Origin of the sequence: Streptomyces sp. NRRL F-5755 (assembly GCF_001279365.1) — a bacterium.
GTDB lineage: Bacteria > Actinomycetota > Actinomycetes > Streptomycetales > Streptomycetaceae > Streptomyces > Streptomyces rimosus.
The window spans coordinates 1-57,671 of record NZ_LGCW01000259.1 but is presented as its reverse complement, the minus strand read 5'-3'; the positions used below and the strand labels follow the sequence as shown (position 1 = coordinate 57,671).

The window sequence follows — 57,671 nt, the reverse complement described above, 5'->3', positions numbered from 1 at the left end:
GTCCGTCCGCCGGAGGGCGGCGTTCTGGAAGTCCTCCTCGCGTCCCGGTGTCTCGTCGCGCACCCGGTTCTCCTCCGCCGCGGACAGCGGGGGCACCGGGAAGTTCAGCATGCGGGAGCCGTACGCCTGGTTGACCGCGACGTGGGTCAGCTCGTGGACCAGCACCGCGAGCTGGTCGGCGCGGGCCGTGTCCGGTGTATAGGCGTAGGAGACGGCGTACTGGCCCTGGCCGAGGTCCCGCGTGTTGCCGCCGCCCGCGCCCGCCGTCCGCTCGAAGCCCGCCCGGTTGACGTGGCCGAGCAGCTCCGCCAAGAGCCGCTGGACGTATGGATCGCGGGTCTCGCGGGAGTAGTCGTGCAGCAGTTGCCGGTCCTGCGCCGTCGAGTCGTTCGCCACGGTGCCCTCCGCTCGGTGCGGCCTGCGGTGCGGTGACGCGTGCTCCGGCGCCAGTCTGCGTACTGCGGTCCGCCGCGCGGTATACGTAAACCCGCCGCACCGCGCCGCTGCCGGACTGCCGGACCCCCGGGCCGGGCTCAGACGCCCGTACTGCCGTCGATGCGCTCCCGTATGAGGTCGGCCTGGCCGCAGTGGCGGGCGTATTCGGCGGTCATGTGGGTGTAGATCCAGCGCAGGGTGACCGGCCCGTCCCGGTACACGCCGGTGTCCTCCAGCGCGCGGGAAGCGCAGTTCTTCCGGGCGTGCTCGATCTCGGCCTGCCATATGCGCCGGGCGTCCTCGTAAGTGGCCGACTCGTCGAGGTCGAAACCGCTGTTGGCGGAGCTGGCGTCCGGGTCGGAGCTGAAGAGCGTCGGTGCGTCCTCCTGGGCCAGCACCCTGCGGAACCAGAACCGCTCGACCGCCGCCAGGTGCCGGACCAGACCGAGCAGGGTCAGCGCCGAAGGCGGCGCGGACGCCTCGCGGAGCTGCTGCTCGGTCAGGCCGTCGCACTTCAGGGCGAGGGTGGTGCGGTAGAAGTCGAGCCAACTCTCCAGCGTGGCCCGCTCGTCGGCGTCCATCGGGGGCAAGGTACGTCCAGGTGTGCTCATGTCCCTCATCGTGACACGAGGGTCCGACAACGCGACCGGGCGACGGTCCCGTCCACCGCCCACCACGTGCAGGCCCCGCTCCCCCACTTCCCCGCCTACTCGTCCATCCCCTCGTCGGAGCCGCCCCGCACCCGCGCCGCCGCTCCTGCCCCGGCCCCCTCCGCGATCGCCCTCAGCGCCGTCAGATGCCGCTCGTACACGACCCGTCCCTCGGCCGTCAGCGAGAGCCAGGTCCGGGCGCGACGGCCCACCCGGCCCTTGGCGACGGCCACCCAGCCCGCCGCCTCCAGCGCCGCCACCTGCTTGGACAGTACGGAGTCGCTCACCTCGACCAGTTCTCGTACGACGGCGAACTCGGCCTTCTCCACCGGCGCGAGGGCCGCCACCACGGACAGTCGTACGGGCGAGTTGAGCAGCGGGGCGAGGGCGTGCCGGGGATGGCTGCCCGGGGAGCCGGCCGCGGTCCGCTGCGCCGTCACGACGACCGCCGCCTTTCGAGCCACGCTCCTACGGCGAGCGGCAGCGCGCACACCGCAGCCGCCACGGCCGCGAACACCACCCGGCTGTCCACGAACGCCGAGTTCCCGAGGAGGACCGCGGCGGTGTAGAGCACGGCCCAGGCGCCGATCAGCACCCCGTGTCGCGTCCCGAACCCGCGTCGCACGATGCGCTGCCGTGCCGCGTACACCGAGAGCCCGGTGACCAGCCCTGCGTTGACCAGGGTGAAGAGCAGCGCGGCGACCGGGCCGTGCCCCAGCAGGGCGGTCGGCACGAGCACCAGCTGACCGGCGGCGTACACCCACAGGTACCGGGCGTACCAGCCGCTGCGTAACCGCGCCGCCTTCTCCACCGCGGCGGCCCGCCCCAACGCGTCCACCGGGTCGGTGATTTCCCGCACAGCTCCTCCTCGGTCGGCGGCACAACCGTCAGCACCACCTCGTCATTGCCAAGATGCCAATCACCTTCCAACTTGGCAAGTAAAAGAGCGGCAGAAGGGCGGCAGTTGGCCACCGACCTGAGAACAAGCCCCCTCACCCGCCCTCCCCGCCCGCCACCAACGGCAGCTCCGTCCACACCGTCTTGCCCTCCCGGGTGTGGCGGGCGCCCCAGCGGTCCGTCAGTTGGGCGACCAGGAGGAGGCCGCGTCCGCCCTCGTCGGTGCTGAGGGCGCGTCTGAGGTGGGGGGCGGTGCTGCTGGGGTCGGAGACCTCGCAGATCAGGGTGCGGTCGCGGATGAGGCGCAGCGTGATCGGTGTGCCGCCGTACCGGTAGGCGTTGGTGACCAGTTCGCTCACCACCAGTTCGGCGGTGAAGGCCAGTTCCTCCTGGCCCCATTCGGTCAGCGTCGCGGACGTCAGCTCGCGCGCCTCGGCGGCGGCGGTCGGTTCCGCGGGCAGTTCCCAGGTGGCGACCGATTCCGGCGGCAGCGCGCGCGTACGGGCCAGGAGCAGCGCGACATCGTCCTGCGGGTGCACCGGCAGCAGCGCCTCCACCGCCGCCTTGCAGCGGTCCTCCAGGCGGCAGGCGGGCTGCTCCAGCGCTCCGCGCAGCAGCGCCAGGCCCTCGTCGAGGTCCCGCCTGTGTACTTCCAGCAGCCCGTCCGTGTAGAGCGCGAGCAGGCTGCCCTCGGCGAGTTCGAGTTCGGCGGACTCGAACGGCAGGCCGCCCAGCCCGAGCGGCGGCCCGGCCGGCAGGTCGGGGAGGGTCATCCGGCCGTCGGGGCCGACCACGGCGGGCGGTACGTGGCCCGCGCGGGCCATGGTGCAGCGGCGGGAGACCGGGTCGTAGACCGCGTACAGGCAGGTGGCGCCGATGACCTGAGGGCTCTCCGGGCCGCCGCCGGCCGACTCCTGCTCCTCGGCCAGGCGGTTGACGAGGTCGTCCAGGTGGGAGAGCACTTCGTCGGGGGCGAGGTCGAGGTTGGCCAGGGTGTGCACCGCCGTACGCAGCCGCCCCATGGTGGCCGCGGCGTGCAGTCCATGGCCGACGACGTCGCCGACGACGAGGGCGACGCGGGCGCTGGAGACGGGGATGACGTCGAACCAGTCGCCGCCGACGCCCGCGGCGGGGTCGGCGGGCAGATAGCGGTGGGCGACCTCGACGGCGAGCTGTTCGGGCAGTTCGCGCGGCAGCAGGCTGCGCTGGAGGGTCAGCGCGCCGTAGTGCTCCTGGGTGTAGCGGCGGGCGTTGTCGATGCAGATGGCGGCGCGGGAGACGAACTCCTGGGCCAGGACGAGGTCGTCCTGCTCGAACGGCTCGGAGCGTTCCGCGCGCCACAGGCTCACCAGGCCGAGCACCAGGCCGCGGGCGGCCAGCGGCACGACGATCAGCGAATGGGCGCCCAGGCGCAGGGCCTGTTCGGAGCGCTCCGGGTCCTGGATGTACCAGCCGGTGCTGTGCGCGAGGTCCGGTTCGAGGAGCGGCTGCTGCTCGGCGAGGCACTGCGCCTGCGGCGTACCCGGGGCGAAGCGGAACACCTCGCCGACGGGGTACATGACGTCCAGGCCCTCCGCCACGACGGACCGTACGGCCGTCCGGTGCACGGGCACGTAGGTCCCCCGGGTGGGGTCCTGGCCGCGGGTGACCGGCTCCAGCAGGTCGACGGAGACCGCGTCGGCGAGGTCGGGCACCGCGACCTCGGCCAGTTCCCGTGCGGTCTGTGCGACGTCCAGTGTGGTGCCGATGCGGGCGCTCGCCCGGTTGAGGACGGCGAGCCGGTGCTGGGCCCGGTGCCGGTCGGTGACGTCTTCCACCATTTGGGTGACGCCGAGCACCTCCCCGGAGGAGGGGGCGCGCATCCGGAACGCGGACACGGACACGACGCGTTCCCGGCCGGGGTCGATACGCAGCCGGCACGACTGCTCGGTGAAGATCAGCGGCCGGCCGGTCTCCAGCACCCTGCGCAGCCGCCCCTCGATGGTGGCCACGTCCGGGCCGACGAGGAAGTCCTCCATGCGCAGGCCCCGGTGTGCCGGGACGGGGCGCCGGCTGATGCTCGCGATGGCCCGGTTGATACGGAGGATGCTCAGGTCGGGGGCGTGTACGGACAGCCCGATGGGAGAGTTGCGGAACAGGCCCTCCAGTACGGAGCGGTCGATCTCCCATTGAGCCACCTCGGCCGCGGGCGCGGCGACGACGAACCACTCGTACGCGTCGTCGCCCCGGACGACGGACCGGACCCGGAAGCCCAGCTCGACGCGTTGTCCGTCGCGGTGCAGCAGCGGCAGGACGCCGGACCAGCCCCCGTCGCGGCGGGCCGCGGCGGCCGCCTCGGCGGCCGCGGCCCGGTCGTCGTCGTGCAGCAGGAAGGTGTCCGCGCGCCGCCCCAGCACGTCCTGCGGCCGGTAGCCGAGCAGGTCCTCGGCGCATCCGCTCCAGCCCGCGACCGTGCCCCGCTCGTCGAGCACCGCCGAAGCCGCCCGGCTCAGCGCGAACGGGTCCTCCGGGCACTCGGCGGGCTCCGGCACCGGTGCGTCCATCGCTTCGCCCCTTCGACTCGCCGACGTGCCCCGGCCGCCGTCCTACGGCGACTCCCGAGGAGGACGACCCGAGCTCCTGACTCGCGCAGCTCTGCCCCAGTATCGTTTCGCCTCGCCTGCCCCGCGCCTCGGGCCGGGGCGGGAGGCCGGGCACTCGGCCGATTGGGGGCCCTCCTGGCCGCGCATGAATCCGGTCCCCCCTCGGACGTGCCGAGCCGGCCCGCGAAGCTCTCGTCGCCGCGGTGCGGGAGGAGACCTGCCTGAGTGCGTCCGGAACGGTGGTGCTGTGAGCGCACGCGTGAGTACGTCGTGCGCGGCTACGTAGGTGCGCCGTAAGTCCCTGACCTGGATGCGCACCGGGCGTGGCGGTCCGCCCTCGACCGGCCGGCCGCCCTGCCCCCGGACCCCGGCGTCCACCAGTCGCACATCCGCTCGATAAGTTGTGCGTAAGGTCCCATGCCCGGCATGAGCGTCATGTCGGAGACTCGGTCATCACCCTTCTCGGAGAAACCATGCGACGTGCCCTCATTCCGCTCGGTGCCGTGGCCCTGCTGTGCGCCGGCTGCTCCGGAGGGACCGCGGACAAGGCCGGGCCGTCCCCGAAGGCGTCCGCCTCCGCGCCGGCACTGGACGCCGACCACGGGGCGGCGGTGAAGGCCGCCGTCGCCGCCACCGTCAAGGGCAGCGCCCGGGTCGACGAGACGATCGAGATGGGCGACGGGACCAAGACGTACACCCTCACCGTCAAGGGCGACTTCGACTGGGCGGGTGCCAAGGGGCGGCTCAAGACGGGTCTCCACATGGGCCGTGCCTCGGACGCCGCCGCGGGCGGGCCGGAGATGGAGCAGATATTCTCCGGCGGCACCGTCTACATCGGCGGGTTCCGCGACCAGCACGGTGCCTGGGGGTCGGTGCGCCGGGACAAGGCGGAGGTCCAGCGGATTCTCCGGGCGCCGCTGAACGACCCCGAGCACGTCCTGAAGCAGGTGTCCCTGATGCGCGGGGCGAAGAAGGCGGGCGAGGAGAAGATCGGCGGCGCACCGGCCGTGCACTACCGCGGGCGGCTCGACAACGAGACGATCATGCTGCGGATGTCGGAGCGCGGCCGGTCGAAGGTCGCCCAGGTGCGGCAGGCGATCGGTGAGCTGGTCGTGTACGCGGACGCCTGGGTCGGCCGCGACGGCCGGATCGTCCGTACGCGGCTCTCCTGGCCGCTGGGCGCCGGCGGCGGCACCGCGACGATGAACCTCACCGACTTCGGCAAGGCGGTGAAGGTCACCGTCCCCGCGTCCGGCAAGGTCACCCCCATGCCGTCGGCCGACGGTCCGATGCTCAGCTGAGGACGGGCGGCGGCCCGGCCCGTCATGAGGCCGGGCCCGCCACCGGCTCACCGGGCGTCAGCCGCCGTGCAGCCGCAGCACGGTGAGCGAGTACGCCGGGAACGTATACGTGAACCGCCTACCGAGCCCGTTCAGCGGTACCGACCGGGGCACGACCGCCGTCGGATCGCTGAGCGTGTTGGTCGCCTCCGGGCCCGGCCCGGACAGGATCTCGGCCCGCCCGGCGGACCCGATGGTCCGGATGCCGTCGATGCGTACGGACGTGGTGCGCGGTGTGCCTCCGGTGTTGACGACGGCGACGTACAGCCGTCCGGTCCGGTGGTCGCGGGTGGTGACGGCGCTCAGGCCGGGCAGGGCGCGGACCGCGGTGGGCAGCACGGTGTCGCCCCGGTGGGTGCGCAGCAGCTGCTGTGCGTAGGAGCTGGGCGAGTGGTAGCTGGTCAGGCCGTCGTACGCGATGAGGTTGGTGGCCCAGGTGTTGTCGCGGACGTGGCTGAACAGGGGCGCGTAGCACTCCATCACCACGTGGTCGCTGTTGCGGATGATGCCGGTGAGCCAGGAGGCGTCGCCGAGCGCGGCCCGCAGGTTGGGGGTGGGGCGGCCTTCCTGGGCCGCCCATTCGCCCACGAAGACCTTGGGGGTGGCGCGGTCGCGCCGGTCGTAGAAGTGGGCCCCGGCGGCGAAGGCGGCGGGTGAGCGGTAGTAGTGCTCGTCGATGAGGTCGTAGGGGCGGCTGCGGACGGGGGTGGTGGCGATGAGCTTCAGGTGCGGGTACGTCCGGGTGAGCGCGTCGTGGAAGGCCGCGTAGCGCTCCTCGTACGAGCCGGAGGTGTCGAACCAGTCCTCGTTGCCGATCTCCACGTACGTGAGCGGGTACGGCGCTGGGTGGCCGTCGGCGGCACGCCGGGCGCCCCAGGGGGAGGTGGCGGGCCCGGTGATGTACTCGATCTGGTCCAGCGCGTCCTGGACGAAAGGCCGCAGGGCCTCGCCGGTGACGTGCTCGCCCTTGAGCGAGTAGCCCGCGTACACGCACAGCACCGGCTCGCAGTCCAGGTCCTCGGCCATCTGAAGGTATTCGGGCAGGCCGAGACCGTCGGTGGACCAGTAGCCCCAGGCGGAGTTGCGGTGGCCGGGGCGGCGTTCGACGGGGCCGATGGTCTTCTTCCAGTCGAAGCGGTCGGCGATCACATTGCCTTCGAGGTAGTTGCCGCCGGGGAAGCGCAGGAAGGCGGGCCGCAGCGCGGCGAGCGCGGCCATCAGGTCGGGACGCAGGCCGTTGGGGCGGTTCCGGTACGTGGGCGGGAACAGGGAGACGTGGGCGAGCCACAGGGTGCCCGTGGTGCCGGTGGTGCCCGCTGTGGTCACGGTCAGGCGCGCGTCCATGGTCGTCGGTGCGGTGGGCGGGGTGCGCAGGGTCAGGTCGTAGCGGCGCCAGTCGCGGCCGGGGGCCGGTGCGGCGGCCCGTGCGTATACGGTGCCGTCGCTGCCGGTGAGGGCGAGGGTGAGCGGCCCGGTGCGGCCGTCGGCCTTGGCGAAGCAGGAGGCGCGGTAGGTGGTGGCGGGGCGTACGGGGATGCCCCAGTAGCCGTCGTTGGCCGCGCCGGAGCCGGGGCCGCGCACGGTGATCCGCAGGGAGCGGGTGAGCGCTTCGTTGAGGGGCACGGCGGGGTCCAGGGCGATCGTGGCGCCGCCGAGGGCACTCCAGTGCAGCGGAGTGCGGGTATCGGCCATGAAGCTGCGGTTGCTGACGAGTTCGGCGTACAGGCCGCCTTCGCCGCTGTGGTTGATGTCCTCGAAGAAGATGCCGCCGAGCCGGGGCGGGACGGTGGGGCCGGGGCGGCGGGCGTCGATGGTGAGCAGCGGTGTGGTGTCCCGCTCCGGTACGCCGGCCAGCCGGGCGACCTGTGCGCCGCTCAGGGCGGTGTCGTAGCAGCGTACGTCGTCGATGCCGCCCTGGAAGTGGTCCGCCTCGGCGCCGCCGAACAGGCCGCGTCCGACGGTGGTGGCGCCGGTGGCCCGCCAGCCTCCCGGGGCGGGCACTTCGCCTTCCAGTACGCCGTCGACGTACAGCCGTAAGAGGCCCGCCGCCGCGTCCGCGACGCCCGCGAGGTGGTACCAGCGCCCGGCCTCGGGGGCGCAGCCCGCGCCGGCGATCACGGCGGCGCCGTTGGCGTCGGCCGTGTCCCTCGGCAGCCGGGTGAAGGCGAACGCCCGTGTGTCGTCGCGCAGTTGGAGGTAGCAAGCGCTGACGGCGGTGCCGTCGAGGGCGACGGCGGTACGGAAGCCGTCGGTGGCCGCGAGGCGGACCCGGGCGGTGAGGGTGAAGCCGTGCGCGGTGTCGACGGCGGGTCCGGCGGCGGTGGCGCAGGCGCGCCCGGCCAGGGCGAGGCCGTGGCCGGTGTGGCCGTCACCCCAGGCGGCTCCGCCGCGCAGGGTGAGGGTGCGGCCGTGGCCCGAGCTGTCGGCGGCGGTGGTGCCGCGGCCTTCCTCGAAGGCCCAGTGGGCGACGGGGGCGGGCAGCGCGGGGCCCGGTTCCGCGGCGGCGGGCGGTGCCGCGCCGGTGCGCAGCGCTTCGGTCAGGGCCGTCGCGCCCAGTGCGGCGATCACGGTTCTTCGTCCGGGCCCACCCGGGACCGCTCCCGGGCGCTGGTCGTCGCTCGCCATGAGGTACCCCTCCACTCGACTGTGTACGGGATATCGAACGCCGTGCGGCATACCGCCCGGCCTTCGAGGGAGGATGCGCCCCGCACGCCGCCACGTCAACACCCGTCACACACACCGCGCGTGAACCGCCCCGGCCGAACGGCGGCAGCTCACCGCGCCCCCATTGACACGGTCCGGCGGCGCTCATTACGGTCACGCCACCATTTCGGACGCGTGACGAAATATCGAACACGATGGAGGGTCAGCTCCCGTGCGCATCAGCGGTATCAGCACGCATGTCGTCGGCACCCCCTGGCGCAACCTCACCTACGTACAGGTCCACACCGACGAGGGCCTCACCGGCGTCGGCGAGACCCGCATGCTGGGCCGCACCGACGCCCTCCTCGGCTATCTGGCCGAAGCGGCGGACCACCACCTCACCGGCTCCGACCCGTTCAACATTGAAGACCTCGTGCAACGCATGAAGTACGGCGACTACGGGCGCGCCGGGGAGATCGTGATGTCCGCCGTCGCGTGCGTGGAGACGGCCTGCTGGGACATCAAGGGCAAGGCGCTGGGCGTACCGGTGTGGCAGCTGCTCGGCGGCCGGGTGCGCGATCGCGTCAAGGCGTACGCCAACGGCTGGTACACCACCGAGCGCACACCGGAGGGCTACCACGCCGCCGCCCGCGCCGTGGTGGAACGCGGCTACCAGGCACTGAAGATCGACCCGTTCGGCACCGGCCACCTCGAACTCGACCCGGCCGGCACCCGCTACGCCGTCTCGCTCATCGAGGCCGTACGGGACGCCATCGGCCCGGACCGGGAGCTGATGGTGGAGATGCACGGGCGGTTCAGCCCCGCCACCGCGGTACGGCTCGCCCGCGAGCTGGCGCCCTTCGGCCCGGCGTGGCTGGAGGAACCCGTACCGCCGGAGAACCTGAAGGCGCTGGCCAAGGTCGCCGGCAAGGTGGACACGCCGATCGCGACCGGGGAGCGCATCCACGACCGGATCGAGTTCCGCGAGCTGTTCGAGTCGCAGGCGGCGGACATCGTCCAGCCGGACGTGGGCCACTTCGGCGGCATCCTGGAGACCCGCAAGCTCGCCGCGACCGCCGAGACGCACTACATGATGATCGCGCCGCACAACGTGGGCGGCGGGGTGCTGACCGCCGCCTCCCTCCAACTCGCGGGCTGCACGCCCAACTTCAAGGTCCTGGAGCACTTCAACGACTTCGCCGACTCCGACATCAAGCGGGTCGTCAAGGGCGCGCCCGAGGTGGTGGACGGGTACTTCACCCTGCCCGACGCGCCCGGCCTCGGCGTCGAGCTGGACACCGACGCGGCGGCCGAATTCCCGCAGCAGCCGGCCCGCTTCGACCTGTGGGCCGAGGGGTGGGAGCGGCGCGAAGCGGGCGGCGGGCACCGGTGACCGCGCCCGCGCGCACCCGGTCCGTCCTCGTCGAAGGCCCGGGCCGGCACCGCCTCGTGAGCGCGCCCACCCCCTCCCCCGGGCCCGGCGAGGCGCTGGTACGGGTGGCGGCGGCGGGCCTGTGCGGCAGTGACCGCGAGGTGTACGACGGCGGACGGCCCGCCCCGTACGTCCGCTACCCGATCGTCCCCGGCCACGAGTGGGCGGGCACGGTCGCGGCGGTCGGCGACGGGGTGCCGGACGCGCTGACCGGCCGCAAGGTCGTCGGCGAGAACTTCCGTACCTGTCTGGCCTGCGACCGCTGCCGGGCCGGCGAGACCTCGCTGTGCGCCGCGGCCTACGACGAGACCGGCTTCACCCGCCCCGGCGCGTTCGCGGACACCCTGGTGGTGCCCGCCCGGCTGCTGCACCCGCTGCCCGACGACGCGGATCTCGACGCCGCGGCGCTGCTGGAACCGGCCGCGGTCGCCGCCGCTGCCGCGCTGGCCGCCCGCGCGGTGCCCGGCGAGCGGATCGCGGTGCTGGGCGCGGGCACCCTCGGGCTGCTGGCCGTACGGTTCCTGGCCGCCGTCTCCCCCGCCGAGCTGATCGCCGTCGATCCGCGCCGGGCCCGTGCCGAACAGGCCCTGGCGATGGGCGCGACCGGCACCCGCTCGCCCGGTACGGGGTCCGGCGGCTTCGACGTGGTGGTGGAGACCGCGGGCGCGCCGGACACCGCCGCGACGGCGGCGGAACTCGTCCGCCGCGGCGGCCGGGTGGTCCTGACCGGCCTGCCGGGCTCCGGCGCCCGCGGCCTCGACCCGGTACGCCTGGTCACGGACCACCTCACCGTACGCGGCGTCTTCGGCGCGCCGTCCGCCGCCTGGACCCATGCCGTACGGGCCTTCACCACCGGCCTGCTGGACCCCGCGCCACTGATCACGCACACGTTTCCGCTGGAGCGCTGGGGCGAGGCCGTGGCGCTGGTGGGCGGCGGCGATCCGGGGGTGGGGAAGGTGCTGGTGCGGCCGGAGGCGTAGGCGGCGCCCGCGCGCCGCCGAACAGCTCGGCCGCCTCATGCCCGCTATCCCGAACCTCGTCCGACATCCCGAACAGAGGAGCCTCATGTCCCTCTCCCCGCCCGGTACCGGCCCCCTCCCCCTCTCCCCTCCCGAAGCCTCCGCCCACCCCACCGCCGGACCGCTCCCCTTCCGTCACCCCGCCGATCACGCCCTCGCCCCGCTCGGCCACGCCGCCCCCGCCGACGACCCGGCCGATGCCTCCCCGTACGCGTTCCCCGACGGCGGCACCTGGCGGACCGAGATCCCCTCCGTGGAAGGCCCGGAGGTCCTGTCCGCGGTCCTCAAGGAGGCCGGGCGGCTCGGTGTGCCCGTCCACCGTGTCAGCCAGGGCAGCGGCGTGTGGATGCTGACCGACACCGAGATCACCGACATGCTGGACGCGTGCGCCGCGCACGGTGCGGAGCTGTGCCTGTTCACCGGGCCGCGCGGCACCTGGGACGTAGGCGGCGCCGCCGGGCCGCGCGCCCGGGGCCAGGAGGCGGTGGCCGGCTGCGTCGAGGACGCGCTGCGCGCCATCGATCTGGGCGTGCGCTGTCTGCTCGTCGCCGACGAGGGTGTGCTGTGGCTGCTGCACCGCCTGCGCGCGGCCGGGACCCTGCCCGCCGGCACCACCTTCAAGGTCTCCGCGCTGGTCGGGCCGGTCAATCCGGCCGCGTACGAGATCTTCGAGCGGCTCGGCGCCGATTCCCTGAACGTGCCCAGCGACCTCACCCTGGACCAGCTCACTCAGATCCGCCGCGTCTCCCGCGCCCCGATGGACTTCTACGTCGAGGCGCCCGACGACCTCGGTGGCTATGTGCGGATGTACGACGTGGCGCAGCTCGTCCGGCGCGGGGCGCCGCTGTACCTGAAGTTCGGCCTCAGCCGCTCCCCCGCGCTGTACCCGTATGGCGCCCAGCTGCGCGCCGCCGCCCTGGACAGCGCGCGTGAACGGGTGCGGCGGGGCAGGCTGGTGCTGGACCTGCTGGCCCGGCTCGGCGGCGACGGCCGTATGTCGCCGCCCGGTTCCCGTCTGCCGGGCGAACTGCGCCGCTTCCCCGTACCCGAGGTCGAGCGGTGAGCGGCCCCGCGCACATACCCCGCCGCACCGTCGTCGCGGCGGCACTCGCCCTCGGCCTGACCGCCTGTGGCCAGGAGGCCAAGGGCGGCAGCCGCTACCGTCCCGGCGGCTCCGGCAACGGCACGGTCGGCATCGCGATGCCGACCAAGGCGTCCGAACGGTGGCTGGCCGACGGCCGCAACATGGCCCGCGAGTTCGCGGCCAAGGGCTACCGCGCGGACCTCCAGTACGGCGACGACCGGGTCGAGAACCAGGTCGCGCAGCTGGAGAACATGGTCGCCAAGGGGCATCGGCTGCTGGTCGTGGCGGCGATCGACGGCTCCGCGCTCACCGATGTGCTGCGCCGCGCGAAGGAGGCGGGCATCGGGGTGATCGCGTACGACCGCCTGGTGCTCGGCACCCCGGCCGTCGACTACTACGCCTCCTTCGACAACGCCCGCGTGGGCCGGCTCCAGGGCCGCTACATCGTGGGCAAACTGCGGCTCGACGCGCGCGCTGACGAGCGGTTCACCATCGAGCTGTTCGCGGGGTCGCCCGACGACAACAACACCCGGTACTTCTGGAACGGAGCGCTGGCCGAGCTCCGCCCGTACCTGCGACGCGGGCAGCTCGTGGTCCGCAGCGGTCAGACGGCGCTCACTCAGGCGACCACGCTGCGCTGGGACGGCGGTACGGCGCAGAAGCGGATGGACGACCTGCTCAGCACGTACTACGGGACGGCCCGGCTGGACGCGGTGCTCTCCCCGTACGACGGCATCTCCCTCGGCGTCATCTCCGCCCTGAAGAGCGTCGGTTATGGCGGTGCCGGCCGCCCGTATCCCGTCGTGACCGGGCAGGACGCGGAGCTGGCCGCCGTGAAGTCCATCCTGGCCGGGCAGCAGACGCAAACCGTCTACAAGGACACCCGCAAGCTCGCGCGGCAGGCGGTACTGATGGGCGACGCCATGCTGCACGGCAGGAAGCCGCAGGTCAACGACGTGAAGACGTACCACAACGGGGCGCGGGTGGTGCCCGCTTTCCTGCTCGACCCGGTCAGCGTGGACCGCGGCAACGCCCGGATTCTGGTCGATGAGGGCTATCTGAAGGCCGCGGACCTGGGCGGCGCCCTGTGAGCGGGCGCGCGGTGGTGCGTGCGGACGCACCCGTACTGGAGATGCGCGGCATCACCAAGAAGTTCGGCGGCGTCACCGCGCTGGACGACGTGCGGCTGTCGGTGCGCGCCGGGGAGATCCACGCCGTCTGCGGGGAGAACGGCGCGGGCAAGTCGACGTTGATGAAGGTGCTCAGCGGGGTGTATCCACACGGCAGTTACGCCGGTGAGATCCGCTTCGGCGGTGAGCGCTGCGCGTTCCGGGACGTACGGGCCGGTGAGCGCCGCGGCATCGTCATCGTCCACCAGGAACTGGCGCTGGTGCCGTGCCTGTCGGTGGCGGAGAACATCTTCCTCGGCAACGAGCGGGCCCGGCGCGGTGTCATCGGGCGGTACGAGACGCTGCGGCAGGCATCCGCGCTGCTGGCGCGGGTCGGCCTGGCCGAGGACCCGCGCACCCGTGTCGCCGATCTCGGCGTCGGCAAGCAGCAGTTGGTGGAGATCGCCAAGGCGCTGGCCAAGGATGTCCGGCTGCTGATCCTCGACGAGCCGACCGCCGCGCTCAACGACGCGGACAGCGACCACCTGCTGGACCTGGTGTGCCGGCTGCGCGACCAGGGCGTGGCCTGCGTACTGATCTCGCACAAGCTGGGCGAGATCCGCCGGGTCGCGGACACCGTGACCGTGCTGCGCGACGGGCGCACCGTCGAGACGTTCACCGTACGGAACCGGCCCGGCGCCGCGCCGTCCGTCCCCGAGGAGCGCATCATCCGCGCCATGGTCGGCCGCGACCTGGACCACCGCTTCCCGCCGCGGACGCACTACGAGGGCCCGGACGCGGACGCACCGGCACTCGCCGTCGAGCGGTGGACCGTGCGCCACCCCGTCGATCACCGGCGCACGGTGGTGGACGGGGCGTCCCTGCACGTCCGGCGCGGCGAGATCGTCGGCCTCGCGGGGCTGGTGGGCGCGGGCCGCACCGAGCTGGCGATGAGCGTCTTCGGCCGCTCCTACGGGCGGTACGCGGGCGGCACCGTACGGCTCGGCGGCCGGCCGGCCGTGCTGCGCTCCGTGCCGCAGGCGGTGGCGCACGGCCTCGCGTACGTCACGGAGGACCGCAAGTCGTACGGACTGAACCTCCTGGACACCGTGCACCGCAACCTCTCGCTGGCCGCGCTCTCCGGGCTGGCCCGGCGCGGGGTGGTCGACCGGCACGCGGAGCGGGGGGCCGCCGAGGAGCTGCGGACCTCACTGGGCATCAGGTCACGCACCGTCTTCGAGCCCGTCGGGCGGCTCAGCGGCGGCAACCAGCAGAAGGTGCTGCTGGGCAAGTGGCTGCTCGCCGGGCCGGAGGTGCTGATCCTCGACGAACCGACGCGGGGCGTGGACGTGGGCGCCAAGTACGAGATCCATACGGTGATCGGGAAGCTGGCCGCGCGCGGCAAGGCGGTGCTGCTGATCTCCTCCGAACTCCCCGAGCTGCTGGGCCTGTGCGACCGTCTCTACACAATGGCGGCCGGGCGGGTGACCGGTGAGCTGCCCCGCGCGCGGGCGTCGCAGGAGGCACTGATGCGCCTGATGACCGCCGAACCGCCGACCACCCGCCCCTCCCCCACGGACGAGAGCTGAGGCCGCCATGACCACCGCAGTCCAACCGTCCGCCGATCACCCGGCCGGCCCGCCGTCCGGTGGCGGGCCCGGCCCGTCGGCCGCCGCCGTGCTGCTGGCCGCGGTGCGCGGCAATCTGCGCCAGTACGGCATGATCATCGCGCTGGCGGCCATCGTCGTCCTCTTCCAGATCTGGACCGGCAACGCCCTGCTGCTGCCCAACAACGTCTCCAACATCGTCCAGCAGAACAGCTACATCCTCATCCTCGCCATGGGCATGATGATCGTGATCGTGGCCGGGCACATCGACCTGTCCGTCGGCTCGCTGGCCGCGTTCACCGGCGCCGTGGCGGCCGTCCTGATGGTCCAGCACCATCTGCACTGGCTGCCCGCGCTGCTGCTGTGCCTGCTCATCGGCGCGGCGGCGGGCGCCTGGCAGGGCTTCTGGATCGCATACGTCGGGATACCGTCCTTCATCGTCACCCTGGCCGGGATGCTGCTGTTCCGCGGCGCGACCCAGATCGTCCTGGCGGGCCAGTCCCTCTCCCCGTTCCCCGGCCCGTTCCAGGACCTCGCCCAAGGCTTCCTCCCGGAGATCGGGCCGTACACCCGCTACCACAATCCGACCCTGCTGATCGGTCTGGTGGTGGTGGCCGGGCTGCTGCTGCGCGAGCGGCGCGACCGACGGCGGCGGGCCGCGCATGGGCTCGAAGTGCTGCCGCGCTCCCTGTGGCTGGCCAAGTGCGCCGCCATCACCGCGGCCGTGGCGGTGTTCACGCTGACCCTGGCCAGCTACCACGGCGTCCCGGTAGTGCTGCTGATCATGTGCGCGCTGCTGCTCGGGCTGGGCTTCGTGATGCGCGACGCGGTCGTCGGCCGCCATGTGTACGCGCTGGGCGGCAACCGGGCGGCGGCCCGCCTGTCCGGGGTGCGGGACGGGCGCGTCACGTTCCTGGTCTTCGTCACGATGGGCGTCCTCGCCGCGCTCGCCGGCTGCGTCTACGCGGCCCGGCTCAACGCGGGCACCCCGCAGGCGGGCATCAACTTCGAACTGGAGGCGATCGCGGCGGCGTTCATCGGCGGCGCCTCCATGAGCGGCGGCATCGGCACCGTGTTCGGCGCCGTGACCGGCGCGCTGGTGCTCGGCGTCCTGAACAACGGCATGTCCCTGGTCGGCATCGGCACCGACCACCAGCAGGTCATCAAGGGCCTGGTCCTGCTGGCCGCGGTCGGCTTCGACGTGTGGAACAAGCGGCGGACCGGTACGTAGCGCGGTGGCCGCACCGGTCCGCCGGGGTGGGGCCGCGTGTCACCGCCGCCAGAACAGGTGGTGCACCACGCCGCTCGTACTGGGCACGACCTCAAGATGGAACCGGTCGAGCAGCTCGTCGGGGGAATCCCACAGCCGTAGCCCGGAACCGAGTTCCACCGGCGCGACCGCCACATGCAGGGTGTCGACGAGATCGGCGTCCAGAAACTGCCGGATGGTGGTGACCCCGCCGCCGAGCCGCACGTCCTTGCCGCGGGCCGCCTCCCGCGCCCGTTCGAGGACCGCGGCCGGGTCGCCGCCGACAAAGTGGAAGGTGGTGTCGGAGAGCGTGATCGAAGGGCGTTCGTGGTGCGTCATGACGAACACCGGGGTGTGGAACGGGGGCTCGTCGCCCCACCAGCCGCGCCAGTCGTGGCCACGCCAGGGCCCGCGCTGGGGGCCGAACTTGTTGCGGCCCATGATCTCGGCGCCGATGTTGCGTGCGAAGTCCCGTGTGAAGTAGTCGTCCAGGCCGCGGCTGCCGCCGGGGTCCGTGCGCATCGGCCAGCTCGCCGTGGCGCCCGCCCAGGCGAACAGCCTCTCCGGGTGGGCATGGCCGAACGGGTACTCAAGACTCTGGTGCTCACCGGCACCGATTCCGTCCCGTGAGACGTTGAAGTTCATGACTCTCAGCAGCTGGTCCACGTGTCTCCTCGTCAGGTCCGCTCGCATCCGGTGCGGCGAGATGCCCCACACCAGGACGTCGAACGGGACGCCGCCGGATCGACAGTGGTCCGCGCTTTTCTTTGGAAGAGCCCATACGCCCGGGCCCCGCCGTCGTCCGGCGGGGCCCGGGCCGGGCGGGGTGCCCGGCGTGGCGCCTCCATGGGGCGCTACGCGGCGGGCAGCGCCGCCCCGTCCCCGGCCGCCGCGGCGGGCAGTACCGCGCCGGCCCGGTCGGCGGACACCCCGCCGTCCTCCCCGGCCGTCGCCGGGTGTCCGGTGCCGTCCCGGGCGGGCAGTTCGGCGAGTACGGAGTCGTCCTCCACCCGGGCGCCCGGCAGCCGGTGCCGGGCCGCGATCAGCGCGGCGTCGACATCGCGGGTGCCGGTGGACACGCACAGGGTGTAGGCGACATCGTCCATCCGCTGCCGGACCTCCGGGCTCCCGTTGGCCGCGTCCAGTACGCGCAGCGTCTCGTACTGCTCGACCAGATCGCGCAGTACAGCAGGGTGCGCCAGCAACATCAGGGCCTCCTCGTTCGCCACCGTCCGTGAACAACTGCGCTCCGTGTACCCGACGGCCCCACCCGTATGCCCCCGCCTTTTCTTCGTGCCGCGCGCCCGCCTCACCCGGCGAATTCAGGCTGCGCCAGTCCCCGCCCGGCGTCCGGCACCACCAGCAGCGAGCCGCCGAGCGGCGCCGCGCCCGGCCCGCCGCGCGCCGTGGTGACATACAGGTCCGTCAGCGCGGCGCCGCCGAACGCGCAGGCCGTGGGGCGGGCGACCGGCATCGGCAGCACCCGCTCCAGCACCCCGCCGGGCGAGTAGTGCCGTACCTGCGCGCCCTCGAACATCGCCACCCACACACCGCCCTCGGCGTCCACGGCCAGCCCGTCCGGATAACCCGCCGTCTCCGCCGGCTCCTCGATCTCCACGAAGGGACGGCGGCCGGTCACCAGCCCCTCGTCCGTGACGTCGAAGACATCGACGCGCCGGGTGGGGGTGTCGATGTAGTACATCCGCCGGCCGTCCGGGCTCCAGCCCGTGCCGTTGCTCACCGTGACGTCCGACAGGACACGCGTGGCGGCGCCGTCCGGCGCGATCCGGGTGAGCGTGCCGCGCCCCGGCGCCTCGTCGTACGCCATGGTGCCCGCCCACAGCGCCCCGTCCGGCGCCACGGCCGCGTCGTTGCCGCGCCGCCCCGCGACGGGCTCGCGGTGCAGCCACGCGAACGCGCCGTCCGCGTCGTATGTGCCCACGCCGTCCCGCAGGTTGACGACCAGTCCGCCTCCGGTACGGGGCTTGGCCGCGCCGACGTGCTGTTCGGTGGCCAGCACGGTGCGGCGGCCGGTGACGGGGTCGACGGTGTGGACGCGGGCGGAGAGGATGTCGACCCAGATCAGCCGTCCGGCGCGGGCGTCCCAGGTCGGCCCCTCGCCGAGCCGTGCCGGTGCGGCGACGGCGACCTCCCAGGCCCGGGTCACGGCTGCCCCCGGTGGCCGAGCCGCGCGGACAGCTCGTCGGCGCCCTTGCGGGCCAGCCCGGCCAGCTCGGCGCATCGCTCCTCGCTCCACCGGATCATCGGCACCGAGACGCTGAGTGCCGCCACGACCCGCCCGGCCCGGTCCCGTACGGGCGCGGCCACGCAGCTCACGTCCGGGTTGGACTCCCGCTGCTCCACCGCCACGCCCCGGTCCCTGATCAGCGCGAGCTGGGTGTGCAGCTCGGCGGGCGAGGTGACGCTGTGCTCCGTCATGGCCGTCAGCTCGCCGTCCGCCGGGATGCGTTCGGCCAGCGCGGTCTCGGGCAGCGACGCCAGCAGCATCTTGCCGACGGCGGTGCAGTGCGCGGGCAGCCGCCGCCCCGCCGCGGACACCATCCGTACCGCGTGGGTGCTGTCCACCTTGGCCACGTAGATCACATCGGCCCCTTCGAGGAGCGCGATGTGCACGGTCTCCCCGCAGGTCTCGGCGACCTCGCGGGCCACCCGCTGACCCTCGGCCGCCAGGTCGAGCTGTTCGGCGTACCGGCTGCCGAGCTGGTAGGCGCGCACGCCGAGCCGGAAGCGCCCCGGCTGCTCGGGCACATGGGCGAGGTAGTTGCGCGCGACGAGCGTGCTGACCAGTTCGTGCACGCTGGTGCGCGGCAGGCCGAGCCTGCGGGTGATGTCGGGGGCGGACAGTGTGCCGTCCCCGTCGAGGAAGAGCTCCAGTATGTCCAGCGCCCGCGTCACCGCGGGTACGAGCCGCCCCATGCGCTGCCGCCCCTCATCCGTCACCGGACCGGCCGGACGGGCCGGTCGTTCGAGATACCGGCCAGCCGCCGGTATCACGGACGAACCCTAGTGCGCACCCTCGCCGTCGGCAACGGAATCACCGGTCCCCGGCGGGCGTGGCGCCCGCGGTGTGGTGGCGGCAGAGCGGTCGGCCGGTTCTCGGCCCCGTACCCCCGCGGACTCAGGCCGACGTCCGCAGCCAGTCCTCGAAGCGCGTCGTGGACAGGCGGGCGTGGCCCTCGGCGGGGACGAGGCTGCGTTCGGCCAGTTCGGAGCCGAAGTAGCGGGCGTGCGGGTCGGCGACGACCTTGCGCGGGTCGTTCCTGGCGCGCAGCGCCCGGGAGACCAGTTCGTCGAAGCGGAACAGCTGGGGGCCGGCCACCTCGGTGGTCCCCTTCAGCGAGGCTTCCACGGCGGTCGCGGCCACCGCCTCGGCGACGTCGTCGGCCGCCATCGGCTGGAAGAGCACGGGCGGAACGCGCACGGTGTCGCCCTCGGTGGCGGTGTCGGCGATGCCCTTGACGAACTCGAAGAACTGCGTCGCCCGGATGATCGAGTACGGGACCGGCCCCTGTTTGATCAGACGCTCCTGGGCCGCCTTGGCTTGGAAGTAGCCGTTGTCGGGCAGGTCGTCGACACCGACGATCGACAGGGCCACATGGTGCGTCACGCCCGCCTTCGCCTCGGCGGCCAGCAGGTTGCGGGTGGAGGTGGTGAAGAAGTCCCGTACCGCCGACGCCTCGAAGGAGGGCGAGTTGGCCACGTCCACGACCACCTGGGCTCCCGCCAGGGCGGCGTCGAGGCCCTCTCCGGTGAGCGTGTTCACGCCGGTGCCGGGCGCGGCGGGCACCGCCTCGTGCCCGCGTTCCCGGAGCCTGCCGACCACCTTGCCGCCGATGAGGCCGGTGCCTCCGATGACCACGATCTTCACGTCGTGTACTCCTTGGGGCGCGTACTCCTTGGGCTGAGGGCGGACGCGTCAGGACGGCCGGGGCGCGCGCAGGTGGGCGCGCCGTTTCAGCTCGTCCTCGTCGACCGGGACGAGCATGGGCTGCCCCGGAACGCAGAGCATGGTGACGAGGAAGCGCAGCCGCGTGTCGGTGAGGTTGTTGCCGTCCTGATAGTGGATGACGTCCCCGCCGGGCTCCCAGAACGTCTCCCCGGCGCGGACGATCCGCTCCCCCTCGCCCTCCAGCTCGAAGCGCATCTCGCCCTCCAGCACGTACCCGAAGGCCGGGCCGGGGTGGCGGTGCGGCGGTGCGCCCTCGTCTCCGGGCGGGTACTCGATCTGTACGGTCGTCACGTGCGCGCCCTCCGGAATGGCGGGCGGGGCGACTTCCTGCAGCACGGTGAGCGCGGTCTTCCATGCCTCCGAGTGCGGGTGCTCGCGGGGGTCCGGCATGACAAGTCCTCCTGCGAAGAGAGGCCCCATTGTGCTCCGGGCGCCGACGTGCCCGGTGAGCGCCGATCCGGACACATCCGGGTACGGCCGTCAGAGCAGGGAGGAGCTGGTACGGGAAATGGCCCGCATGGCGCCGGACCGGCTCGGCCTGTCCCGCCCGCCCGAGGCCCCCCGGCCCCGGGCGGCCGGGTTCCGCCGCCTCGTAACGCCGTCAGCGGCCCGCGAGAGCCCGGATCTCACCGGCGATCAGCCGGGGGTCCTCCTCCGCCATGAAGTGGCCGCAGGAGACCGTACGGTGCCGCAGGTCCTCGGCCCAGGCGCTCCACAGGCCCTGGGCGTGGTAGCCGAGGGCCGCGCCCCAGTCCTGCTGGAGGACGGTGACCGGCATGGCCAGCCGGTTGCCCGCGTCCCGGTCGGCGGTGTCGTGGTCCACGTCGATCCCGGCGGAGGCTCGGTAGTCGGCGACGATGGAGGGCACGGCCGCGGCGGACGCGGCGAGGTAGTGGGCGCGTACGCCGGCGGGGATCGCGTCCGGGGTGCTGGTCCAGGCGTCGAGGAAGTGGGCGAAGAAGGCGTCGGCGGACGCCTGGATCATCCGCTCCGGCAGGCCCGGCGGCTGGGCCATCAGGTAGAGGTGGAAGCCGACCGCGGCGGACACGCCGTGCAGGGCGTCCCACATGTCCAGGGTCGGCAGGATGTCGAGGAAGAGCGCGTGGGAGACGGTCTCCGGGTGGTCCATCGCGGTACGGAAGGCGACCAGGGCGCCGCGGTCGTGACCGGCCAGCGTGAAGCGGTCGTGCCCCAGCCCGGCGGCGAGCCGGACGATGTCCCGGCCCATGGTCCGCTTGGCGTAGACCTCAGGACCGCTCTCGGCGGGCTTGTCGCTGGCACCGTAGCCGCGCAGGTCGGGGCAGATGACGGTGTGGTCGGCGGCGAGGTCGGACGCGACATGCCGCCACATCACATGGGTCTGCGGGAATCCGTGCAGCAGCACGACCGGGCTGCCGGTGCCGCCGACGACGGCGTGCAGCGTGACGCCGTCGTCGACCGGCACGCGGTGCTCGGTGAATCCGGGGATGCTCGGGGGTGTCACAGCGGCTCCTGTGGCTCGTGGCAGAGTGGACGGTCCCGGACCCCGCGGTCCGGGTCGTCCGGGGACGTCATTAAGGGTGCGGGCGCCGGATCAGCGATCGATGAGTGGCCGCGCGGCACCCCGGGAAACGGCGCCGCCCGCGAAGGGACCGTGCCGTGGGCGTGGAGTTCGGACTGCTGGGACCGGTCGCCGCCTGGGGCACCGACGGCACGCCCCTCCCGCTCGGCGCGCCCCGCCACCGGGAGGTGCTGGGCCGGCTGCTGATCGCCCGCAACCGGGTGGTCCCGGTCGGCCGGCTCGTGGACGACCTGTGGCAGGACGGCCCGCCGGCCGGCGCGGTCGGCGCGGTCCGCACCTTCGTGGCGGCGCTGCGCCGCGCTCTGGAGCCCGGACGCCCGCCCCGGCAGCCGTCGCGGGTGCTGGTCACCGACGGCCCCGGCTACGTCCTGCGCGCCGGGCGCGACGCGGTGGACGCCTGGCGGTTCGAGGACACGGCCGCGCGGGCCGCCGGGGCGCCGCCCCACGCGGCGGTCGCCCTCTGGGACGAGGCGCTCGCCCGGTGGCGCGGGCCGGTCCTGGCCGACTTCCCCGACGCCGCGTGGGCCGCCGCCGAACAGGCCCGGCTGGAGGCGCTGCGTCTCGACGCGGTCGAGCGCCGCGCCGACGCCCTGCTGGCCACCGGCGCCGCCCGGGACGCCGTCGCCGATCTGCGGGCCCATGTCGCCGCGCACCCGGGGCGGGAGGACGGCTGGGTGCTGCTGGCGACCGCGCTGGACCGGTCCGGCCGGCGCGGCGAGGCCCTGGAGACGCTGCGGCGCGCCCGTACGACCCTCACCAGCGCGTACGGCTCCGGAGCCGGGGCCGCCCTGGCACGCGCCGAGGCCCGCATCCGCAACGGCGCCACCGGTTCGGCGGCCGAGCCGGGCGGGGTGGCGGACGGCGTCTGGAGCCGGGCCGCCGCCGCGTGGGACCGCTCGGTGCCCGCCCGGTCCCGGGCCCGGCTGCACGCCACCGCCGGGCTGCTGCGGGACCTCGCGGTGACCGGCGCCGACGGCCTGGAGGAGGCGCGCGAGCACCGGCGGGAACTGGTCGCGGCGGCCGAGACGACCGGGGACGCCGAGCTGGCCGCCGGGATCATCGGCTCGTACGACGTCCCGGCGGTCTGGACCCGCGCCGACGACCCCGAGAACGCGGGCGAACTCGTCCGGGCCGCCGCCCGCGCCGCCGCCCGGCTCGGCCCCGACGGCCCGCCCGCGCTGCGGGCCCGGCTGCTGTCGGTCGTCGCCGTGGAGTCACGCGGCGACGCCGCCGCCGACGCGCCGCTTCCCCTGGCGGCCGACGCCCCCGCCGCCGAACCGTGGCGGCTGCGCGCCGAACGTGCCGCCGAGGAGGCCGTACGCCTCGCCCGCCGCCTCGCGGACCCCGCGCTGCTCGCGTTCTCCCTCAACGGCGCCTTCATGCAGTCCTTCGCCACCTGCGGATCGGCCGCCCGCCGCGACGCACTCGGCACCGAACTGACCCGGCTGGCCATCGGCCACCACCTGCCCAGCCACGAGGTTCTGGCCCGCCTCGTCCGCCTCCAAGCCCTCGCCGGACTCGGCGACTTCCCGGCGGCGGACGCGGAGGCCGAGGAGATCGACCGGCTGGCGCACCGCAACGAACGGCCGCTCGCCGGAGTGTTCACCGCCTGGTACCGGGCCCTGCGCACCTGCGAGACCGACGGCTGGACGGCGGCCCGCCCCCGGTACGTGAAGGTCCTCGCGGACACCGCGAACTGCGGCATGCCCGGGCTCACCCGGGGAGCGGCCGCCCTCGTCGCGCTCGTCCCGGCCATGCGGGGCGACACCCTGCCCGACCCGGACGACTTCACCGGCCTCGACACCGGTCCGTACCAGCCGTGGCTCGACCCCCTGCTGCTGGCCGCCGGCGGCGCCACGGAGCGGGCCCGGCACGCACTCACCACCGTTCCCCGGCCGCCCCACGACCTCCTGCAAGAGGCACTCTGGTGCGTACTGGCCCGCACGGCCGCCGCCGTGGGACACGAAGGAGTCCTACGGCGAGCCCGCGACGAACTCGCCGTAGCCGAGGGGGAGTTGGCCGGTGCCGGCAGCGGCCTGATCTCCTTCGGTCCGGTCGCACGCCATCTGCGGGCCGTTGAGGCGGCCCTCGGTGTGGGGGGACCGTCCTCTGCGGGGGCATCATCCGCATCTACGAACACATCGCCGTGACCGAGGGCGCCCTCGTCCCCGGACTTCGGGAATCACCCGCATCCCTCAGGCCGCCGAAGGCACGCCTTCGGCGGCCGCTCCCACCGCCTCCGCCTCGCGGGTCGTCTTGGTCCAGCCCGTCTGTCCGCGCAGCATGCGGAACAGGGCCCTCCAGGCGCAGAGGAACGACATGTAGTTCATGACGACGAAGGAGTGGCCCAGGAGCAGGGCGCGCGGCAGGCCCACATTTTTGTCGCGGCGCAGGTAGGTCCAGGAGGTGGCCAGGGCGGGGGCGAAGGCCAGCAGGTACCAGGCGAGGAGGTTGAGGGGCAGGCGCAGCCGGGTGCCGTTGACGGCGGCGGCCGGTCTGCCCCGCAGGACCAGGACGTCGGGGCTGCGGAGGAACCAGTACAGGCAGTACTGGAAGAGCAGGGACCAGGGCAGGTCGAGGACCCACGGCACCAGCAGGTAGGCGAACATCTCCAGGGCCGCCAGGTGCCCCATGCGCGGGGCGCGCCAGATCTCGCCCATGCGCCGGATCGCGGTCATGTGGCCCTGGTACCAGCGGGTGCGCTGCCGGATGAGGCGCCGCAGGTCGCTGACGCCCTGCTGGTCGACGGAGGCGTGGGCGGTGGTGCGCAGCCGCCGGCCGCGCACGGCGAGGCTGATGGCCAGGTCGAGGTCTTCGGTCAGGGACCGGGACCAGGGGCGTTCGCCGAGGCTGTCGAGGGCGGAGAGGCGGGTGAACTGGCCGTTGCCGCCGAGGCTGACGGTCTTGGTGAGGTTGCGGCCGAACTGGGTGACGGCGGCCATCGCCCAGAACTGGTAGTCCTGGAACCAGGTCAGGAAGTTGGAGCGGCGGTTGCGGATGCGGACGCCGAGCTGGACCCCGCCGACCCGTGGGTCGTCGAAGAGCGGCATGACGTGGGACAGCGCCCGGTCGGAGAGGCGGCCGTCGGCGTCCATGACGCACACCACGGTCTGCGCGGGATCCTGCCCGCGTGCCGCGACGCGTTCGCGCACCACGCGGATGGCGTGGTTGAGGGCCTCGCCCTTGCCCTGCCGGGCGTGGGGCGGCTCCCGCCGCAGCACGGTCACCTCCCCCTGCCGTCCGGCCGCGTGGGCCGCCGCGCCCGCCTGCTCGGCAGCCGCCCCCGTGGCGTCGTCCGAGCCGTCGTCGACGACCACGACGGTGGTGCGCGGGCCCATGAGGCCGCCGACCGTCGTGCCGATCACCGACTCCTCGTTGAGGCAGGGAACGAGGACGTAGAGGTGGTAGTGGTCGCGGCGGCCGAGGTGCGGGCGGCCGTAGGAGGTGTCGCCCTGGGAGCGTAACTTCGCTTTCTGGCGGCGCAGTTCGAGCAGGCCCGCGCCCATGGCCAGGGCGAGGTAGCCGGCGGACAGTCCGATGACGGTGCAGCCGATGGTGTCAACGGTCTTGAGCAGGGCGTTTTTCACCAGGTCGGCTCCCCTTGCGACGTCGGACCCCGGCGGCTTCGGCGGGTACGGAGGGCGCCGGCCAGGGCCGGACCGGCACGTCCGGGCGGCCCGGCCGGGGCAGGTGCGCGGGCACGGCCCGGCCACCGCGCCCCACCCTGCGCTGGACCTCCCGCCCCAGGACGAACCCCAGCGGCACCACGGCCGCGCCGATGGCGGCTGCGAGGACACCGCGCCCACCGGACGTTCCGGCGCGTGCCGCCGCCATGCCGCCTGCCAACGGCCAGGTCGGTCCCAGGTACATGGATGGGCGGCACCTCCGGGCGGCAGGACGTGAAGTGCGCCGGCCAGCGGGTGCGCAGGGCAGGCAGCGGGTCGAGCGGCGGGGCGGGCAGTGACCACTGTGAACCACCGGGCGGGCGATGGCCAGACCCCTCCGTGGCGTTCCGGCGATGTCCGGAGACCGGCGGAGACGGTTTTGCGTCGATGGTCCGGGCACGCGAAATCGCGGGCGCCCGTTGACACCAGGGCTTTTCCCCTCGCTCAGCGGGCGCATTGTTCCGATCCGGCCAATCACATGACTCGGGAACCATTGCCCCCGTTATATCCGGCGCCTAGCGTCGGCTGACGCGAGTGATTGCCGGATCACCCTGCATTCCCTCGCCATCGTCTGCCACAGGTGTCACACGTCGCATGTTCAACGTCTGTGAGCTGTCTCGCCCTTACGCGAACCTGTCGTATACCGACGCGATGAACGGTGTCCCTATGCGCCTGATCTTCTCTCCTGCCCCCGCCACGAAATCGACTCGGCATTGAGCGGCCGACAGCGCATCGCCATTGTCGTGGGCACGCGCCCGGAAGCCGTCAAACTCGCCCCGGTCGTCCGGGAATTGCAGCGCACCCGCTGGGCCGAGCCGGCCGTGTTCACCACCGGGCAGCACGGCACGGTGGTACGGAACACCCTCGCCTGCTTCGGACTGCGCCCCGAAGCCGAACTGGACCCACCCGCCGGTACGGGCGGCACGGCCGCCGCGGGGCCGGTCACCGAGCTGACGGCCGGCCTGCTCAGCGGGCTCGGCAGTCGGCTGCGCGCGCCCGACGTACACGCGGTGCTCGTCCAGGGAGACACCTCGTCCGCGCTGGCCGGGGCGATGGCCGCGTTCTTCGCCAAGATCCCCGTCGTGCACGTGGAGGCCGGGCTGCGCTCCGGCGACGCGCGCAGTCCGTTCCCCGAGGAGGCCCACCGCCGGATGATCGCCGAGCTGAGCGATCTCCACCTGGCGCCCACCCATGCCGCCCGCCGGAACCTGCTCGCCCAGGGGGTGGCGGCCGACCGGATCGTGGTGACCGGGAACACCGTGATCGACGCCGTCGTCGCCGCGAGCCGAAGCCCGCGCCACCGCGCCGTACCCGAACTCCGCGGACTCGAACAGAATTCCGCTCCACTCGTCGTCGTGACCGCACACCGGCGGGAGAACTGGGGCGAGCCGATCCGGCGGGTGGGCCGGGCGGTGGCGGCACTGAGCCGTCAATACCCCGACGTGACGTTCGTCGTCGCCGCGCATATGAATCCCGCGGTCCGTACCGCGATCGAGGAATCACTGCAGGGCCGGCCCAATGTTCATCTGCCGGGCCCGATTCCGTATGACGCCTTCGCCCGTCTGCTGTCCCGGTCCGTTCTGGCCATCACCGACTCCGGCGGAATTCAGGAGGAGGCGGCGGCCTTCGGACTGCCGATTCTGGTGACCCGGGACAACACCGAACGGACCGAAGGGATCGATTCCGGTCTGGCCCGGCTCGTCGGTACGGACGAGACGGAGATCGTGGCAGCGGCCGAAAAGGAATTCGCCCGCGAAGGCGTGCTGGACGCCGGGAAGCCGGACCGGCCTTTTCCCCGGCCCAATCCGTACGGCGACGGACGGGCCGCCCGGCGCTGCGCCGCCGCCTGCGGCTGGCTGCTGGGCCTGGCTCCCAGGCCGTCCGACATCACCGGTCAGGAGGCGCGATGACCCCGCCCGCCACCGTGCCCGCCGGCACGGTCACCACGGTCGCCGGCACCGGCGCGGCCGGCTTCGACGGGGGCGGCGGACCCGCGGTTCAGGCCAGACTCAACGGCCCGCGGATCGCCTTGGACCCGTCCGGGAACCTCTGTGTCCCGGAAGTCGACAACCACCGCGTCCACAAGGTCAGCACCGACGGCGTCGGCAAGCACGCCCCCGTACGGATCTCGGCCGAGATCACCGGCGGCTCCCAGGACGAGCCGGCGCTGCGCCCGGCCCAGGAGAGCGTGCCCGAGGCGAAGCCGGGCGACAGCGTCTCGTTCAACATCGAGATCCGCTCGCTGAACAACCAGCCGGTCGACCCGGGCACGCCGGCCCAGCGCTTCACCGCCCCCACCAGCTTCGCGTTCACCGGCGGCGCCCCGTACGGCTATTACTTCGTCCGGCCCGCTGTGACCGGGAATCTGCGGACGCAGCTCGAAGACGGCGGCAGGACGCTGATCACCATCTCCGACCTGCACCTCAATACCGGCGCCACCGACCGGACCGCGCTGATCCACACGAGCGGCATCCGCGCCCTGCCGGACGCGGCACCCGGCTCGCGGTCCGCCGACGGCAGCGCCGCCATCGGGCGCCCGGCACCCGTACCGCTGTCCGCCCATGTCCTCCGACCACGACAGGAGCAGCGATCATGACCACCGCATCCAGCGCAGGAACCGGCCCGCAGCCCGCGGGCCTGCCCGACGGCTCGATAGCCACCGTCGCGGGCAACGGCGTGGCCGGATTCATCTCCGACGGCGGGCACGGCGCGCTGACCCGGCTCTATTACCCCCACGGGGTGGCCGTCGACAGGAACGGCAACCTGTTCATCGCCGACCGGAACAACCACCGCATCCGCAAGGTCACGCCGAACGGCTCCATCACCACGGTCGCGGGGGACGGCACCGCCGGATACATCTCCGACGGCGGACCCGCCCTCGCCACCCGGCTCCACTACCCCACGGACGTGGCCGTGGACGACAAGGGCAACGTCTACATCGCGGACACCTATAACCACCGCGTACGGAAAGTCGACACGCGGGGCATCATCACCACCGTCGCGGGGGACGGCACCGCCGGATACATCTCCGACGGCGGACCCGCCCTCGGCACCCGGCTCCACTACCCCGCGGCCCTGACCGTGGACGACAAGGACAACCTCTACATCGCGGACACCAACAACCACCGCGTGCGCAAGGTCACCCCGAACGGCATCATCACCACCGTCGCGGGCAACGGCACCGCCGGATACGTCTCCGACGGCGGGCCCGCCATCTCGACCCGGCTCTACTACCCCATGGGTCTGGTGGTGGACACCGGAGGCAGTCTGTACATCGCCGACCGCTACAACCACCGCGTCCGCAAGGTCACCCCCAACGGCATCATCACCACCGTCGCGGGCAACGGCACCGCCGGATACGTCTCCGACGGCGGACCCGCCCTCGGCACCCGGCTCCACTACCCGTGGGGCCTGGCGCTGGACGAGGCCGGGAGCCTGTACATCGGCGACGGGCACAACCACCGCGTCCGCAAGGTCACCTCGGACGGCATCATCACCACCGTCGCGGGCAACGGCACCGCCGGGTACGTGGACGACGGGGGACCCGCCGCGGGCACCCGGCTCTACCACCCCTACGGCATCGCCCTGGACCGGGGCGGCAATCTGTACATCGCGGACAGCCACAACCACCGCGTGCGCGGCGTGACGGCCGTGGCGCAGATGACGCCGCCGCCCCCGCCGAACGCCGACCTGTACGGCGAGGTCATCAGCCCCTACCGCGTACAGCGCGACCAGGAGTTCGACCTCGGCGCGCGGATACGCAACCGCGGCCCCAACCCGGCCGACGGGCAGTACGTCACCGTCGTACTGAACCTGGCCGACGGCCTCGTCGGCGGCCCCGGCACCAGCGGCCGGCGGCTCACCCGTACCTTCTCCGGACAACAGCTGCTGCCCCAGCAGGGCACGCTGGACGGCGTGTTCCGGGTCAGCGCGCCGGAGAGCACCCCGCCCGGCACGTACCTCTCCACGCTGGAGATCCAGTACGGCGGCGACCTCAACCTGAAGGACAACGCTTACACCCTGCCGGTCACGGTCGTGGTGCCCGACCCCGTCGCGGACGAGACAGCACTGACGATCTTCCAGGACACCGTCCCGCAGGTCGCCCCGGGCCAGCGCACCTCCTTCAACCTGCGCTACACCTCGCCCGCCGGACAGCCGGTCAACCCCGGCACGATCGTCCAGCGCTTCACCGCACCGACCGGCTTCACCTTCACCGGCCAGCCCACCTACGCGTACTACGAGACCATCCACGGCGTCATCTCGGGGAACCTGAGCCACAGCATCCTGGACGACGGGCGGACCCTGCTCATCACGGCCAATCCGCACGTCAACACCACCACCAGCGACACCGGTTCGGTGATCTACACCATCCCGGTGCAGGCCCGCGCCGACGCCGTGCCCGGACGGTACGACAACGGCTCGGCGAGCATCGGCCGGCACACCCCGGTCCAGCTCTCCGGCATCATCTCGGGGACCGCACAGGACGAGACGGCACTGCGCGTGGTGCAGGAGTCGGTGCCCGCGGCGGCGCCGGGCCAGCACACCACGTTCAACCTGGAGCTTCGGTCGCTGAGCAACCAGCCGGTCAACCCCGGCACGGTCGAGCAGCGCATCACCGCCCCCACCGGCTTCGCCTTCACCGGCAGCGCCTCCTACGGCTACTACTTCGTGACGCCGTACGTGACCGGGAACCTCGACGCCCAGCTGGAGGACGGCGGCAAGACCCTCGTCATCTCCTCCAACCCGCACCTGAACACCGGCACCACCGACAAGACGGCGCTGATCTACACCATCGGCATCCGCGCCCTGCCCAGCGCGACCCCCGGTACACAGTCCGACGACGGCCGGGCCGTCATCGGCCGCCTCGCGCCCGTACCGCTGTCCGCCCGCGTGCTCTGACCACGGAAGGAGTTCCCATGACAGCCGAGAACAGCCCTGGAAGCGGGCCGCAGCCCGCGGGCCTCGCGCAGGGTGACATCGCCACGGTGGCGGGCAACGGGCAGGCCGGGTACGTGTCCGACGGCGGACCCGCGACGCTCACTCAGCTCAACTGGCCGCACGGCGTGACCCTGGACAAGAACGGCAATCTCTACATCGCGGAGCGGAGCAACCACCGGGTCCGCAAGGTGACCCCGCAGGGCATCATCACCACCGTCGCGGGCAACGGGCAGGCCGGGTACACCTCCGACGGCGGGCCCGCCACCGCCACCAAGCTCTACAGTCCCTCGGCCGTGGCGGTCGACGAAGCGGGCAACCTGTACATCGCGGATCTCGACAACCACCGCATCCGCAAGGTGGACACCCGGGGCATCATCACCACCGTCGCGGGCAACGGCCAGGCCGGATACGTCTCCGACGGCGGACCCGCCACCGCCACCCAGATCAACACGCCGACCGGGGTGGCGGTCGACCTCCAGGGGAACCTGTACCTCAGCGAGTGGTACGGCAACCGGGTCCGCAAGGTGGACACCCGCGGCACCATCACCACCGTCGCGGGCAACGGCCAGGCCGGGTACGTCTCCGACGGCGGACCCGCCACCGCCACCAAGCTCTACAACCCCGCGGGGCTGAGGGCCGACGGCACCGGAAACCTCTACATCGCGGACTGCAACAACCACCGGGTGCGCAAGGTGGACACGCGGGGCGTCATCACCACTGTCGCCGGGAACGGCACCGGCGGGTATGTCTCCGACGGCGGCCCCGCCACCTCGACCCAGATCAACTACCCGTTGGACGTGTGCCTCGACGACGGCGGGAGCCTCTACATCGCGGACACGCTCAACCAGCGCGTCCGCAAGGTTACTTCGGACGGCAGCATCTCCACCGTCGCGGGCAACGGCACCGCCGGGTACGTCGATGACGGTGGGCCCGCCATCGCCACCCGGCTCTACCAGCCGCGGTCGGTCGCACTGGACCGCGCCGGGAACCTCTACATCGCCGACGCGAGCAACAACCGCGTACGCGGGGTCACCTCGGTCGCCACCATGACCCCGCCGCCCCCGCCCACCGCCGACCTCTACGGCGAGATCGTCAGCTCCCCCTCCGTCCAGGCGGGCCAGGAGTTCGACCTCGGCGTCCGGATCAAGAACCGCGGCCCCAACCCGGCCGACGGCCAGTACGTCACCGTCGTCCTCACCCTCGCCGACGGGCTGCGCGGCCCCGCGGGCACCACCGGGAGCCGTCTGTCCCGCACGTTCCCCGGGCAGCAGCTCCAGCCCCAGCAGGGTTCGCTGGACGGCGTGTTCCGCGTCACCGTGCCCGGCGACACTCCTCCCGGCCAGTACACCTCCACCGTGGAGATCCAGTACGGCGGCGACCTCAACCTCAAGGACAACACCTACACGCTGCCGGTGATCGTCGTCGTCCCGCCGCCGCCCACCGACGAGCGGGCGCTGACCATCACCCAGGACACCATCCCCCAGGTGGCTCCCGGCCAGCGCACCGCGTTCAACGTGAAGTTCGACTCGGCCGGCAGCCGGCCCGTCAACCCCGGTGACATCGTCCAGCGCTTCACCGCCCCGAGCGGCTTCACCTTCCCCGGCCAGCCGAGCTACGCGTACTACAACACCGCCCAGGGCATGATCTCGGGCAACCTCGACTACCGCATCGAGGACGGCGGCCGGACGCTGATCGTCACCGCCAACCCGCACGTCAACACCACCATCAGCGACACCGGGCCGCTGTACTACACCATCCCGATCCAGGCCCGGCCGGACGCCGCGGCCGGCACCTTCCAGAACGGCTCGGCCAGCGTCGGCAGGCATACGCCCGTCCAGCTCACCGGCACCGTCACCGGTTCCTCGCAGAACGAGACCGCGCTGCGCGTCAGCCAGGAGAGCGTGCCGCAGGCCGCGCCCGGCCAGTCCACCACCTTCAACCTGGAGATCCGCTCACTGGACAACCAGCCGGTCAACCCCGGCACCATCGAGCAGCGCCTCACCGCCCCGGCCGGCTTCGCGTTCACCGGCGGCGCCTCGTACGGCTACTACTACGTCCAGCCCGCCGTCACCGGGAACCTCGACACCCGTCTGGAGGACGGCGGCCGGACACTGATCATCTCCTCCAACCCGCACGTCAACACCGGAACCACGGACAAGACCGCACTGATCTACACCATCGGCATCCGCGCCCAGGCCGACGCGAAGCCGGGCACCCAGTCCGACGACGGCAAGGTCACCATCGGCCGCCTGGCGCCCGTACCGCTGAGCGCCCGCGTCAGCTGATCTCCCTTCCGCCGGAGCCCAGGGCCCCGACCGCAGTGCGGACGGGGCCCTCGGGCCGGCGCGGCGTTCACCGCGAGGCGGCGAGGTCGGGTCACGCCACGGCGGTGCCCTCAAGCTCGACCAGCTGGCCGGGGATCGCCAGTCGCGTCACCCCGAGCATGGTGGTGGTCGGCGCCACCTCGGCGGCGCCCAACCGCGCCGCCAGCACGCCGTAGTGCCGGAAGAGCAGATCGACGTCGGTCGTGTAGACGTTGAGCCGGACGAGGTTCGCGAGAGTCATGCCGGCCTCGCCGAGCACGGCCTCCACGTTGTCGACGCTCAGCGCCAGCTGCGCCGCCATGTCACCGTCATGCTCGGGCTTGCCGTCGCCGTTCATCGCGGTCTGCCCCGATATGTACAGGGTCCGGGTGTGCCCGGAGACGACCTCGCCCTGGTTGAAGCCCATCTCCACCGACCACGAGACCGGGTTGACCGCCGTTCGCTGCATTGCCACATCGGCTCCATTCGCATCATCGAGAGTACGTACGAACATCGGCTCGGTGGCCACCTTCCGCGACGTCGTCAGGACAAGCCTCCCCGCCAATCACGACACCCTTGGTCATGTATTCCTGTAGAACTCTCCGTATGCGCGCCGACCGATTGGTCTCGCTGGTGCTGCTCCTGCGCCGGCGAGGACAGCTCACCTCGACCACACTGGCCCGTGAGCTGGGGGTTTCCACCCGCACCGTGCTGCGCGACATCGAGGCACTGTCGGCGGCGGGCGTCCCGGTCTACGCCGAACGCGGCCGGCAGGGCGGTTTCGCGCTGCTGCCCGGCTTCCGTACCGAGCTCACGGGGCTGAATCACGACGAGGCCCTGGCCCTGCTGACCGCCGGATCGGGGCGCGGCGACCAGGTCTTCGGCCTCGGCTCGGCGCTCGCCTCGGCCATGCGCAAGGTGGTCGACGCGCTGCCCGAACCCCACCGGGCCACCGCGAGCGACGCGGCCCGGCGCTTTCTCGTCGACCCGGAGACCGACCTGCTCTCCCGCCGTCTGGGCGGCGACGAGGTGCTCGGCACCACCATGATCGAGGTACGGCGCGCGGTACTCGCCGGACACCGGCTGCGCATCCACTACGCCGCAACGGATCAGGCCCCGCGGTGGCGCACGGTGGACCCGATCGGCCTCGTCACCGTACGCGGCCGGGTCTACCTGCTGGCCACCAGAGCCGGCGCCGACCGCACCTACCGGCTGTCGCGGGTGCTGGCCGCCGAAGAACTCCCCGAAGCGGCACAGCGGCCGCCCCAGGTCGACCTGGACCGGATCTGGCGGGAACGCTCCGCGCGGTTCCTCTCCGGCAGCGACCACATCACCGTGCTGGTACGGCTGAACCCGGCGCGGCGGGAAGAGCTGCTGGACACCGCACTGGCCGTCCGCGCGGAAGAACCCGACGCGGACGGCCGGCTCCGGCTGGAGGTGACCTTCCAGGACACACGACACGCCGAATGGGCGCTGTGGCAGCTCGGCACGGACGCGGAAGCGCTGGCCCCGCAGTCGTTGCGGATATCCCTGCGGGACCGCGCCGCCGCGATGGCGAAGCGCTACGAAGATCCAGCCTGAGGGAGAGAAGCCCTCTCATCACCAGACGGCTTCGGCTTCGGTGGTGCCTCGTCCTCGCACATCGTGCCGGCCGGAGGCACGGTCAGGTCCGTGATCACCGGATCCCCTGCATTCAGCCGGCCCTACTTCGGAAACAGGTCCTCGCACTTGATCGACCGCTTCTTCAGCTCGGCCGCGTCATGCGTGGTGTTCTTGCTTCCACCGCTCGCGCTCGCGCACAGGTTCCGAGGCGAATTCGGCGCGGTCAGTCCGACCTTCACCTGGGCGTTCCACTTCGCCTTCGCGTCACCGTCCGGGTCGTAACCGTTCCCGTTCGCATTGGCGTTGGGATTCACCAGGTGACCGCGCTGCTCGATCGCGCCGCGGCGGCGCTGCCCGGTGGCGTCGGTCGTGATCTCCTGCCGGTAACGGGTCGCCTGGACGATGTCCTCGGCGTTGATGTGCCGGATCGCCGCCCATTCGTCCTGGCTGCGGAAATGGTCGAGGGCGGAGCCCGGGGTGATCTGGTCCGGGAGATAAATCATGTTGCCCTGACCGCGGATGTCATACACCCACCCTTCGTACACCTCCGTCTTCGACCCGTCGTCGTTGGTACGGATGTTGCCCGTCGGCTGCAGGGCGAACGTCTGCGCCGTCTCGGGGTCGGAGCTGGTGCTGATATAGCCGGATTCCTGGTGCTGGGTGCCCCCGTGCAGATGACGCGGCAGGTCGTAGTTCGTCCCCCTGGAGGTGAAACCATCACGGAACACTTCGTTCGGATCGCGGGTGGACCCTTGGACGATCGGCTCCCCGCGATACACCACGCCGGGCGTCTTCCTGCCGGTGTCCAGGTCCACCTGGTGGATCTCGACCTTGCCGTCACTGTTCCGCATCGCCTGCGCGGAGCCGCTGACCCCCACAAGCGTGACGCCCGCGACGGAAACCAACGCCACAGAGGTGGCCAGCACACGCCACACAGAGGCGCGCCCTTCCGGCTTCTTCACAGAGGTCATGACGCGTCCTTCATACCGATACGGTGTCTCATCGTTGGCGCTCTTTCTGTCCCGCGACGGCCGATAGCCGACCGCACTGTCGCAAATATCTCCGGCGTCGATTCATCGCCTCGACTGTGCGGCAATTCAACGGAGCGCGGCAGTGACCGTCAACGAAATACCTGGAAGATTGTGGGGCCCCGGAGAGCCGGCCAAGGTGACCGTTGGCGCAAAAACCTTCGGCCACGAGTTTCCGGGGTGGTGACCACGAGAATGTGGGACGGACATCCCCATCGCCCCAGCCCTTGCGCCGCCTTCAGCACCCCCGCATATCCTGAAGCCGTCACGCTGAGTAACCCACACAGTGGCTGCTCATCAACGCCTTGAAACTGGGCGTTTCCGCAGGTCAGTCGCACTGGGGGTCCCAGTAGTTCGCGACACCGTTGGCGAATCAACTCACGAGCCTGGCCGGAGGCGGGCGCGGACGGCCTGGGAGATGGTGCCCTCGATGCCATGGACCCGATCACGATGAAGTGGGTCCAGGCCGAACTGACTTGGGGCGGGCTCTCGCCCATCAGGGAGTTGAGGGACCGGGCCAGATGGCCGAGGCGTCGTCGCGGTGCGGGTCGGGCAGCCGGATCGGGCGGACCGGAATCGTGCGTTGGCGTCCTTGTGCGGCGGCCGTCCACGGGGCGGGGTGCCCGGAGTAGCACAGGGTGGTCAGGGCGAACACGCCGTCGGCGTAAACCTCGACGTATTCGCCGATGGTGAGGATGCGCAGGGTGGCGGCGGGGCCGGTCAGGACGGTTTCGCCGAGTCGGGTTCCATCGGGGCCGGTGACCCAGAGGTTCTTGCCGTCGCAGCCCACGGTGAGGGCGGGACGGCCGCCGTTGGGTGTGTCGGTGCGCAGGGTGATCTCAACCGGCCCGGTGATGCCGATGTCGCCGACCGCGTGCAGGGTGGGGCGGTCGGTCTCCTCGCCGAGCCAGGCGTTCAGGCCGGGCCACCATTCCAGGCGGGGAGCCGAACCGCCCTCCACAACAAGTGACTTCGGCTGGGCGAGCATGCCGCGGCAGCCGGCACCGGTGTCACTGAGGCCGACGCGGCGGGGCGTGGTGTGCAGTACGACGCGGGAGCCGTCGGGCGCGGCGATCACGCGCGGAGCATAGGCGCCGGTCGGGCCGAGCGGGCCACGGCGGGTCCAGGGGCCCCTGAGGCGGGGGGCGGTCCACGCCTCGAAACCCCGGGTGGCGCCGATCGAGCCGAGCAGCAGCCAGCTGCCGTCGTCGAGGCGTTCCAGGACCGGGCACTCCAGCTCGTCGACGTCGCCGGGTGAGATGAGCGGCGGGTGGACGGTCCAGAGTTCCAGGTCGTCGGAGGTGGCCAGCGCGACGCAGCCGCTGACCTCCACCGGGAGGGAGGCATCGCTGGCGCAGATGACCATGATCCAGCCGTCCGACTCGTCGTCACGTACGACGAACGGGTCGCGCCAGCCCATGCGTTCCTCGGTGCGGTACCAGCGTGGGTCCGCTTCGACGACCGGCCCGATGCCATGGCGGCGCCAGGCTGTGCCGTCGGTGCGGTCGGAGTACGCCAGTCCGACCGACTGGAGTGGCCAGCCGCCCGGTGTGAGACCGGAGACGCCTGTGTAGAACATCGCCATTGCGCCGGCGTGCCGGAAGGGGTGCATGGTCCACACGGCCTGCTGGTCGAACCGGCCGGGCAGGCCGTTGCCGAAGGCGGTGCCCTGGGGCTGCCAGTGGACCAGGTCGGTGGAGGTGGCCCGGCCATAGGAGGTCTCCATCCGCAGATGGTCGAACTCCGGTGTCCAGGGCCCCTGCAGGTGCAGCACCGCATACGTGCCGTCCTCGTCGCGCAGGAGGGCGAAGTCGTTCACACAGAGGCCGGGCGGGGCGTATCGCATGCACAGTTCCTGTCGCTCCGCAGCGCCCAAACGCGTGCGCTGACGCTTGATAACAGAAGGGTCTCCCAAGGACCAGCCCAAGTAGATATGAACGCAAACGCTTGCGCAACAAGGTGTGCGGGTTTACGGTCACGTCACCCACAGATCACACCGACGTGAAATCAAGGGGAGGAGTCCGCTGTGACGGCCAGCATCACCGATGTCGCTCGCGCCGCCGGAGTCTCGGCGTCCACCGTGTCCCGCGCGCTTCGCGGCCGACCGGGGGTGTCGGAGGAGGTCCGGGACCGGATCGCGGCCCTCGCCGCGCAACTCGGCTACACCGCGTCCCGCTCGGCCTCCAGCCTGGCCAGTGGCCGCACCTACACCGTTGGTGTGCTGGTCCCGTACGTGGGCCGCTGGTTCTTCGGCACCGTACTGGACGCTGCCGAGAAGGTGTTCAGTGCCGCCGGGTACGACGTGCTGCTGTACAACCTGGGTTCGTCGGAGACCCGCAAGCGCTTCTTCACCAGGCTGCCGGTCCGCAAGCGGGTGGACGCGGTGCTGACGCTCCTCATTCCTGACGAGGAGGAGTCGGCGGCGCTGCGCTCACTGGGAGTGCCGCTGGCCACCACGGTCGGCGGCACCCGGCCCGGCTTCACCGCGGTCGGCATCGACGACCGGGCCGGCACCGAGAGCGCCGTACGGCATCTGGTGAACCTCGGTCACCGCCGGATCGGCATGATCAGCGGGGTCAGCGGGCCGCTGCACTGGACCACGCCCATCGAGCGCCGCAACGCCTACCTCGGCGTCCTGGCCGACGCCGGGATCGAGCACGATGCGGCCCTGGAGGCGGACGGTGACTATACCGTCGAGGGCGGCGAGCGGGCGATGACCGAACTGCTGGCCGCTGCCCGGCCGCCGACCGCCGTGTTCGCGCAGTCCGACGAGATGGCGATGGGCGCCCTGCGCGCCCTGCGCAGGCACCGGCTGAAGGTGCCGGAGGACGTGTCGGTCGTCGGCTTCGACGACCACGAACTCGCCGACGTGGTCGGCCTGACCACCGTCGCCCAGCCGGTCGCCGAGCAGGGCGCCGAGGCCGCCCGGCTGCTGCTGCGCCAGATGGACGAACCCGACGCCGAACCACGCGCCGCGCAGGTGCAGATGCCCATCCGCCTCGTCCTGCGCGAGACCACCGCCCCGCCGCGCCCGCGCGGCCCGCAATGACTCCCTGAGCCCCACACCTCCACGCCCGGAAGCACGACAGCACCTCGAACCCTCACCAGCACGGAGGCGCAGCCATGAGCTCAACCAGCAGAAGGTACCGCCGCACCGCCTGTACGGGCCTGGCCATGGTCCCCCTGGTGGCGCTGGCCGCCTGCGGTTCGGGCGGCGGTACCGACACCTCCGCCGAGGCCGGAAGCGGCAAGGGCACCATCAGTGTCTGGGCCCACCAGGGTCAGAAGAGCGAGGCCAGCGCGCTGCAGAGCGCGGTGAGGTCCTTCAACTCCTCGCAGGACAAGATCAAGGTCGAGCTGAAACTGATCCCCGAGGCCGACTACACCAAGACCATTACGGCCACCGACGCCGCCAAGCTGCCGGACGTGATGGAGCTCGACGGTCCGACCATGGCGAACTTCGTCTACAACAAGAAGCTCGCCCCGATTGACCCGTACGTCTCCGCCGAGACCATGTCCAACGCCACCGACGCGAGCAAGGTGCAGGGCGAGATCGACGGCAAGCACTACGGCCTGGGCATGTTCGACTCCGGGCTCGGGATCTACGGCAACAAGAAGCTGCTGGATGCGGCCGGGGTGAAGTACCCGACCCGCCTGGCCGACGACTGGACCGCCGAGGAGTTCACCGCCGCGCTCACGGCACTGAAGGCCAAGGACTCCGACGGCAAGCCCCTCGACCTCCAGGAGACCGGCGGTTACGCCAACGAGTGGGGCACCTACGGCTTCGCCCCGATCGTCTGGTCCGCCGGCGGCTCCCTGATCAAGGACGGCAAGGCGGAAGGCGCCCTCGACACCCCGGCCGTGGTCTCGGCCATGAAGACCTTCCAGTCCTGGAAGACCTACGTCGACCCCAACACCGACGGCAACGCCTTCGCCAAGGGCCACGTCGCCCTGAGCTGGGTCGGCCACTGGATGTACCCCGCCTACAGCGAGGCCCTCGGCGACGACCTCGTCGTCCTTCCGCTGCCCGACTTCGGCAACGGCCCCAAGACCGGCCAGGGCTCCTGGGCCTGGGGCATCGGCGCCGGCACCAAGAACGCCAAGGCCGCCGGCACGTTCCTGAACACCCTCCTGGACGACACCAACGTCACCGCTATGACGACCGCCAACGGGGCGGTGCCCGCCACCAAGACCGCGCTCGCCAAGAGCCCCCTCTACAAGCAGGGCGGCCCGCTCCAGCTCTTCGCCGACCAGCTCTCCAAGCCCTGCGGCGACATCGACATCACCAAGTCCTGCGTCGCCGTCACCCGCCCGGTGACCGCCGGCTACCCCGTGATCACGTCGAAGTTCAGCGAGGCCCTGAACTCCATCTATGGCGGCGCCGACCCCAAGAGCGCCCTGAAGAAAGCCGCCCGCGCCATCGACCAGGACTTCTCCGACAACGCCGACTACCAGATCCCGTAGGACCCATCGGCCGGGGCAGCCGCGCCCGCCCCGCCGGGAACAGGACCCTCCCGTGATATCCGTGGAACCCGCGCACGCCGCGCCGCCCGGCCCGGAGCAGGCCCCCTCCGCGACCTCCGTGAAGCCCGCGCGGTCGACGCGATCAGCGCGGCCGGGCCGCAAGAACCGCGACTGGCTGCACGGACTGCTCATGTCCGCCCCGGCCGTCGTCGGGCTCATCGTCTTCGTCGGTGTGCCCTTCGGCTACGCCGTGGTGCTCTCCTTCTACAACGTCCGCCTCGGCTCCCCGCTGGCGCCCTCCTTCTTCGGCCTGGAGCAGTACCGGCGGCTGTTCACCGACCCGGACATGTCAGGCCCCTTCCTACGGGCACTGCTGAACAACCTGACCTTCGCCGCGGTCGTCGTACCGGTGCAGACGGCCTTGGCGCTGGCCCTGGCGATCCTGCTCAACCGCAAGCTCAAGGCCATCAGTCTGTTCCGGTCCTTCTTCTTCATGCCGGTCGTCTTCCCGATGGCGCTGGTCGCCGTGATCTGGCGGCTCATCCTCGCCCGCAGCGACCAGGGCATGCTCAACTCCGCACTGAACGCGGTAAGTTTCGGCGACTGGGGCGCCTTCGACTGGCTCGGTGACGGCGCCACCGCAATGGCCTCGATCATCGTGCTGTCCATCTGGCAGGGCGTCGGCTTCCAGATGGTCATCCTCCTCGCCGGCCTCCAGCAGATCCCGGGCGAGCTCTACGAAGCCGCCCAGCTCGACCGCGCCAGTCGCTGGCAGCAGTTCCGCCACGTCACCCTGCCCGGCATCCGCGGCACACTCGTCTTCGTCGCCATGCTCACCTCGGTGCTCTCCTTCCGGGTCTTCGACCAGGTCTACGTCCTCGTCCGCGGTGGCGGCCTCGACGAGGAAGCCACCCGCACCGTGATGTACCAGGCCGTCACCACCGCCTTCGACCAGAACAACATCGGCCAGGCGTCCGCGATCACCGTCGTCTTCTTCCTGATCGTCGTCGTCCTGACGCTCATCCAGCGCCGCGTCGTCCGGCCCGGAAACGAGGACTGACCCATGGGCACCACCCGTACGCCCCTGCGCCGCTTCATGGACTACGCCGTACTCAGCGTGCTGGCCTTCATCTTCGTGCTGCCCGTGCTCTATCTGTTCCTGGGCAGCCTCAAGCCGTCCGACGAGGTCCTCAACGGCCTGTCCGGTTTCCTCCCGACCCATCTGTCCTTCGACAACTACTCCACCGTCCTGAGCAGCCTCAACTCCGACAGCACCGGCTACTTCCGGCGCTTCATAGGTGTCTCGCTGCTGCTGGCGTTCGTGGTGGTGACGGGGGGCCTGTTCGTCAACTCGCTCGCCGCGTACGGGCTGTCACGGCTGAAGTGGCGCGGCCGGGAAGCCGTCTTCACACTCATCCTGCTGCTGATGCTGGTCCCGTTCGAGTCGGTGGCCGTGCCGCTCTTCTACATGTTCAACGACCAGCGCAACACCCTCCCCATCCTGGCGCTCCCGTTCATCGCCAACGCCTTCTCCGTCTACCAGTTCCACACGCTCTTCCGCTCGATCCCCCCGAGCATCGAAGAAGCGGCCCGGATCGACGGCGCAGGCCCCTGGCGCACCTTCTTCGCGATCATCGTCCCCATGTCGAAGCCCGCCTTCGCCTCCGTGGCGATCCTGACCTTCCTCATCCAGTGGGGCTCGTTCCTGTGGCCGGTGCTGATGGTCTCCGATCCGTCGGTCCGCCCGCTGCCGCTGGAGATGAGCGTCTTCCAGGGCCAGCAGCCCCCGGACTGGGGCCAGATCCTCGCCTTCGGCGTCCTCCTGGTCCTGCCCGTCCTGGTGGTCTTCGCCTTCTTCCAACGCTGGTTCGTCCAGGGCGTCGCCAGCTCCGCCGTCAAGGGCTGAACGCGTTCGCCGACCGGAATGGTCGAGATGAGTCTCCACGTCCGGTCACTCCGGGTGATATCGAGCCGCGTCCCAGTGCGCGCGTACGGGGGCAGCGGCCCGGGTCCGGATCGACATGTGCACCATCGCCCGGCTGACGCACCGCACCGCTGTCTAACGTGATGCACATCAAAGGTTGGCTGCGTACACGATTCTCGGCGGCTGTCGCCGCGGAGTGCCGCGAACCTCCGGGCCGGGGGTCCTGGGCCCTGGCGCCGCTGGAGACGCGGCGCTGCTGCGCCGCACGCGCGTCTGGATCCCAAGCTGGGGCTCGTCCGCCGCCCCGGCCGCTGACACGCCTCCCGCAGCGGCCCCGTATAACGCGAGATCCCGGGCCCGCTCCAGATCCCGCTCCGAGCGCAGCCGGACCTCCAGGTCGCCGGTGCCGTGATGGCCCAGCCCCGTCACATCCCGGGTGAAGCCGGGCACCAGGCCGGCCTCCTTCGGATCGGCCTTGAGGTAGACGAGCAGCTTGCTCTTCTGCGGCGGGCACACGCAGGCGAAGTTCCGCAGCCGCCGGTACGCCCGGTAGAGGCGGTTCTCGGCCCTGGTGATGTCCGGCCCCAGGCCCAGCGGCGTCTCATCGACCGCGGCGGCCAGCTCCGCCATCGCCCCCTGCGACAGGTGCCCGCGCGTCGTGTCAGCCGCGCGCCGGCGACGGGCCGTCCCGGATGCCGCCGTCTGCCCGGTGACGGAGGCCACCGTCTCCAGACCGACGAGCTGCTCGCCATAGAAGCGGTAGCGCACCAGGTCGATGCTGCGCCGGTGCTCGCGCACGGCGTGCACGTCGTAGCGGGTGAAGTCGCCCGCCGCACAGATCAGCCGCGGCGCACTCCACCGCACCCGGGACGCGGCTGCCGCCCCCAGACGCTCGCGGACCAGATGCCCGAACTCGGCACGGTGGTCCATCAGCCACGCCAGATAGAACAGGCCCTGGTTGATCACACCCGCATCCGTGCCGCGCTTGTACTCGACGACCACCGGCGCATCGTTCTCGTCCAGGCCCAGCGAGTCGATCCGTCCGCCGTGCACCGGACCGGTGCCGTACTCGCTCGCCAGAAACCGCACGCCCAGCATCGTCTCCATGTGCGCCTCGATGAGATGCTGCACATCCGCCTCGACCTCGGCAAGACGCGGCACGACCTCAGCCACGTTGCCGTTCATCGTGTGGAACGGCTTCAGACCCGACACCTTCCCTCCCTCGACTCCGGGACTGCAACGCCTGCGAGGGGCACGATTGTTTCCGCAGAGGGCCGCGAATCGGTGAAGATGATGTGAGAGCCTGGCCGAAGCTACTCGGAACCCTCGTGTCCCCCAGACATCGAGAGCCTGCCGTTCCCCCATACGTCCCCCACGCCCCGGAGGACAGCTCGGCATGAGCGCGTTTGCCCAGGTCAGACGCCATGTACAGATTGATGGATCGGGTGCCTTCTAAGCACTTAGCCGTTTCGGGCAAGACGGCGGGAAGGCACTGTCAGTGCAGGCTGATCTCATGCGGGCATGAATCGTCTTAACAAGTTGGTGCGTGATAGCGGGCGGGGCCGAATCGGGCACGGGGGCGAACTGCCCGGCGAAGGTCTGCGCGGTCCGGCGGGCATCGCGGACGCTTGCCAGAGTGCTGCCCTCCACCACGGCCGTCACCGGAGCCGACGTACCGGGTGCCTTCGTGTCGCTCATGCCCGTGCGCCCCATCCGTGTCGGTTGTGCCGCTATGAGGACTGCGTATGCCCGCAGGAAAACGCGTCCAGTCCCGGAAGAACCTAACCTCACCCGTCTTCCGGGTCCGGCGAACACCAGAGCCATCACCCGCCGGCGTAAAGGAATCTGCTGTCGCCGCGGTAGTCACCCCCGCGTTCCGTGGCTACGGTTGTGTCCGTAGCCAGGAGTCGGAGAACGGCGCGGCACTGGCGAAGAGCCGCGCAGACCGTGCCGGAAGATACGGGTCGGCAGTGGAGCGGTGAGGCCGGTAGGTGCGCATGGGCGTCCTCGCAGCGGACTGCCGGACCGGCGGGCTGCCGTAGTTCCTGCGGTCCGTCACGCCGGGCCCCCCGATGCCCTGCGGATCCGGCGAGCGCGGCGAACGGTGCCGTTTCAGCCCGGCCACCGATCACCTCGCCCGTCCCGGTCGAGCCCCGGTCCACCACCCACGTCAAAGTCTTCGCCCTCACCGCGACCGTAGGTGAATCGGCGGCCTCTTCCTTCGGCGGTGCCCCTGCGGGTCCGGCCGTTCGTCGCCTCGGCTACCGCTGACGGCCCGAGGGCCGTGCGGAGCGCACCTGGTAGTGCTGCCGCCTCCACGGGGGCGTTCGCCGGGCCCGGCTCCGAGCCGGAGAGTCTCCCCCTGCCCGGCTTCACCGGCCCTGTTCCATCAGGTTCTTGACTTTCTTCAGGTATTCCGGCGAGTCCCGCTCCACCTGCTCGATGTGCTCCGCCGAAATTGGGTTCTCCTCCCCGGCGAAGGGAACCCGCAGGGTGCGGGTGAAGGTTGTCCGCTCCGGTCCCAGTTCCTCGAAGGTGTACGTGATCTCGCAGGGGTAGGGCTCGAAGGGGTCGGCGGACTCGATCGTCCACTGCTTCGCCGGTACCGCCTTGGTGCAGCGCCAGTTGAGGGTCTTGTCGTACGCCTTGCTGCGGACGAACTCCTGCCAGGCAGCTCCGGCCGCGGCCGGAGCGGACACGTCCCCGCCGACGTCGTAGGTCACCGGGTGAGTGCCCTTCCAGTTCCTCGGGGTGGCGACGTAGTCGTAGATGGTGCGCGCACCCCGTTCGATATCGATGTTGACGGTGTTCACGAACTCACCCATAGCGCTGTTCCTTTCTGCCCCGGAGCTTCTCACGTTATGAGCCGCGCGGGCCTTCAGCGCCGGGCAGTGCGGCATCCGGGCGAGGCCCGGCAGGTACACAGCCCTCATTTAGGTGTAACACACACGCATTTTCTTGTGCCACCGCCCTTGGAGACTGCCGTCTCGTCGAGGTGCATATTTCGGGCATCGCCAGGTCCAACTGGGCTGCGGCCGGGGATGTGGCGATGCCGGGGCTGCACCGCCGGGCAGTTCACAGATCCCCGCCCGGCCATAGACGGCTTCCCGGGGAAGAGGCCCAGGATATGTCCGCCCCTACCCTCGCCTGTGCGTGGCGCATGAGACCGGCCTCGGCCCCGACAGCTACGACCGGCTGCCGGTGGCGACCAGTCCCTTCTCGGCGGGTCAGCCGCGACAAGGGCGCAGCGGGCTCGCGCCGTCTCCAGAGGGGATCGGCGTCGGCAGGGATACAGCAGCGGTCCGGGCATGGGCCAAGGAGCAGGACTGCACGTTCAACGAGCGTGGGCCGCGATGACGCCAAAGCGCACTGATCCCGATGGGGATCCCGATGGCGCGTCGGCGATCTACCACCTACGCGCGCTGTCCGGCGAAGCGGCACATCAGTGATCACCAACGAGCCGAGCATCTCGGGTTCAAGATCACCGGGCGCCGGGGGGGGCGCCTTCCGTTCGGCAAAGCGGGACGGCCCGCCACCCCAGCGCCCGTCCCTGCACCGTCGTCGCCACCGGGCCTTCCACGGGCGACCGGGCCGTTCGGCCCGACCGGGCCGGCGAACGGGGTATGCCGCCCGGGAGGCGTTCCCCCGGGCGGCATACCCTGCCGCGGCTTTTCGTCCTCGCGGGTCAGAGGGGCGAGCAGTCGGCCTTGTCGGTCCACCCTGCCGTGCACTGGTAAAGGGGGACGGAGGTGTTGTAGCCGTGGGCGGCACCCAGCTTGGTGTACTCGGCCGCGGTGATGCGCCGGGCCACGTAGTGGTCGGTCGCGGTGCCGATGACGGTGTCGGAGTAGGGCGGGGGTGTGCTGCTCGGCGTCGGCGTGCTCGTGCCGGTCGGTGTGGGCGGGGCACTGTCGTCGATGCCCCAGAAGCGGACGAGGTGGTAGGCGGAGCAGATGTTCATGTCCAGGATGTAGGGGGCTGGGGTACCGCACTGGGCCGGACCTGTGCCGGGGTCGACGGGCTGGCCGTGCCCCATGCCGGTGACCTGGTAGGTCTCCACGGTGCCGCCGTAGACCCGGTGGGGGTAGCCTCCGACCGTGTCGGTGGTGTCCGGTGCCTGATCGGTGCCGTTGGCGTTGGTGAACTGCTCCATGAGCTCGGTGGCGTTCACGGGTTTCACGGTCGAGTCCGCGGTGCCCTGCCAGATCGAGACCTTCGGGCGTGGCCCGGAATACGACGGGAAGGCCGCCCTGACTTTGTCTCCCCATTCCTTGGGGCTCTTGTTGACGCCGGGGCTCATGCAGGTGAAGGCGGAGGCCACCGAGTTGGCGCAGCCGTAGGGCAGCCCGGCGATGATCCCGCCGCCCGAGAAGACGTCGGGGTAGGCCGCCAGCATGGCCGAGGTCATCCCTCCTCCCGCTGACAGGCCGCTGACGTAGGCGCTCGTCGAGCCGTTGTCCCGTTTCGTGCGGTCGACCATCTGCTTGACCGAGAGCGCTTCTCCGGAGCCCCGCCGGGTGTCACCGGCTTCGAACCAGTTGAAGCACGCGTTCATGTTGTTCGTCGTCTGCTGCTGCGGGAAGACCACGGAGAACTTGTAGGTGTCGGCCAGCCGCATCCAGCCGGTGTTGGCCGCATAGGCGGCGGCGTTCTGGGTGCAGCCGTGCATGGCCACGACGACGGGGCGTCCGCCGGCCAGTCCCGGGGGCACGTAACGGAACATGCGCAGGTTGCCCGGGTTGGAGCCGAAGCCCGTCACTTCTTGAGGTGTTGCCGCCGCGCGGGCCGGGCTGGACATGGCTACGACGGACAGCGCGGCGAGCAGGAGAACGGCCACTCCGGCGGCCACTGTGACGGTGAGTGCCGCGACGGGCCGGCGTCGGGCCTCGGGCTGCGACGGACCGGCGGCTCGCCGGGTGGGCCCGCTTGGGGGCTGTGCTGCGGGTTTCATGAAAGGTGACGGCATGGCGGCTCCTTCGGGGGACATACGAGGGGGCCGGGACCGCTTCCGGCGCGTGGGACGGAAGCGGCCCGGTGTCCGGAACCGTAGGGGCGGGAATGTGTCTACGACATGGCCGAGAGCACCACAGTCGGCACGGATCCTGATGGGCCTGCGAAGGGTTGCTTCATCGGCCTGGTGGTGTTATCGGCTCAGGCCGTTGGCCGCGAAGCGAGCCGCTCAGGCACGCTCAACCGGGCTGCCGTAGCCGCCTGGACTTGCCGGGCCGTCACGCCGGGCGCGAGTTCCGCGAGCCGAAAGCCCTCGGGTGTGACATCGAGGACGGCGAGGTCGGTGATGACGCGCTGGACCACCTTTCGTCCGGTGAGGGGCAGGGTGCATTCCGGCACCAGCTTGGGGGTGCCGTCCTTGGCTGTGTGTTCCATGAGAACGATGACCTGTCGGGCTCCGTGCACCAGGTCCATGGCGCCGCCCATGCCTTTGACCATCTTGCCCGGGATCATCCAGTTGGCGAGGTCGCCCGTGGCCGATACCTGCATGGCGCCGAGGACGGCGGTGTCGATGTGACCGCCGCGGATCATGCCGAAGGACAGCGCGGAGTCGAAGAACGAGGCGCCCGGCAGCGTCGTCACGGTTTCCTTGCCCGCGTTGATCAGGTCGCTGTCGATCTCGTCCTCGGCCGGGTAGGGCCCTACGCCGAGAATGCCGTTCTCCGACTGGAGGACCACCTCGACTCCGGGCGGCAGGTGGTTGGGGATCAGTGTGGGCAGGCCGATGCCGAGATTGACGTAGGTGCCATCGGCCAGTTCCCGGGCGGCCCGGGCAGCCATCCGCTCACGGGTGAGGGCCATGTCAGGCGCCGCCTTCCTGCTCGGTGCGGACCGTACGGCGTTCGATGCGCCGCTCAGCCGCGGGGTCGCCAGGGTGGACACGGACCACGCGCTGGACGAACACGCCGGGCAGGTGAACCTCGTCGGGGTCGAGTTCTCCGGGTTCGGCCAGGTACTCGACCTCCGCGATGGTGATACGTCCGGCCATCGCCGCCAGGGGGTTGAAGTTGCGGGCCGAGGAGCGGAAGACCAGGTTGCCGTGGCGGTCGCCGATGGCGGCGCGCACCAGTGCGAAGTCGGTGGTGATGGCTTCCTCCAGGAGGTACTCCCGGTCATCGAAGACACGGGTTTCCTTGGGCGGTGAGGCGATCGCGACGCTGCCTTCCGCCCCGTACCGCCACGGCAGGCCGCCCTCGCCGTGCTGGGTGCCGGCCCCGGCCGGTGTGTAGAAGGCGGAAATTCCGGCGCCTCCCGCGCGCAGCCGCTCGGCGAGGGTGCCCTGCGGTACCAGTTCCACCTCCAGCTCACCGCTGAGGTACTGCCGGGCGAACTCCTTGTTCTCTCCCACATACGAGCTGGTCATCCTGGCGATTCGGCCCGCGCGCAGGAGCAGCCCCAGCCCCCAGTCGTCCACACCGCAGTTGTTGGACACGACCGCCAGCCTTGAGGTCGTCCGGTGCAGCAGGGCTTCGATCAGCGCGCTCGGTATGCCGCACAGCCCGAATCCGCCGACGGCCAGTGACGCCCCGTCGGGGATATCCGCCACTGCCTCGGCCGCGTCCGCGACCGTCTTGTCCAGACCCATCCGGTCCCTCTCCGTCGGGGACACCAACCGCCCTCGTCGCCAGCGGCATGGCTCGACGGCCTTCGACCGCTGCCAGGGCCGGTGTCCACTCGGCCAATTGGCGTCGACCCTAGGAAGGGGCCAACGCCCTCTGCCATGGAAGCGCCCCACACATCGACCGGTACCTGTATGGACGTTGCCGCCGCAGCGCCGCAGAGAACCTGGAGAGGTGACGAGCCGTTCGTCACCGATCCGGCTGTGTCCATGCCACACGGCCGGGCGCTCGACATGGTGATCGCCCACGTACGTTGCCGTGTCCTGTACATCCCGGTACGACGGCCCGAAAGTGCCGACGCGGGCGAAGTGGATAACTCCGCCGGACTCCGAGACTCCGACCCGCTCGCACATGGCCGCCGATCGGCTGATCGCCCATCGCGATGGCCGTCTCCTCACCTGGCCGAAGCAGAGGCTGCCGAGGCCCCGGGCGACGCCGGCGTCATCCCGTCGCTCCGCATGGGGCAGGAACCCGTTTCGACCGCCGCGACCGTGGTGGGCGCACCCATGTCGCAAGCCGACCGTGGCCGCCTACCCTCCGGCCCGTCACTGCCTTCGGAACCAGAGGTACTGCATGCTCTCGCACCTCACCACCATGGCGCACCCTTGCCTGCGCGCCGCTTCGGTCCTCCTGTCCCTGGCCTCTGTGGGCCTCACTGTGCCTGCGGCCGCGGCCGCACCGACTACCGCGGGCTCGGCACCGGGTGGCCACTGCGCCGGTCTGCAGCGCGTCATCGTCCCCTCAGCCGCACACCAGCGGGCATCCTGCCTGGCGGAGCTCACGACAGCCGGAACGGTGAAATCCGGCCACACCGACCCTGCCGACTGGGCAGGACTTACCCCCAAAGCCCTCGCCGTCCCGGTCGGCGTGCCCGGTATCCAGATCGACGGCTACTTTCCCGACACCTCGGCCACCAACACCAACCACGGCTGGAACCACGACGCCCAGTTCGTCCTCCGCCTGCCCGACCGCTGGAACGGCGGCCTGGTCGTGGCGGGCGCCCCCGGCAACCGTGAGCAATATGCCAATGACCGGGCCATCTCCGACTGGGTCCTCTCCCGCGGCTACGCCTACGCCGCCACCGACAAAGGCAACACCGGGCCCGCCTTTTATCGTGACGGTGACCGGCCGGGTGACGCCATCGCCGAGTGGAACCGGCGCCTGACCCAGCTCACCCGTGCGGCCCGTGCGGTGGTCGCCCAGCGCTACCACCGGCCGCCCGCCCGGACCCTGGCGACCGGCATGTCCAACGGCGGCTACCTGGTGCGCTGGCAGTTGGAGAACCATCCCGAGCTGTACGACGGCGGAGTGGACTGGGAGGGCGCCTTGTGGCGCGCCGACGGGCCGAACCTGTTCACGTTCCTGCCGCCCGCGCTGCGCCACTACCCGGTGTACGCGGCCCACGGGCCCGCCGCCGAACAGGCACGCCGGGCGATGCACGCGGCCGGCTACCCGGCGGGATCGGAGTTCCTGTGGCCGTACCACCACAAGGTGTACTGGGACCTCACCCAGCGCATCTACCGCGAGGAGATGGACCCCGTCTTCGACGGACCGGCGGAGGCAGGCACCCCGTACTGCACCCCGGGAAGCGCGGCCTGTGACGCGGACTACGACTACGCCGCCCGCCCGGCGGAAGTCCGCCGGGCCGTGCAGCGGATCGCCCTGACCGGCCGCATCGGCAAGCCCTTGATCACCATCCACGGCACCCTGGACGTCCTGCTCCCCATCAGCCAGGACTCCGACGTTTACGCCCGGATGGTTCGCCGGGCGGGCCGCGGCGGACTGCACCGCTACTACCGCGTCGAGGACGGCACCCACACCGACGCCCTGGTGGACACCTTCCCCGGCCGGCTCAGGCCGCTCGTCCCCTGCCACCGCTCGGCCTTCACCGCCCTGGAGGAATGGCTGGACCACTCCCACCTGCCCCCGGCCAGTGGCACCGTGCCCCGTCCGCCCACAGCCGACGCAGCCACGCTCCTGACCACCTGCCCACTGGGCCGCTGACATGCCACGGCCCGCCGCGAGCGATGTCACGACGGGCCGTGGTGGATCCCCAGGAAAGCGGGCCGGAGCGACAAGCCTGCCCCTCCGGGCACCCACGCAGAGGAATCCGCCACCCGCCGGCAGGACAATGTGGTGGTCATCCCCATAGGCGAGCTGGCGCGGTGACCCTACTGTTTCCGGCCATGACCAGCGAATTCACCTCCCCGCACACGCCGCGGCAGGCTGCCTCTCCCGTCCCGGCCACGCAAGGCGTGGACCTTTCGGGGCGCACCGCATTGGTGACCGGCGGCGGCAGCGGCATCGGCTGGGCGTGCGCCGCCGCCCTCGCAGCGGCCGGCGCCAAGGTCCACGTGGTCGACCTGGACGCCGAGAAGGCCGCGGCGGTCGCCGACGCCATCGGGGGGACAGCACACATCGCCGACCTGGCCGACCCTGCGGTGCCCGACACACTGCCCGCGGACATCGACATCCTCGTCAACAACGCCGGGCTCCAGCACGTCGCGCCCCTCGCCCAGTTCCCGCCGGAACGCTTCGCCCTCATGCAGCAGGTGATGGTCACCGCGCCGTTTCTGCTGATCCGCCGCGTGCTGCCGCACATGTACGCCGGCGGATGGGGCCGGGTGATCAACATCTCCAGCGTCCACGGACTGCGCGCCAGCGCGTACAAGTGCGCCTACGTCACGGCCAAGCATGCCCTGGAGGGCTTGAGCAAGGTCACCGCCATCGAAGGCGCTCCGCACGGTGTGACCAGCAACTGCGTGAATCCCGGCTACGTCCGTACCCCGCTGGTCGAGAGCCAGATCCATGATCAGGCCGCGGCCCACGGCATCAGCGCCGGCGACGTCCTCTCCGATGTCCTGCTCTCCCGCGCCCCGGTCAAGCGGCTCCTCGAAGCCGAAGAGGTCGCCGCCGCTGTCCTGTGGCTGTGCGGACCGCACACCAGCTCCGTCACCGGTGCCTCCCTGCCCCTGGACGGCGGCTGGGGAGCGACTTGAGCCCCCGCCCCTCCCTTCTCCCACTCCACACGGCCCACCCCGCACAGGAAACTGGTGACACATGTCCGAGACACCGGCCACCGGCCCAGCCGCTCCAGGCCGCTCCCCCGGGATCGCCCGCATCGTCGGTGCGAGCCTCATCGGCACCACCATCGAGTGGTACGACTTCTTCCTCTACGGCTCCGCAGCCGCGCTGGTGTTCAACACCCTCTTCTTCCCCGCCGCCGACCCGCTCGTGGGCACCCTGATCGCCTTCATCACCTATGCGGTCGGATTCGCCGCCAGGCCGCTGGGCGGCGTGGTCTTCGGGCACTTCGGCGACAAGATCGGCCGCAAGAAGCTGCTCGTCATCAGCCTGCTCATGATGGGCGGGGCCACGTTCGCCATGGGACTGCTGCCCACCTACGAAACCCTCGGCGCGGGCGCACCGATCCTGCTCACCGTGCTCCGTCTCGTCCAAGGCTTCGCGCTGGGCGGCGAATGGGGCGGCGCGGTCCTCATCGTCTCCGAGCACGGCGGCGACAAGCAGCGGGGCTTCTGGGCCTCATGGCCGCAGGCCGGAGCCCCGGGCGGCAACCTCCTGGCCACCGGTGTCCTCGCGCTCCTCGCCGCCGTCCAGTCGGAGGAAGCCTTCACCGCGTGGGGATGGCGCATCCCGTTCCTCCTGTCCGGCGTTCTGGTCCTGCTGGGCCTGTGGATCCGTGTCTCCGTCTCCGAGTCCCCCGTCTTCCTCGCCGCCCAAGCCGAGGCCCAGGCCGACGCCGCCCGCGGCATCAAGGAGAAGGCCCCGGTGCTCGAGGTGTTCCGCCGCAGCTGGAAGGAGGTCCTCACCGCCATCGGCACCCGATTCGGCGAAAACATCTCCTACTACGTCCTCACCGCCTTCCTCCTCGTCTACGTCACCACCCACCTCGAACTGCCCAAGGGCACCGCGCTGAACGCCGTACTGATCGCCTCGGCGGTCCACTTCGTCACCATCCCCCTGTGGGGCGCGCTCTCCGACCGCATCGGCCGCCGGCCGGTCACCCTGATCGGTTCGGCCGGCATGGCCCTGTGGGCCTTCGGCTTCTTCGCCCTGCTCGACTCCAAGTCGTTCGCCGTGATCACCCTCGCGGTGACAGCCGGCCTGCTGCTGCACGGCGCCATGTACGGCCCACAGGCAGCCTTCATCTCGGAACTGTTCGACACCAAGGTCCGCTACTCCGGCGCGTCGATGGGCTCCCAGCTCGCCGCCATCGTCGCCGGCGCGCTGGCACCGATCATCGCGGTCGAACTCCTCAAGGAATACGATTCCGCCACCCCCGTCGCCCTCTACCTCTGCCTGGCCTCGATCATCACCACCGTGACCGTCGCCCTTGCCAGGGAAACCCGCGGCCGGGACCTCACCACCACCGTCGCGGCCGCCTTCCCCCACCCGGCGCACCGGTCCTTGCCGACGGTCGTCGGCGAGGACACCGTGTGAGACGGCCTTCCCCACCCGCCGCCCCGCAAGAGACCCGGTGGGCGACCGGCCCCCGTAAGCCGTACCCACACCCCACCAGATTGCAGCCCGCACGCGTCCGACTCCCCCACCCCGGCCGGAAGGAGACCGGCATGGCCGGCGAAAACGACCGCACCTACCGCGCAGCAGCGCACAGCGCGATGGTGGCCCTCGGGCAGATGCTGACCATGCTGGCCTCCGGAGCACCCACCGAGCAGTTCCCCCGCCCGTCGGCCGGCCCCTCCACCGAGCAGCTCTCACCCGGGGAGCGCTCCCTGCTGGAGGAAGCCGCCCAGGCCGCGCTGGAGATCCGGCGCACCCTCGACCAGCACCGCAAACGAGAGGCCGAACTGGCCGCGCTCTTCGACACCGCGAGTGACCTCGCCGCACTGCGCGACCTCGACGCGGTCCTGCGCGCCATCGTCCACCGTGCCAGGACCCTGCTCTCTACCGACGTCGCCTACCTATCCCTCAACGACCCTGCCGCCAAAGACACCTTCATGCGGGTCACCGACGGCTCCGTCTCCGCCCGCTTCCAGCAACTGCGGCTCGGCATGGGCGAGGGCCTCGGCGGACTGGTCGCCCAGACCGCCCGCCCCTACGCCAGCACGGATTACCACACCGACCCCCGCTTCATGCACACCCGCCCCATCGACGAAGCGGTCCTGGAAGAAGGACTGCGCGGCATCCTCGGCGTCCCTTTGCGTGTCGGCAAACGCGTCATCGGCGTGCTCTTCGCCGCGGACCGCACCACCCGGGACTTCCCCCCGGACGCCATCGCCCTGCTCACCTCACTCGCCGACCACGCGGCAGTAGCCATCGACAGCGCCCGCCTGCTGGAGGAAACCCGCTCCGCCCTCGTAGAGCTCAACACCGCCAACGAGACCGCCCGTGCCCACAGCACGGCCCTGCGCCGCGCCGCCGACGCCCACGACCGGCTCACCGACCTGGTCCTGCGCGGCGGAAGCGTCGACGATCTGGTTCGTGAGATCGCCGCCCTGCTCGGCGGCGGCCTCGCCCTCCACGACTCGGACGGCACCGAGATGGCCCGTGCCGGCACCGACCCCCTCGCCCCGTCCTCCCAGGGCATCAGCGCCTCCCGCACCGGTGGCCATGCCGTCCCGGTGGACGGCACCTGGGTGTGTGCCGTACTGGCCGGATCCCAGCTCCTCGGCAGCATCGTCCTGACCGGACGTGCGGACCTGGCCGACGCCGACCGGCGCCTGTTCGAACGCGCAGCCCTGGTCGCCGCCCTCCTGCTGCTGCTGCGCCGCACCGTCGCCGAAGCGGAGGACCGCGTCCGCGGAGAACTCCTCGACGATCTGCTCAGCTACGAACAGCACGGCGCGCACCACGATCCCGCAAGCCTCACCATCCGTGCCCGCAGGCTCGGCCTCAATCTCTCCCAGCCCTACGCCGTGCTCACCCTGGACACCGACAACGAGCCCCGTGCGCAGTTGCTCGCAGAAGCCGTACGCCGGGCCCGCTCACTCGGCGGGCTCGCGGGAACCCGCGACGGCCACGTCGTCCTCCTCATACCGTCATCCGAGCCCGGCCCACTCGCCGCGCAGCTGGCCCGAGACCTCGGCCAGGCAGCCGGAGCACTGGTCACCGTGGGATCCGCCGGGCCGGCCACCGGTCCCCAACAGCTCCCGGGCACATACGCCGAAGCCTGCCGCTGCCTCGACGCCCTGCACGCACTCGGCCGCACCGGAGACGGCGCGGACATCGCCGCACTGGGATTCCTCGGCGTCCTGCTCGGCGACCGGTCGGACATCAACGGCTTCGTGAACCGCTTCCTCGGTCCCGTCCTTGCCTACGACCAGCAGCGCGGCACCGAACTGGTCCGCACCCTCGACGCCTACTACACCAATGGCGCAAGCCTGTCCAAAGCCAAAAAGGCCCTCCACGTGCACGTCAACACCGTGGTGCAGCGGCTGGACCGCGTGGCACAACTCCTCGGCCCCGACTGGAACAGCCCCACAAGAGCCCTCGAACTGCAGCTTGCCCTGCGACTCCACCGCCTGAACAGCCACAAGGAACCACCCGGTGTGTAGGAGATTTTCTGGATCCGTCAGCGGACGCTGCGGCGGGCGAGGAGCCAATGACGGCGGTCCGGCCGGTGCCAGGACCCCACACCGGCATCAACGGCCGCATCCCAGCCAGCCGCGTCACCAACCTCTCCTAGAACTCTGTGGCCGCCCCGCCGGTTCCGACCAGCAAGGTGCGTACTGAGCTGACGAACGCCCCGCGGGACTCGTCATAGCCAGTGCGAGGACGCAGCCAGCGGTCCTCAGCAGCAAGGAGGTCCCACGAAACGGGATTGCCGGCGACGGCCAGGAGCCAGTGCAGGTCGTCCTCCGTCAGTACGCCGCTCTCCGCCGCCGCGCTGTCGCCTGCAAGGACGCCACTCTCCCGGATCAAGTACTCCAGGTGGTCAAGGTCTTCGGGGCGGTCGTCGTCGTCCCGGTTGCCCCAGCCTTCGAGCATCACATGCGCCAGCCAGGCGCAGTTGTGCGCGTCACTGACCCCGCATCGCTCCTCGCACCGCTCCGCGTTTCCCGGACACCACCGTCGCTCCAGGGCGTTCAGCGCGGATCGCACCACGGCCCGCCTGACCGCATACCGTTCCATGCACGCGCACCGCTCCCATACCGCCTCCGCGTGCCGGACAACGACGTCGGGGCCGAGGAGCCGTAGTTCCGAGCACGCTTCCATCAGTGCCTGGTATCTGGCGCGCAGTTCTTCCGCCCAGGATCGCGAGTCCACCTCCCTCAGCCGCCAAACCGCGTCGACGAACGCGTCCGAAGCCCGCAGGAACGCTGTCCACACCTCGCGCCGCTGCGCCTCCAGCTGCAACTCCCGCTCCACGGCAGCCTGCGAACTCATCGACTCCAGGGTGAGGCCGCGCCCGAACTTGGTCTGCCAACGCACCACCACGACCATGCCGAGGGCCGCCAGCCCCGAGAAAACCGCCCCGAGCGCCGTGAAGGCGGCGAGCACATCCTGTACGTCCACCGGTCCACAGTGCCCTCTGGCGGGCGCGTGAGCGCGGCCAGGACCGAACGGCACGCACCTTGTCACTGCGCCGGGCAGGAACGCGTCACTCCATGTTCACAGCTGATAGTTGGGCAAGAGACAAGAGTTCAGCTCACATGGGCTTGACCTGGGGGCTGAACTCTTTGGCGCGCAAGCGATGGCGGTGATCTGCGCACTAAACTGTTCAATGCGCAGGTCACACGGGGTGCCCCTCAAATATGGCCGCACCGCCGTGTGTGATTGCCAGCCACGTACCGGCTTCGGCCCCTCCAGTTCAGCCTCGGATGCGAGGTGGGTGGTAGCGACAGAGCTTTCGCGCTTCCGTGGCTTCGTGCCCTCCGGTCGACAGAATCAGTGCTGGTTGGCCCGTTGGGGCCTGGTGGCAGCCCTATCCCAGTGAAACATTCGGGTGCATGGGGAAAAGTGAAAGCCGTCAGCCGCGGCCCGCTTCGTGGCCTTCGTCCGCACCGCCGACGGCGATGTCGCCGAAGCCTCACTGACTCCCCGAAGGAGCTGGAAGTACATCAAGGTCCGCCTGACGACGAACCTGGCCGGACTCGAAACCCTTCTCGACCGCCTGAAAGCCGGAGAAGGAACACGCGTGACGGTCCCGGACCCGCCCACGCCTGTGGACCAGATCGTCATCACGCGCAGTGCCCGCCGGGGCGCCCTGGTGGCGGGGTCACAGAAAGGGAAGGGCCAGCAGGCGCTGATCGAGCTCGTGACGTCCGCGGTGGAGATGCACCACGAGACGAAAGCTGCCCGACAAGCGCACGAGGCCGCGAAGAGCCGTGAGCAAGAGCGGCTGCGGGCGGCGCACGGACAGCGGGACGAGCGGATCCCCTCGGTCAGCCTGCGTACGGTTTCCGGGGGCCTGTGGCTGACCACCGTATCCGGGCCGAGGCCGCGCGCAGCGGGGGCGGGCCGGAGGCCGCAACCGCTGACGCCTCATCAAACGAAAGAAACAGCTCGTAGTCGCTGAACGCCCTTGTCCCAGGCCGGAAACGAAGTCAACCGATGAGGTTCTCTGGGAGAACCTGGGGAGAACGGAGTCCCCGTGGGGAGCGTCTGGGGAGAATCGACCGCGTAAAGCTGAGCCACAATGAAAGGCCCCGAAAGATCCATTTACCCTGGCCAGACTGCCACCACCACACAAAAGCCCAGGTGGCGGCCGTCCGGAAGAGGACTTCAAGAAGATCTCCTCGCCAACCAACACCGCTGATCACGTGGCCTGACCAGCCCGGCAACGCACCTGACGCCCCATCAGGACGAGCGCCAAACGAGCGTCATTTCAGCGTCAAGATTTCGCCCGTAACGCCCACACCGCACATAATGCGCACGCACAAACCACAGGTCAGGAGCCCTTTGTCGCCCTCTCAAGGATGACAACACACTCCACATGATGCGTCACAGGAAACAATTTGTAGAGCGCTCCTGCCTGCCCTTCCACCCCCCATCCGTTCGACGTACCCTCCGGGCCCCAAGGCGCGACCAGCAGCGACAGAGGACAAACACCGCGGGGGCACGTTCAACTTGCCGCACACCCACTTTGCTCAAGTGTCGGCTAACCGCCAGCCCCCACCCCCATCGAGGCGCCGCCGCATACAGGACTCACGCCCTCCGCCCTCTAACCCCTTGCGCAACCTCCAGCGCCTCCGCATATCCTGAGGCCGTCACGCTGAGTAACTTATCCAGCAACTGACGCCTCGTCAGCAAAGTCAGCATGAGGTCAGCATCAGTACCGACGGAGACCGCCGCCAACCGCCGGGGACCGCCAGAGCCAACCAGCCCTCCTACCACCTCTGACCTGCAGCATCGCAGCTCACCGCCGATTCCTTCGAGCACCCGAGGAGCCCCGCATGAAAATGCTCATCAACGTCCCCGAATCCGTAGTGACCGACGCGCTCCGCGGCATGGCGGCGGCCCACCCCGATCTCGTGGTCGATGTGGAGAACCGGGTGATCGTGCGGCGGGATGCGCCGGTTGAGGGGAAGGTGGGGGTGGTTTCGGGGGGTGGTAGTG

43 protein-coding genes and 3 pseudogenes (1 of these 46 running past the window's edge) are annotated in these 57,671 nt (G+C 71.2%); 23 read left to right on the top strand and 23 right to left on the bottom strand.

Translation table 11 applies throughout. From position 1 onward, the window contains the following. The 5 genes from ADK86_RS21230 to ADK86_RS21210 all read right to left on the bottom strand — a co-directional run. Nucleotides 1-396, bottom strand: partial view of a hypothetical protein gene (locus ADK86_RS21230; protein WP_053697990.1) — the 5' portion only. Its footprint begins 363 nt before the window's first position; 396 of the gene's 759 nt are visible here — the first part of the coding sequence; the start codon lies at nucleotides 394-396; its stop codon lies off the left edge, out of view. 137 nt (nucleotides 397-533) lie between these two features. Beyond that, the gene (locus ADK86_RS21225) at nucleotides 534-1,046 is read right to left on the bottom strand and encodes a DinB family protein (RefSeq protein ID WP_199834441.1); all 513 of its coding nucleotides are present in this window, start codon (nucleotides 1,044-1,046) and stop codon (nucleotides 534-536) included. A gap of 95 nt (nucleotides 1,047-1,141) precedes the next feature. Then, nucleotides 1,142-1,525, bottom strand: a complete 384-nt coding sequence (locus ADK86_RS21220) for a transcriptional regulator (protein WP_053697988.1) — start codon at nucleotides 1,523-1,525, stop codon at nucleotides 1,142-1,144. After that, nucleotides 1,522-1,944: a hypothetical protein gene (locus ADK86_RS21215; RefSeq protein WP_053697987.1), complete on the bottom strand. Its 423-nt coding sequence runs from the start codon at nucleotides 1,942-1,944 to the stop codon at nucleotides 1,522-1,524. The genes ADK86_RS21220 and ADK86_RS21215 overlap by 4 nt, the downstream gene beginning before the upstream one ends. Nucleotides 1,945-2,077: 133 nt before the next feature. Further along, entirely contained in the window at nucleotides 2,078-4,525 is a 2,448-nt protein-coding gene (locus ADK86_RS21210; protein WP_053697986.1) for a SpoIIE family protein phosphatase, read from the bottom strand. A 512-nt stretch (nucleotides 4,526-5,037) separates the two neighbouring features. Here ADK86_RS21210 and ADK86_RS21205 point away from each other — a divergent pair. Then, entirely contained in the window at nucleotides 5,038-5,865 is an 828-nt protein-coding gene (locus ADK86_RS21205; RefSeq protein WP_053697985.1) for a hypothetical protein, read from the top strand. Nucleotides 5,866-5,922: 57 nt separating this feature from the next. On the opposite strand, the gene ADK86_RS21200 is transcribed toward ADK86_RS21205, so the two are convergent. Continuing rightward, nucleotides 5,923-8,529: an alpha-L-arabinofuranosidase C-terminal domain-containing protein gene (locus tag ADK86_RS21200; RefSeq protein ID WP_053697984.1), complete on the bottom strand. Its 2,607-nt coding sequence runs from the start codon at nucleotides 8,527-8,529 to the stop codon at nucleotides 5,923-5,925. Nucleotides 8,530-8,779: 250 nt separating this feature from the next. On the opposite strand from ADK86_RS21200, the gene ADK86_RS21195 reads away from it, so the two are divergent. The 6 genes from ADK86_RS21195 (at nucleotide 8,780) to mmsB (ending at nucleotide 16,029) form a co-directional block, all read left to right on the top strand. Continuing rightward, nucleotides 8,780-9,940, top strand: coding sequence for a mandelate racemase/muconate lactonizing enzyme family protein (locus ADK86_RS21195; protein ID WP_053697983.1), 1,161 nt, complete (start codon nucleotides 8,780-8,782; stop codon nucleotides 9,938-9,940). Continuing rightward, the gene (locus tag ADK86_RS21190; RefSeq protein ID WP_053697982.1) at nucleotides 9,937-10,959 is read left to right on the top strand and encodes a zinc-dependent alcohol dehydrogenase; all 1,023 of its coding nucleotides are present in this window, start codon (nucleotides 9,937-9,939) and stop codon (nucleotides 10,957-10,959) included. The genes ADK86_RS21195 and ADK86_RS21190 overlap by 4 nt, the downstream gene beginning before the upstream one ends. A gap of 85 nt (nucleotides 10,960-11,044) precedes the next feature. Beyond that, a complete protein-coding gene (locus ADK86_RS21185; protein WP_053697981.1) occupies nucleotides 11,045-12,061 on the top strand; it encodes a hypothetical protein in 1,017 nt (338 codons plus the stop codon). After that, nucleotides 12,058-13,173, top strand: coding sequence for a multiple monosaccharide ABC transporter substrate-binding protein (gene chvE / locus ADK86_RS21180; protein ID WP_053697980.1), 1,116 nt, complete (start codon nucleotides 12,058-12,060; stop codon nucleotides 13,171-13,173). The genes ADK86_RS21185 and chvE overlap by 4 nt, the downstream gene beginning before the upstream one ends. Nucleotides 13,174-13,214: 41 nt before the next feature. Continuing rightward, a complete protein-coding gene (locus ADK86_RS21175; protein ID WP_053698001.1) occupies nucleotides 13,215-14,780 on the top strand; it encodes a sugar ABC transporter ATP-binding protein in 1,566 nt (521 codons plus the stop codon). 7 nt (nucleotides 14,781-14,787) lie between these two features. Then, nucleotides 14,788-16,029: a multiple monosaccharide ABC transporter permease gene (mmsB, locus tag ADK86_RS21170; protein WP_053697979.1), complete on the top strand. Its 1,242-nt coding sequence runs from the start codon at nucleotides 14,788-14,790 to the stop codon at nucleotides 16,027-16,029. Between the two features lie 39 nt (nucleotides 16,030-16,068). On the opposite strand, the gene ADK86_RS21165 is transcribed toward mmsB, so the two are convergent. The 7 genes and pseudogenes from ADK86_RS21165 to ADK86_RS21135 all read right to left on the bottom strand — a co-directional run bounded on the left by ADK86_RS21165 (nucleotide 16,069) and on the right by ADK86_RS21135 (nucleotide 21,500). Next, nucleotides 16,069-16,713: a dihydrofolate reductase family protein gene (locus tag ADK86_RS21165; RefSeq protein WP_053697978.1), complete on the bottom strand. Its 645-nt coding sequence runs from the start codon at nucleotides 16,711-16,713 to the stop codon at nucleotides 16,069-16,071. Between the two features lie 320 nt (nucleotides 16,714-17,033). After that, a pseudogene (locus tag ADK86_RS44610) lies at nucleotides 17,034-17,255 on the bottom strand (DUF5133 domain-containing protein); the annotation flags it as partial. A 101-nt stretch (nucleotides 17,256-17,356) separates the two neighbouring features. Then, the gene (locus tag ADK86_RS21155) at nucleotides 17,357-18,214 is read right to left on the bottom strand and encodes an SMP-30/gluconolactonase/LRE family protein (protein ID WP_053697977.1); all 858 of its coding nucleotides are present in this window, start codon (nucleotides 18,212-18,214) and stop codon (nucleotides 17,357-17,359) included. Continuing rightward, a complete protein-coding gene (locus tag ADK86_RS21150; protein WP_030598144.1) occupies nucleotides 18,211-18,984 on the bottom strand; it encodes an IclR family transcriptional regulator in 774 nt (257 codons plus the stop codon). The genes ADK86_RS21155 and ADK86_RS21150 overlap by 4 nt, the downstream gene beginning before the upstream one ends. 202 nt (nucleotides 18,985-19,186) lie before the next feature. Continuing rightward, the gene (locus ADK86_RS21145; protein WP_053697976.1) at nucleotides 19,187-19,936 is read right to left on the bottom strand and encodes an SDR family oxidoreductase; all 750 of its coding nucleotides are present in this window, start codon (nucleotides 19,934-19,936) and stop codon (nucleotides 19,187-19,189) included. Between the two features lie 48 nt (nucleotides 19,937-19,984). After that, nucleotides 19,985-20,407 (bottom strand): cupin domain-containing protein, encoded by a 423-nt coding sequence (locus tag ADK86_RS21140; protein WP_053697975.1) that lies wholly within the window; start codon nucleotides 20,405-20,407, stop codon nucleotides 19,985-19,987. Nucleotides 20,408-20,618: 211 nt separating this feature from the next. Continuing rightward, entirely contained in the window at nucleotides 20,619-21,500 is an 882-nt protein-coding gene (locus tag ADK86_RS21135) for an alpha/beta fold hydrolase (protein ID WP_053697974.1), read from the bottom strand. Between the two features lie 155 nt (nucleotides 21,501-21,655). Here ADK86_RS21135 and ADK86_RS21130 point away from each other — a divergent pair, with 155 nt between their 5' ends. Beyond that, on the top strand, nucleotides 21,656-23,728 hold the full coding sequence (locus tag ADK86_RS21130; RefSeq protein WP_053697973.1) for an AfsR/SARP family transcriptional regulator: 2,073 nt from the start codon (nucleotides 21,656-21,658) through the stop codon (nucleotides 23,726-23,728). A 45-nt stretch (nucleotides 23,729-23,773) separates the two neighbouring features. Here the strand turns inward: ADK86_RS21130 and ADK86_RS21125 are convergent, their stop codons facing one another. Further along, nucleotides 23,774-25,165 (bottom strand): glycosyltransferase family 2 protein, encoded by a 1,392-nt coding sequence (locus ADK86_RS21125; protein ID WP_078952152.1) that lies wholly within the window; start codon nucleotides 25,163-25,165, stop codon nucleotides 23,774-23,776. Nucleotides 25,166-25,956: 791 nt separating this feature from the next. On the opposite strand from ADK86_RS21125, the gene wecB reads away from it, so the two are divergent. Genes wecB through ADK86_RS21105 form a run of 4 tightly spaced genes read left to right on the top strand, consistent with a single transcriptional unit; the run spans nucleotide 25,957 to nucleotide 32,466 of the window. Continuing rightward, a complete protein-coding gene (gene wecB, locus ADK86_RS21120; protein WP_063789047.1) occupies nucleotides 25,957-27,153 on the top strand; it encodes a non-hydrolyzing UDP-N-acetylglucosamine 2-epimerase in 1,197 nt (398 codons plus the stop codon). Beyond that, complete coding sequence (locus tag ADK86_RS21115) at nucleotides 27,150-27,839, top strand: hypothetical protein (protein ID WP_053697971.1); 690 nt, start codon at nucleotides 27,150-27,152, stop codon at nucleotides 27,837-27,839. The genes wecB and ADK86_RS21115 overlap by 4 nt, the downstream gene beginning before the upstream one ends. Beyond that, entirely contained in the window at nucleotides 27,836-30,142 is a 2,307-nt protein-coding gene (locus tag ADK86_RS21110; RefSeq protein ID WP_078952151.1) for an NHL repeat-containing protein, read from the top strand. The genes ADK86_RS21115 and ADK86_RS21110 overlap by 4 nt, the downstream gene beginning before the upstream one ends. 17 nt (nucleotides 30,143-30,159) lie before the next feature. Next, a complete protein-coding gene (locus tag ADK86_RS21105) occupies nucleotides 30,160-32,466 on the top strand; it encodes an NHL repeat-containing protein (protein WP_234345956.1) in 2,307 nt (768 codons plus the stop codon). Nucleotides 32,467-32,557: 91 nt separating this feature from the next. Here ADK86_RS21105 and ADK86_RS21100 read toward each other — a convergent pair whose 3' ends face one another. Next, nucleotides 32,558-32,953, bottom strand: coding sequence for a RidA family protein (locus ADK86_RS21100; protein WP_053697970.1), 396 nt, complete (start codon nucleotides 32,951-32,953; stop codon nucleotides 32,558-32,560). Nucleotides 32,954-33,090: 137 nt separating this feature from the next. Here ADK86_RS21100 and ADK86_RS21095 point away from each other — a divergent pair, with 137 nt between their 5' ends. Then, the gene (locus ADK86_RS21095) at nucleotides 33,091-34,065 is read left to right on the top strand and encodes a helix-turn-helix transcriptional regulator (RefSeq protein ID WP_053697969.1); all 975 of its coding nucleotides are present in this window, start codon (nucleotides 33,091-33,093) and stop codon (nucleotides 34,063-34,065) included. 122 nt (nucleotides 34,066-34,187) lie between these two features. On the opposite strand, the gene ADK86_RS21090 is transcribed toward ADK86_RS21095, so the two are convergent. Both ADK86_RS21090 and ADK86_RS21085 read right to left on the bottom strand, forming a co-directional pair. Beyond that, nucleotides 34,188-35,057: a hypothetical protein gene (locus ADK86_RS21090; protein ID WP_053697968.1), complete on the bottom strand. Its 870-nt coding sequence runs from the start codon at nucleotides 35,055-35,057 to the stop codon at nucleotides 34,188-34,190. Nucleotides 35,058-35,610: 553 nt separating this feature from the next. Continuing rightward, nucleotides 35,611-36,960 carry a hypothetical protein gene (locus ADK86_RS21085; protein ID WP_053697967.1) on the bottom strand — a complete coding sequence of 450 codons (1,350 nt, stop codon included), beginning with the start codon at nucleotides 36,958-36,960 and terminating at the stop codon, nucleotides 35,611-35,613. Between the two features lie 180 nt (nucleotides 36,961-37,140). On the opposite strand from ADK86_RS21085, the gene ADK86_RS21080 reads away from it, so the two are divergent. From ADK86_RS21080 to ADK86_RS21065, 4 genes are all read left to right on the top strand, one after another. Next, nucleotides 37,141-38,163, top strand: coding sequence for a LacI family DNA-binding transcriptional regulator (locus ADK86_RS21080; protein ID WP_053697966.1), 1,023 nt, complete (start codon nucleotides 37,141-37,143; stop codon nucleotides 38,161-38,163). Nucleotides 38,164-38,237: 74 nt separating this feature from the next. Then, complete coding sequence (locus tag ADK86_RS21075; RefSeq protein WP_053697965.1) at nucleotides 38,238-39,578, top strand: ABC transporter substrate-binding protein; 1,341 nt, start codon at nucleotides 38,238-38,240, stop codon at nucleotides 39,576-39,578. Between the two features lie 52 nt (nucleotides 39,579-39,630). Further along, nucleotides 39,631-40,638 (top strand): carbohydrate ABC transporter permease, encoded by a 1,008-nt coding sequence (locus ADK86_RS21070; RefSeq protein ID WP_053697964.1) that lies wholly within the window; start codon nucleotides 39,631-39,633, stop codon nucleotides 40,636-40,638. 3 nt (nucleotides 40,639-40,641) lie between these two features. Continuing rightward, the gene (locus ADK86_RS21065; protein ID WP_053697963.1) at nucleotides 40,642-41,484 is read left to right on the top strand and encodes a carbohydrate ABC transporter permease; all 843 of its coding nucleotides are present in this window, start codon (nucleotides 40,642-40,644) and stop codon (nucleotides 41,482-41,484) included. A gap of 345 nt (nucleotides 41,485-41,829) precedes the next feature. Here the strand turns inward: ADK86_RS21065 and ADK86_RS21060 are convergent. The 5 genes and pseudogenes from ADK86_RS21060 to ADK86_RS21040 form a co-directional block, all read right to left on the bottom strand. Further along, nucleotides 41,830-42,714 (bottom strand): annotated as a pseudogene (locus tag ADK86_RS21060) (DUF5655 domain-containing protein); the annotation flags it as partial. Nucleotides 42,715-43,874: 1,160 nt separating this feature from the next. Next, complete coding sequence (locus ADK86_RS21055; RefSeq protein WP_053697962.1) at nucleotides 43,875-44,327, bottom strand: SRPBCC family protein; 453 nt, start codon at nucleotides 44,325-44,327, stop codon at nucleotides 43,875-43,877. An 860-nt stretch (nucleotides 44,328-45,187) separates the two neighbouring features. Then, a complete protein-coding gene (locus ADK86_RS21050; RefSeq protein WP_234344995.1) occupies nucleotides 45,188-46,339 on the bottom strand; it encodes an alpha/beta hydrolase family esterase in 1,152 nt (383 codons plus the stop codon). Between the two features lie 314 nt (nucleotides 46,340-46,653). Continuing rightward, a complete protein-coding gene (locus ADK86_RS21045; protein ID WP_053697961.1) occupies nucleotides 46,654-47,313 on the bottom strand; it encodes a 3-oxoacid CoA-transferase subunit B in 660 nt (219 codons plus the stop codon). A 1-nt stretch (nucleotide 47,314) separates the two neighbouring features. Continuing rightward, entirely contained in the window at nucleotides 47,315-48,097 is a 783-nt protein-coding gene (locus ADK86_RS21040; protein WP_053697960.1) for a CoA transferase subunit A, read from the bottom strand. A 607-nt stretch (nucleotides 48,098-48,704) separates the two neighbouring features. Between ADK86_RS21040 and ADK86_RS21035 the strand changes: the two genes are divergently transcribed. From ADK86_RS21035 to ADK86_RS21020, 4 genes are all read left to right on the top strand, one after another. Beyond that, nucleotides 48,705-50,135, top strand: coding sequence for a 3-hydroxybutyrate oligomer hydrolase family protein (locus ADK86_RS21035; RefSeq protein ID WP_053697959.1), 1,431 nt, complete (start codon nucleotides 48,705-48,707; stop codon nucleotides 50,133-50,135). A gap of 182 nt (nucleotides 50,136-50,317) precedes the next feature. Further along, nucleotides 50,318-51,130 (top strand): 3-hydroxybutyrate dehydrogenase, encoded by an 813-nt coding sequence (locus tag ADK86_RS21030; RefSeq protein ID WP_053697958.1) that lies wholly within the window; start codon nucleotides 50,318-50,320, stop codon nucleotides 51,128-51,130. Between the two features lie 61 nt (nucleotides 51,131-51,191). Beyond that, nucleotides 51,192-52,592 (top strand): MFS transporter, encoded by a 1,401-nt coding sequence (locus tag ADK86_RS21025; RefSeq protein ID WP_053697957.1) that lies wholly within the window; start codon nucleotides 51,192-51,194, stop codon nucleotides 52,590-52,592. A gap of 131 nt (nucleotides 52,593-52,723) precedes the next feature. Next, a complete protein-coding gene (locus ADK86_RS21020) occupies nucleotides 52,724-54,667 on the top strand; it encodes a helix-turn-helix domain-containing protein (protein WP_053697956.1) in 1,944 nt (647 codons plus the stop codon). Nucleotides 54,668-54,794: 127 nt separating this feature from the next. Here the strand turns inward: ADK86_RS21020 and ADK86_RS21015 are convergent, their stop codons facing one another. Next, nucleotides 54,795-55,628 carry a hypothetical protein gene (locus tag ADK86_RS21015; protein ID WP_053697955.1) on the bottom strand — a complete coding sequence of 278 codons (834 nt, stop codon included), beginning with the start codon at nucleotides 55,626-55,628 and terminating at the stop codon, nucleotides 54,795-54,797. Nucleotides 55,629-56,100: 472 nt separating this feature from the next. Here ADK86_RS21015 and ADK86_RS21010 point away from each other — a divergent pair, with 472 nt between their 5' ends. Beyond that, on the top strand, nucleotides 56,101-56,631 hold the full coding sequence (locus ADK86_RS21010; protein WP_159393904.1) for a hypothetical protein: 531 nt from the start codon (nucleotides 56,101-56,103) through the stop codon (nucleotides 56,629-56,631). An 877-nt stretch (nucleotides 56,632-57,508) separates the two neighbouring features. Further along, nucleotides 57,509-57,671, top strand: a pseudogene (locus ADK86_RS42430) (dihydroxyacetone kinase subunit DhaK); the annotation flags it as partial.

What these genes read in the sequence shown, in the direction of transcription:
- ADK86_RS21225 (WP_199834441.1), bottom strand. Translation starts at nt 1,046, where the DNA reads ATGAGCACACCTGGACGTACCTTGCCCCCGATGGACGCCGACGAGCGG.
- ADK86_RS21210 (WP_053697986.1), bottom strand. Translation starts at nt 4,525, where the DNA reads ATGGACGCACCGGTGCCGGAGCCCGCCGAGTGCCCGGAGGACCCGTTC.
- ADK86_RS21205 (WP_053697985.1), top strand. Translation starts at nt 5,038, where the DNA reads ATGCGACGTGCCCTCATTCCGCTCGGTGCCGTGGCCCTGCTGTGCGCC.
- ADK86_RS21200 (WP_053697984.1), bottom strand. Translation starts at nt 8,529, where the DNA reads ATGGCGAGCGACGACCAGCGCCCGGGAGCGGTCCCGGGTGGGCCCGGA.
- ADK86_RS21185 (WP_053697981.1), top strand. Translation starts at nt 11,045, where the DNA reads ATGTCCCTCTCCCCGCCCGGTACCGGCCCCCTCCCCCTCTCCCCTCCC.
- ADK86_RS21175 (WP_053698001.1), top strand. Translation starts at nt 13,215, where the DNA reads ATGCGCGGCATCACCAAGAAGTTCGGCGGCGTCACCGCGCTGGACGAC.
- mmsB (WP_053697979.1), top strand. Translation starts at nt 14,788, where the DNA reads ATGACCACCGCAGTCCAACCGTCCGCCGATCACCCGGCCGGCCCGCCG.
- ADK86_RS21150 (WP_030598144.1), bottom strand. Translation starts at nt 18,984, where the DNA reads ATGGGGCGGCTCGTACCCGCGGTGACGCGGGCGCTGGACATACTGGAG.
- ADK86_RS21140 (WP_053697975.1), bottom strand. Translation starts at nt 20,407, where the DNA reads ATGCCGGACCCCCGCGAGCACCCGCACTCGGAGGCATGGAAGACCGCG.
- ADK86_RS21115 (WP_053697971.1), top strand. Translation starts at nt 27,150, where the DNA reads ATGACCCCGCCCGCCACCGTGCCCGCCGGCACGGTCACCACGGTCGCC.
- ADK86_RS21110 (WP_078952151.1), top strand. Translation starts at nt 27,836, where the DNA reads ATGACCACCGCATCCAGCGCAGGAACCGGCCCGCAGCCCGCGGGCCTG.
- ADK86_RS21105 (WP_234345956.1), top strand. Translation starts at nt 30,160, where the DNA reads ATGACAGCCGAGAACAGCCCTGGAAGCGGGCCGCAGCCCGCGGGCCTC.
- ADK86_RS21100 (WP_053697970.1), bottom strand. Translation starts at nt 32,953, where the DNA reads ATGCAGCGAACGGCGGTCAACCCGGTCTCGTGGTCGGTGGAGATGGGC.
- ADK86_RS21095 (WP_053697969.1), top strand. Translation starts at nt 33,091, where the DNA reads ATGCGCGCCGACCGATTGGTCTCGCTGGTGCTGCTCCTGCGCCGGCGA.
- ADK86_RS21090 (WP_053697968.1), bottom strand. Translation starts at nt 35,057, where the DNA reads ATGACCTCTGTGAAGAAGCCGGAAGGGCGCGCCTCTGTGTGGCGTGTG.
- ADK86_RS21085 (WP_053697967.1), bottom strand. Translation starts at nt 36,960, where the DNA reads ATGCGATACGCCCCGCCCGGCCTCTGTGTGAACGACTTCGCCCTCCTG.
- ADK86_RS21075 (WP_053697965.1), top strand. Translation starts at nt 38,238, where the DNA reads ATGAGCTCAACCAGCAGAAGGTACCGCCGCACCGCCTGTACGGGCCTG.
- ADK86_RS21065 (WP_053697963.1), top strand. Translation starts at nt 40,642, where the DNA reads ATGGGCACCACCCGTACGCCCCTGCGCCGCTTCATGGACTACGCCGTA.
- ADK86_RS21055 (WP_053697962.1), bottom strand. Translation starts at nt 44,327, where the DNA reads ATGGGTGAGTTCGTGAACACCGTCAACATCGATATCGAACGGGGTGCG.
- ADK86_RS21045 (WP_053697961.1), bottom strand. Translation starts at nt 47,313, where the DNA reads ATGGCCCTCACCCGTGAGCGGATGGCTGCCCGGGCCGCCCGGGAACTG.
- ADK86_RS21040 (WP_053697960.1), bottom strand. Translation starts at nt 48,097, where the DNA reads ATGGGTCTGGACAAGACGGTCGCGGACGCGGCCGAGGCAGTGGCGGAT.
- ADK86_RS21035 (WP_053697959.1), top strand. Translation starts at nt 48,705, where the DNA reads ATGCTCTCGCACCTCACCACCATGGCGCACCCTTGCCTGCGCGCCGCT.
- ADK86_RS21030 (WP_053697958.1), top strand. Translation starts at nt 50,318, where the DNA reads ATGACCAGCGAATTCACCTCCCCGCACACGCCGCGGCAGGCTGCCTCT.
- ADK86_RS21025 (WP_053697957.1), top strand. Translation starts at nt 51,192, where the DNA reads ATGTCCGAGACACCGGCCACCGGCCCAGCCGCTCCAGGCCGCTCCCCC.
- ADK86_RS21020 (WP_053697956.1), top strand. Translation starts at nt 52,724, where the DNA reads ATGGCCGGCGAAAACGACCGCACCTACCGCGCAGCAGCGCACAGCGCG.